Source organism: Gordonia sp. YY1 (assembly GCF_009872315.1).
GTDB classification, from domain to species: domain Bacteria; phylum Actinomycetota; class Actinomycetes; order Mycobacteriales; family Mycobacteriaceae; genus Gordonia; species Gordonia amicalis.
On record NZ_WXYI01000002.1, the window covers coordinates 1 to 57,671 of the forward strand.

Below are 57,671 nucleotides of genomic sequence, written 5' to 3' on the forward strand. Positions count from 1 at the left end.
GCCACCCAGCAGCGGCAGCACCGCCAAACACTGCTCAACCGCAAATACCTGGCCCACCCGCAACGCTTCCGGCGCCCACCCCGGGCCCCGGAAATCCCGACCACCGTCGGGATCAACCACAGAAGAACAACCAACCAGCCCCTGTCTCAGACAGGTTGAGAAATTCCGGCGTCGGGGTGGAAATGTCGAAAAGCGGTGGATTTGCCGGGGCTGGACCGACCTGCCGTCCCACCGATGAGTTCCGCTGCGGTGGTGAGTCTGTCCTGCATAGATTGCTCATGCCGGACGACGACAGGAAACGACAAACATGCCGCAGCTACTCAGAGTGCAGAATTTCGCGGTCTCGCAGGACGGGATCGGTGCAGGTGAGAATCAGACCTTCGAGAGGCCCTTCGGTGACACCGTCGAGCCCTGGGAACTGATGTCGTGGGCCGGAGCCACTGCCAGCTGGCCCAACCGCACCGATCCCGGCGGCGCGCGCGGGCTCGACGACTACTTCACCCGGGACTTCACCCACAACATCGGCGCGGAGATCATGGGCCGCAACAAGTTCGGGCATCAGCGCGGCCCGTGGACCGACCACGACTGGCAGGGGTGGTGGGGCGACGAACCGCCGTTCCACACCCCGGTGTTCGTCCTGACTCACCACCTCCGACCGTCGTTCACCCTGGGTGAGACCACTTTCCATTTCCTCGATGCCACACCGGCGGAGGCAGCCGAGACGGCGAAAGCGGCAGCCGACGGCAAAGACGTCCGGATCGGCGGTGGCGTGAGCACGGTGCGGGAGTTCCTCGACGCCGACCTCATCGACACGCTGCACGTCTCGGTCGCGCCTGTCACGTACGGAAAGGGTCTGCGCCTGTGGGAGTCGCCGGAGGACCTGGCGGACCGCTTCGAGCACGAGGTGATCCCGAGTCCCAGCGGAGTCACCCACCATTTGTTCTGGCGGAAGTAGTTTTTCGCCAAGCCCCGGAATGTCTGCTGCGAGCGGGGTAGTTGTAGGGGTCATGACGGAACTAGCCGACAAGGCCGCGACTCTACTCCAACTCCACAAGCCCGGGGACCCGGTGATCCTGCCGACCGTGTGGGACGCATGGTCGGCGAACCTGGCGGTGTCCGCCGGGTTCACCGCATTCACCGTCGGCAGCCACCCGGTGTCCGATTCGATCGGCAAACCCGACAACGAGGGAATCACCTTCTACGAGCTGACGACTCGGATCAAACAGATCACCGCAGCGGTCGACGTCCCGATCTCCGTCGACATCGAATCCGGCTACGGCGAGGACCCCAAGACGCTGATCGACGGCCTCATCGACGCCGGGGCCGTCGGCCTCAACATCGAGGACACCGTGCACAGCGAGGACGGCCGACTTCGCGAGGCCCAGGAGCACGCCGACTTCGTGGGTGCTCTGCGCGCCGCGTCGGACGCCACCGACGTCCACGTCGTCATCAACGCCCGCACCGACCTGTTCCTCAAGCAGGTCGGCGACGAATCCGACCGCGTCGACCGCGCCATCGCGCGGATGAAGCTCTGCGCGGAGGCCGGAGCCGACGCGCTCTATCCGGTCGGCTTCCACGACGACGCCACGCAGAAGCGGCTTGCCGACGAACTGCCGCTTCCGGTCAACGCCATCGGGCACCCGACCAAGAACAACAAGGCGGCACTCGCCGCGCTCGGCGTCGGACGCGTGAGCTTCGGGCCGCTGTTCCAGAAGGTGCTCGCCGAACGTGCAGCCGAGGTCCTCGCTCCCTGGAAGTAGTCCGACGTAGATGTCGCGGATCGTGACCGTCGACGTCACGTTCCGCGACATCTGCAGACCGGCCGGAAACGGTGCCGCGCGAATCCGGCACGAGTGTCGGAGGTCGGGTTTACCGTCGGGACATGGCACTCACCAAGAGCGAACGAGAAGCGTTTCTGGCAGAACCGCATGTCGCGGCGCTGTCTGTGGAAGCCGAACCGGGGAGGGCGCCGCTGACGGTGCCGATCTGGTACCACTACACACCCGGCGGAAGACCGTGGGTGCTCACCGGCACCGAGTCGCGGAAGCTGAATCTCATCCGGTCAGCGGGGAGGTTCACCCTCATGGTCGACGAGGTGTCGCCGCGCCTGAAGTACGTATCGGTGTCCGGCAACGCCGTCGACATGGTCGCCGGAACCCGAGACGACCTGCGCGAGATGGCCTCTCGGTACCTCCCGCCTCAGGCCGTCGAACCGTACATCGAGATGGCGGAGAAGGAGCACGGCCCGCAGACCAAGCTGTACCTCGACCCTGAGCAGTGGGTGTCACTGGACCTCGGCAGCCTCGGAGATCTGCCGGTCATATGACGCGGGACACAGTGCCCGACGCGGCATCGCTACATTGAACCCATGCCGAAGCCTCGTCAGACCTCCGACGCACCCGACGCCACCCCGGCGACGACCGACGTCGAAGATGGCGTGACCCCGCTCGACGGCGAGCAGTTCCTGCAGGCCAACCGCACGAACCGGGAGAAGTTCCGGGCCGAGGCGGAGGCCAGGGCGGCAAAGGCCGCACGCAAGGCGGGGCGTCGTGGGGAAGGAGACGACGCCGTCGTCGAGGGCGAGACCGAGCCGGACAGCACGGAAGCAGGGGCCACGGGGGAGTCCGCTGAGGACCGCACACCCCGCAAGCTCGACCGGAAAGCCGCCACCGGCAAGAACAATCGCTGGACGGGCTGGGCGACCCGTCTCGGCAAGAAGACGTGGGCGGTCGTCGCGTTGACGGCCGTCGCCGTGGTGCTCACGGCGTCGACCGCGGTCCTGGCCGTCGCCTACGTCGACGCCGACCGCCGGGCCGACACCGCGGTCAGTACGATCGACACGACGATCCTCGACACCGCCCGCAAGTACGCCACCGAGATCACGACCTACAACTCGGCCGACTATTCCGACCTCGACCGTCGAATCCGGGAGATCTCGACCCCCGCGTTCACCCAGACCTACATCCAGTCCTCGCAGGACGCCCGACGCGGCTCCACCGAGGCAGAAGCGGTGTCGACCGCGAAAGCCGACAACGCCGGCATCATGTCCCTCGACGAGGGAAAGGCCGTCGTGCTCGTCACTCTCGACCAGACCGTCAAGTCGCCGCAGACCGCGAAACAGTTCCCCGAGGGATTCCCGTACCAGTCGCGGGTGAAGGTGACGTTGGTCCAGAACGACGATCGCTGGCTGATGGACGACTTCGCGGTGCTGTAGGGATGGTTTCGACGCGACGCCTCGCGTCGCTCGGTGTCGGCTCAACCGGCAGGGGGTGGCGAACGGGGTTTCGACGCGACGCCTCGCGTCGCTCGGTGTCGGCTCAACCGGCAGGGGGTGGCGAACGGGGTTTCGACGCGACGCCTCGCGTCGCTAGGTGTCGGCTCAAGAGCGGGGCTTCGACTCAGTCATTCTCGCCCAACAGAATTCGCGTCGACAGCGCCTCGATGCGCTCAGGGGAGGGTTGTGGTCTCAATCGCGTCAGGTCGGTGACGACGTTGAGCGCGGCGTGCACCAGGAAGCGGGCGTGGGTGATCGAGAGGTTTTCGCGTTCGCGGCTCACCCAGGTCGCCCACTCTTCCACGGTGATGCGCTGCTGGTTGCGGAGCGCGTTCCGCGCCTCCGGGGTGGCGTGGCCGATCTCGGTCTCGTAGACGCTGATCAGATCGGTTGTGCTGCAAGTCAACCGGACGTATCTGTGAACCATGCCGACGATTGCCTCGCGTGGTGTCGTCGAGTTGGCCAGGGCGTCGGAGATGGCGCTGGTGACGCGATCGGTCGCCCGCCAGAACGCGGCCTCGAGGATGGCGACCTTGCTCGGGAAGTGGCGGTACACGCCGGATGCCGGTAGGTCGGCGGCATGGGCGATGTCTTCGATGGTCACGTCGCGGAATCCGCGGGCCGCGAAGAGGTTGATCGCCTCGGTCAGGATGATCTCGCGTTTCGCGGCCGGCGCGAGGCCGTGAACGCCGGAGGCCACCGGTTCCACCGGATCGGGGAGGTCGACGTCGAGGAGGCTCATCGCGGCGTCGGGAATGAGGCTGGTGACCTCGCGTGCGGGCAGCGAGGCGCGGTGGGTGGTCGGACTGGCGGCGACGCTGGTCATCGCGGCGGCGATCAGATTCGCGTCAGCATCACCGAGCCCGGGACGAAGACGTCGCGCAGCCGCTCGGACGCGCCGGTGCTGATGGACGACGACATCCCGGACGATGGCGCGATCGTCCGGCTCGAGATACCGGGACTCCCACCGGTAGAGGCCACCCTTGCGACGGTTCTCGAACGAGGCGGCCGTGATCGCCACGAGAAGGGAGCGCAGCTCGTCGTCGCCACCGGTCTCCACCGCGTCGAGTGCGGACCGCAGCGACTGCGCGAGTACGGCGGTCGTCTCGGCGAACAGTGCGTACTTGTTCGGGAAGTGCCTGTACAGCGCGGGCGCGGAGATCCCGACCGCGTCGGCGATGTCCTCGAGACGGACCGCGTGATAGCCGCCGTCACTGAATGCCTTGGCCGACGCGTCGACGATGAGTCGTCTCCGGTCGGCGGGGCGGCGGCGTCGGGTGCCCGGAGCATCGGTCTGGGACGTCTCGGAAGGCGGCGTCCCCGGGCGCACGGTCATGGCGACCCACTCTAGCCGGATACGACGTTCACGAGACACATTCCGGTGCCTCGACCAAAAACACCAGGAAGAATCGTTGGAACGCGAGAATAAGTTAACCAAGATTCTCGTGATCTGCGTCGCACTGTGGTAAAAATCTAGGCGATGGCACAGATGGGATCACCTGTGTCTATTTGTCCGGTCACCAGTGGGGAGAACAGTGAGCGACGAGACCAGCCAGAGCGCAATCGTGACCTCGGTCGACGACCGCGGGGTTGCGCGGCTGACGATTTCCGTCCGGGGAAGATGAACGCTCTCGACACCGAGGCGAACCTCGGCATCAGGGCTGCGATGGAGCAGTGGTCGTCGAGTGACGACGTCCGGGTCATCGTGATCGACGGTGCGGGCGGAAGCTTCAGCGCCGGGGCCGATGTCGTCTCCATCAACTCGCAGTCGACCGCCAACGGGTCGTCGGGGCTCGACCCCGACCAGGCCCGCGGGATCATCTCCGCCGGTTCCGAGCTCGTGCGCGCGGTGCGGTCGGTCCAGGTCCCGGTCATCGCCTCCGTCGACGGACCGGCCGCGGGAATCGGCGCCTCGCTGGCTCTGGCCGCCGACCTCATCTACACGACCCAGCGGTCGTACTTCCTGCTCGCCTTCATCAACATCGGTCTGATGCCCGACGGTGGCGCGTCGATGCTGTTCACCTCGGCCGTGGGCCGGGTCCGCGCCAATGAGCTCGCCCTCCTCGGTGAGAAGCTCCGCGCGCCGGAGGCTCTCGCCGCGGGCCTGATCAACGGGGTCTACGACGATCGCGCCGCACTCGACGAAGCTGTCGACAAGGTCGCCGCGAAGCTGGCCGGCAAGAGCCGCTCCGCGCTGCGCCTGACGAAGTCGGCCCTCGACGCACACACGATGTCCGGCTTCGAAGCGGCCATCGAGCGGGAACTCGAAGGCCAGACCGAACTGCTGCAGTCGCCGGAGTTCCAGGCCGCCATCGCCGCCTTCGCGGGCGCCCAGAAGTGAACCTCGGCCCACGCCGAACACTCACCACCACACACGTTTTCACCCATCGCTCGACACGATGAAAGACAACAAGGAGACCGATCGTATGACCGCGACCGTCGACACCGTCACCGACCTCGCCACCGAACCGCTGCGCTCGCGCCGCAACCACTGGATCAACCAGGTCAAGCGCCACGCCTTCATGAACCCCGACGGCCCGGCCCTGAAGTTCCTCGGGAAGGTCACCACCTGGAAGGAGCTCGACGAACGGACCCGCGCCTTCGCCGCGGCGCTGACCCGTCGCGGCGTCGGGTTCGGTGACCGGATCCTCATCGTCCTGCTCAACCGCACCGAGTATGTCGAAGCGACGTTGGGTGCCAACCTGATCGGCGCCATCCCGGTGCCGGTGAACATCCGCATGAGCCCCGCCGAGATCGCCTTCCTGGTCAACGACAGCGGCGCCAAGGTCGTCGTCACCGACACCCTGCTCGCCCCGCTCGTCGATGCCGTCGCGGCCTCGACCAATGCGATCGACCACATCGTCGTCGTGGGGGGATCCGACAAGGACAACCACCTCGATTACGAGGCGCTCGTCGCCGAGGACTCCTCGGATCTGCCGGAGATCGACGTCCCCGAAGAGACCGTCGCGCTGATCATGTACACCTCGGGCACCACCGGAAAGCCCAAGGGCGCCATGCTCACCCACACCAACCTGCAGGCGCAGGCAGCCACCTGCATGCAGGCGCTGCACACCCGGTCCGACGACATCGGCTCGTGCGTCGCGCCGATGTTCCACATCGCCGGGCTTGGTGCCATGACGCCGCTGTTCTACATGGGGGCACTGTCGGTCATCCACCCACTCGGAGCGTTCGACCCGAACGACATGCTCGACACCATCGAGCGAGAGGGCACCACCTCGATCTTCCTGGTGCCGGCTCAGTGGCAGGCCGTGTGCGCCGCCCAGCAGGCCAAGCCGCGCGACCTGAAGCTGCGCGTGATCAGCTGGGGCGCGGCCCCGGCCTCGGACACCGTGCTGCGCGCGATGAACGAGACCTTCCCGGACGCGCTGAACGTCGCGGTCTTCGGTCAGACCGAGATGTCGCCGATCACCTGCGTACTCGAAGGCAAGGACGCCCTGCGCAAGATCGGCTCGATCGGCAAGGTCGTGCCCGCGGTGACCGCCCGCGTCATCGACCCGGAGGGCAACGACGTCGCCCAGGGTGAGGTCGGCGAGATCGTCTACCGCGGACCCAACATGATGAAGGGCTACTGGCAGAACGAGCAGGGGACCGCCGACGCCTTCGCCGGTGGCTGGTTCCACTCCGGCGACCTCGTGCGTCAGGATGAGGAGGGGTTCCTCTACGTCGTCGACCGCGCCAAGGACATGATCATCTCGGGTGGCGAGAACATCTACTGCGCCGAGGTCGAAAACGTGCTGTTCGGTCACCCGAGCATCAGCGAGGCGGCGATCATCGGTCGCGCGCACGAGAAGTGGGGCGAGGTGCCGGTCGCGGTCGTCGTCCCCGCCGCAGGCGTCGAGGATCTGACCCTCGCCGACCTCGAGCCGTACCTGAACGAGAACCTGGCCCGCTTCAAGCACCCCAAGGACCTGGTCATCGTCGAGGAACTGCCGCGCAACGCCGGTGGCAAGGTCGTCAAGCCGACCCTGCGTCAGACCTACGGGTCCAAGGACGCCGGTCTGGCGAACTGACCGCTTCGATCGTTTCTTCGGCCCGTCCGGGCCCGCGCTGATCGGCGCACACACTCCGACCTGGGCGCGTGTTCCCAAGCGCCCAGGTCGCCGTGTTTCCAGCGTCTCGACGGTCCGTCGAACGGCGTAGGGAGTCGATGGAACACGGACTAGGACACGTTCCAATTTTGTGGTTGAGTGACTACAGTCACAAGCGTCGGCAACGACGCGGGTAGACCTCCCGGGGCGAGACGTTGCCGGGTCGAACGGAGGAGATCAGTGAAGACCAAAGGTGCGCTGCTGCGCGAGAACAACAAGCCGTGGGCGATCGAGGAGATCGAGATCGGTGACCCCAAGGCGCACGAGATCAAGATCAAGATGGAAGCAGCAGGCATGTGCCACTCCGATCACCATCTGGTGACCGGTGGCATCCCCATGGCGGGTTTCCCGATCCTGGGTGGGCACGAGGGTGCCGGCGTCGTCGCCGAGGTCGGCGAGGGTGTCACCGATTTCGAGGTCGGCGACCACGTCGTGCTGTCGTTCATCCCGTCGTGTGGCAAGTGTCCGTCGTGCCAGTCGGGCATGGCCAACCTGTGCGACTTCGGCGCCATGCTGCTGCAGGGCGAAGCCGTGTCGGACAACACCTTCCGCATCCAGACGGCAGCCGGCGAGAACGTCTACCCGATGACCTTGCTGGGCACCTTCGCGCCCTATATGGTGGTGCACGAGGCGTCGGCGGTGAAGATCGACAAGGACATCCCGTTCGAGGTCGCCGCTCTGTGCGGCTGCGGCGTCCCCACCGGCTACGGCTCGTCGACCCGCAGCGGTGACGTCCGCCCCGGCGAGGACGTGGCCATCGTGGGCGTCGGCGGCGTCGGTACGGCAGCCCTGCAGGGGGCGGTCATCTCGGGTGCCCGCAACGTGTTCGCCATCGATCCGGTGGAGTGGAAGCGTGAGCAGGCGTTGAAGTTCGGGGCCACCGCGGCATTCGCATCGGTCGAAGAGGCCGCCATGGCCATCGCGGAGACCACCCACGGCGGTATGTGCCAGAAGGTGATCGTCACCGTCGGTGAGGTCCACGGCAAGGATGTCGATCTGTGGATGGGGATCACCGGCAAGGGCGGCACCTGTGTGCTGACCGGTATGGGCAACATGCTCGAGAGCGACGTGACCCTGAACCTCGCCATGCTGACGCTGCTGCAGAAGAACCTGCAGGGCTCCATCTTCGGCGGCGCCAATCCCAAGCTCGACATCCCGCAGCTGCTCTCGATGTACAAGATCGGCAAGCTCAACATCGCCGACATGATCACCCGCCAGTACCGCCTGGACCAGATCAACGAGGGCTACCAGGACATGCTGGAAGGCCGCAACATTCGCGGTGTCATCCGCTACACCGAAGAGGATTGGTGAGCCCTGTGCCCACCGGCCGGCACGCGTCCACGGGTAACGTGACCCGATGTGTCGGTCCTTGAATCTCTGACGGAATGGCCCGTCGACAATGTGTCGGCGGCGATCATCACCCGTGACGGGGTCGCCGAGGAATTCGGCGACCCCGCTCGCGACTATGAGCTCGCCTCGGTCACCAAACTCCTCGTCGCGGAGGCGGTTCTGGTGGCCGTCGAGGAGGGGGCCGTCGAACTCGACGACCCCGCCGGTCCGCCCGGTGCCACTGTCGCGCATCTCCTGGCCCACGCATCGGGACTCGCCTTCGACTCGCGGGACATCGAGGCGGGGGTCGCGGAGAAGCGCATCTATTCGAGTGCGGGGTTCGAGATCCTGGCCGAGACCGTCGAACAGGCGGCGGGCATCGCGTTTCCGGAGTACCTCGCCGACGCCGTCAGCGCGCCTCTCGGACTCGAATCGACCGAGCTCCACGGACCGGCCGGCCACGGTGCACGATCCAGCACCGCAGATCTGGCCCGTTTCGCGCAGGAGCTCCTCGCACCGCAGATCCTCGCCCCCGAGACGCTCGCCGATGCGACATCGGTGCAGTTCCCGGGACTCGACGGGTTCGTGCCGGGATACGGGAGGCATCGTCCCAACGACTGGGGCCTGGGCTTCGAGATCCGGTCGAAGAAGTCTCCGCACTGGACCGGGGCGGGCAACTCGCCGCGGACTTTCGGGCACTTCGGCCAGGCTGGGACTTTTCTCTGGGTCGACCCCGACCTGCAGGCCGCCTGCGTCGTCCTCACCGACCGGTCGTTCGGACCGTGGGCGAAGCCGTTGTGGAGTGAGTTCAACGATCGAGTCGTCAGTGAACTTTCGTCACAGAAATGAAGTTTTCTCGCACGAGAAACTAGCGCAACACGTGCATCTTGAGGCACAATAAATCCCACGAGTGTGATATCCGGAGTCGCGAGGTGTGTTGGGGAAGACGTTCCTCGTCGACAACGGAGGTGAAAAGGTGCGCAATCTGAACCAGTTTGCGGACATGACAACGGGAGTGGTCTACATCCACTCGGCGCCGGTGGCGCTGTGCCCGCATGTGGAGTGGGCTCTGTCGTCGACCCTGAATGCACGCGCGAACCTGAAATGGTCGGCACAGGACGCCGAGCCGGGTATGCAGCGTGCGACTGTCGACTGGGCGGGGCCGGTCGGGACAGCGGCACGTTTGGTGACCGCTCTGCGCGAGTGGTCGGCGCTGCGGTTCGAGGTCACCGAGAACCCGAGCGAGGGTGTCGACGGCGAACGCTACAGCTACGTGCCGGGTCTCGGGCTCTGGCGCGGATCGACCAGCGCCAACGGCGACGTCATCGTCGGCGAGAACCAACTGCGCTCGCTGATCGAATCGCAGCCCGACCGTGCCGGACTCGCCGGCGAACTCGAAGCCGCCCTCGGCACGGCCTGGGACGACGCCCTCGAGCAGTACCGCATGGGCGGTGCCGGGGCCGAGGTCACCTGGCTGCAGCAGCGGGTCGGCTGAGGAGCGCCCTCCGCAAGCTCTGGGGCTACTCAGGGAGCGTGAACTTCCCAGGGAGCGCGGTGAGTACATCCCGCGATCTCAGGGACACACGAGAAACGCCACCGGTGAGAACCGGTGGCGTTCTTCGTATGTCTGTCGACGTGTGGGTCCGTCAGGCGGTCACAGCGGGATGTTCTTGTGCCGACCGCGTCGGGCGGGTGCAGCCGCGAGTGCCTCGGCGATGATGCTGCGCGTGCGGGCCGGGTCGATGATCTCGTCCACGACGCCGATCGACTGGGCCCGTCCCACGCCACCGGCGATGGCCTCGTGCTCGGCGGCCAGGCGATCGTGGAGGGCGTCACGCTCATCGTCGGGTGCGGCGGCGAGTGCCTTCTTGTGCAGGATGCCCACGGCGGCCTTGGCACCCATGACGGCGACCTCGGAACCGGGCCAGGCGAACACCGCGGTGGCACCGAGCGCACGCGAGTTCATCGCGATGTAGGCGCCGCCGTAGATCTTTCGGGTCACGAGCGTGACGCGGGGAACCGAGCACTCGGCGAAGGCGTGGAGCAGCTTCGCGCCGCGGCGGACGACACCGTTCCATTCCTGGCCGACACCCGGCAGGTAACCGGGGACATCGGTGAGGACGATGAGGGGGATACCGAAGGCGTCGCAGAGGCGGACGAACCGGGAGGCCTTCTCGGCGCTCTCCGAGTTCAGACACCCACCCATGCGCAGCGGGTTGTTGGCGATGACGCCGACGCTGCGGCCCGACAGCCGACCGAATCCGACGACGATGTTCGGCGCCCACTTCGCCTGCAACTCTTCGAAACTCGAGATCTCGGTCTCGCCGTCGGCGGCCAGCGCCGTGTCGAGCAGCTTCTCGACGACCGGGTGGACGTCATAGGCGCGACGGGCGGATTCGGGCAGCAGGGCCTTGAGGTCGGTGTCGCCGGCGGCGGCCAGCTCACGGTTGAAGTGGCCCTGCTGGGTGAAGGTCGAGACGAGACGGCGTGCGCGCCACAGGGCGTCGGGCTCGGAATCGGCCACGATGTGGCAGACACCGGACTTCTTGCCGTGTGTGGTGGGACCGCCGAGCGACTCCATGTCGACGTCCTCGCCGGTGACGCTGCGGACGACATCGGGTCCGGTGACGAAGACGCGACCGGCCGGAGCCATGATCACGATGTCGGTGAGGGCGGGTCCGTACGCCGCGCCGCCGGCCGCGAAGCCGACGACCACCGAGATCTGCGGGATGTACCCGGAGGCCCGGACCATGGCCTCGAAGACCTGACCCACCGCGTGCAACGCCTCGACCCCCTCGGCGAGGCGTGCGCCACCCGAGTGCCAGATACCGATGACCGGCGCCTGCTCGGAGATGGCGGTGTCGATGGCGTTGACGATGTGAGCACATCCGACGACACCCATGGCACCGCCCATGACGGTGCCATCGGTGCAGTAGGAGACCGTGCGAACGCCGTTGACCAGGCCGACCGCGGCCTGGACACCGGACTTGTCGCGAGGGTGCAGCAACGACATGGTGCCTTCGTCGAAGAAGTTCGTCAGCCGCAACAGGGGGTCGCGGGGATCGGCGGCTTCTTCGCGGCCGGGCATGGGAGCCAAGGTCGTCATCGCAGTCTCCTCCAGGGGTGTCGGGCGTGGTTCGTCTCGGGCGCTGCCGAGATCGGCGAGGAGGCCGAGGACTCAGTAGTGACCGAAGGCGAGCGCCACGTTGTGCCCACCGAAACCGAACGAGTTGTTGATCGCGTAGTCGATCTGTCCGTAGCGCGGCTCACCGTGGACGACGTCGATGTCGCATTCCGGGTCTTGGTTCTCGAGGTTGAGGGTCGGCGGGATGACGCCTTCCTCGACGCTCTTGATGGTGAGGACCGACTCGAGAGCACCGACGGCACCGATCGAGTGTCCGAGAGCGGACTTCGGTGCGTACACCGCGGCATGCTGACCGATGGCGGCGATGATGCCCGCGGACTCGGCGGTGTCGCCGATCGGGGTCGACGTCGCATGCGCGTTGATGTGGGTGATGTCGGACTTCTGGAGACCGGCGGTCTGCAGGGCGCGAGTCATCGCGCGGGCATTGCCCTGACCGCTGGGATCCGGGGCCACCAGGTGGAATCCGTCGGAGGTGATGCCGGAGCCGAGGAGACGCGCGTGGATGTGCGCACCGCGGGCCCGAGCGTGCTCCTCGCGTTCGAGGATGAGCATCGCGGCACCTTCGCCGAAGACGAAGCCGTCGCGGTCCTTGTCGAACGGACGAGAGGCGGCTGCGGGGTCCTCGTTGCGGGTGCTCATGGCACGCATCATCGAGAATGCCGCGATCGGCACCGCGTCGATGCGTCCCTCGACGCCACCGGTGACGACCATGTCGGCGTCACCCATGACGATGTGGCGCCACGCGTGTGCGATCGCCTCGGCCCCCGACGAGCACGCCGAGACCGGGGTGATGACGCCTGCGCGGGCGCCGACGTTCAGACCGACGACGGCGGCCGGACCGTTGGGCATGGCCATCGACACGGCGAGCGGGGACACCTTGCGGTAGTTGCCCGTGCTTTCCATGGCCTTGACGGCGTCGACCATCGCGTCGCCGCCACCCTGACCGGTGCCGACGACCACGGCGAGACGGTCGGGGTCGACCTCGGGTTCGCCGGCCTGCGTCCAGAGACGCTTGCTCAGCACGTGGGCGATGCGCTCGACATAGGCCATCCGGCGGGCCTCGACTCGGGTGACCTCGTCGGTCGGATCCTTCAGCAGACGACCGCCGATACGAACCGGCAGGTTGTACCTGGTGATGAAGTCGTCGGTCAGGACGCGGATGCCCGACTCACCCGCCAGCAGTGCTTTCCACGTCGAGTCGAGATCTTCGCCGAGCGAGGTGGTCGCCACCATGGAGGTGACGACCACGCTCGGGAAGTTCCCACCCAGCGTCGAGTAGTCGCGGAGGGAGGGGGAGCTCATCAGTTCTGGTCTGCCTCGACCTGAGCCTTGATGGCAGCCGCAGCCTCGGGGTTCTCGCTCTCGAGCTTCTGGATGTACGAGACGGCGTCGCCGACGGTGCGCAGACCGGCCAGGTCCTCGTCGGGGATCTTCACGCCGTACTTGTCCTCGGTCTGGACGGCGATCTCGACCATGGACAGCGAATCGATGTCGAGGTCGTCGACGAACGACTTCTCGAGGGTCACCTCGGACGGCTCGATGCCGGTGACTTCCTCGATGATCTCGGCGATGCCGGCAATGAGTTGTTCCTGGGTGGCAGCCACTGTGTGGTTCCCTTTCCGTGTATCGGGTAGATGAGTTTCCGGAGCGCAGGACGGACCCGAGAGAGTCCGCGCGCTTGGACAGATCGGCGTCGGGGCCGATCTTCCGGGGGTCGCGGACTAACCGCGACCGCTATCCAAGTTCAGTGATCTTCGCGATGTCGCCGGGCTCCTTGAGCGCCAGCGATGGGGTGCCCTTCAGCTCGCGCTTGGCGATCCCCACGAGCGTGCCCGCCGGCGGCAGTTCCACGACGGCGGTGGCCGAGTTCTCACGCAGGTACGCCGAGCAGAGATCCCAGCGGACCGGCCTGGTCACCTGGCCCACCAGTTTTGTCAGTGCTTCGGAGCCATTCGTTACAGGCTGCCCGTCGGAGTTCGACAGCAACGTGCGATTCGGGTCGGACGGGGTGATCTTCGCGGCCGCCGCGGCGACGGCGTCCTGCGCCGGAGCCATGAAGTGGGTGTGGAAGGCGCCGGCGACCGCGAGCTTGCGGATACGGGCCTTCTCCGGCGGGGACGCGATGAGCTCGTCGATCTTGTCGACGGCTCCGGCCGCGACGATCTGGCCGACCGCGTTGCGGTTGGCCGGGACGAGTTCGAGTTCCTCGAGGCGGGCGAGCACGGCGGCTTCGTCGCCACCGAGAACGGCGGCCATGGTGGTCGGTACGAGAGCGCAGGCCTTGGCCATCTCGGCACCGCGGATCGCGGCGAGGGTGACGGCCTCGTCGGCCGAGATCACACCGGTGATGGCGGCGGCGGCGAGCTCGCCGACCGAGTGGCCGGCGACGACCGCGTCCGCGGGCAGCTCGCCGTTCTTGCGGGCCTCGTCGAAGGCGAGCAGGGCGGCGACCACGACCAGCGGCTGGGTCACCGCGGTGTCGGTGATCTCTTCCGCGGTGGCGGTGGTACCGAGTCGTTCCAAGTCCAGTTGAGTGAGCTTGGACCACGTGGCGATCTGATCACGGGTACCGGGCAGGTCGAGCCACGGCGTGAGCATGCCGGGTGTCTGGGAACCCTGGCCGGGAGCAAGCAACGAAAGCACGTGACCAGAGAACACCCTTTCCCCGCCCTATGTGGGTGTAGAGAAGCATGAACCTTGTCGCAGGGTTTTGTAGGGTTCCCACAAACTTCACCGAAGTGCCACCTGCTTCGTCATCAGGCTGAGATTCGTTACCGAAACGTGTTCTTAAGGCTCCTATCAGCATAAATGGCGAATCGGACATGTTACTCGTGTGGCCTATGGGGCAGAAGACTCCGTTTTGTGCCGTAAGTGTGTCAAACGACCGACGGTCGTCGCGATCCGTAGTACATACGCGTCGCGGGGGTTCGTCGGGTCGCGCCGTGTGATTTCCGCAATCTTCTTCAGCCGGTACCGGACCGTATTTGGATGTATGTACAGAACGCGCGCGCAGGATTCGACCGATCCGCCGGAGTCGAGATAGGCCTCGAGCGTCGTCGTCAGAGTGGAGCCTCCCGCCGACAGCGGACGGACCACCGATTCGACCAGAGCGGTCACCGCTGACTCGTCACCCTTGAGTGCACGTTCGGGTAACAGTTCGAGACTGTGGACCGGTCGCGGTGCACTCGGCCAGCCCACCACCGCCTCGATCGCGGCCATCGCCTCGGCGGCACTGGTGTGGGCGCTGCCGAGGTTCGGCATGGTCGGCCCGATGACCACCGGGCCGTCGGCGAAGTGCGTGAGGAGAGCCGAGACGAACTTCTCCGTCGGCCGTGCCGGTCCGCTCACGATCGCGACCAGCACCGAGCCCTGGACCACCGACAGCGCCGACCGGTCGAACTGCCGTGCCGTGTTGTGGATGGCCAGTGGCACCGAGACGTTCTGTTCGGGCGGCGGAGTGCCCACGATCACCGTCGCCGGGGCGTCCGAATCCCAATTCAGGGCGGCCGCCCGAGAGAGGAGCTGCGGTCCGGTGTCGCCGCGAACCACCGCGTCGACGACCAGGGCCTCGAGTCGGGAGTCCCAGGCGCCACGCGACTCGGCGGCCGAGGCGTAGATCGCCGCTGCGGCGAAACCGATCTCCCGTCCGTAGCGCAGGACCGACTCGGTGAGTGCACGGAGCTGGGCGTCGTTCCGGGCGAGCAGCGGCAGCCACTTCTCGAAGAACTCCATCGCCACGCGGACCATCTCGACGGTCTGCAGCAGGGTGATGCGGCGGGCGAGGTCCTGCGGTACCACCTGGAACGCTTGGACCGTGAACTTCACGTTGCCCTCGGGATCCTGGATCCACTCGACGAAGTTCACGACCGCGGTCTGCACGACCAGCTGCACACTCGCGCGCTGCGCGGCGTCGAGGTCGCCGAAATAGGGCAGCTGGTCCTGCATCGAGTGGACCGCCTCGGTGGCGAGGCGGCCGCTGTACTGCTTGACCCGCCGGAGCAGCGTGTCGGGCAGCGCGTCGTGCACGGTGGCGGGGGCCGGCACATGGGCACCCCGCGCACCGAACACGTCAGCCGGCGGTGTTGTGGGCTGATTCACTCGCGCGTCGGACACGACCTCAATCTAGTCCCTGTTCAGGCCATGCCGGGATCGCCGGTTCCCCTCGAACGGCGGCGGCCCGGTTTCCGGGTCAGGCCACGCCCGGATCGCTGGTCTGCTCGGGAGCGGCGGCCACGTCGTCGATCTTGTACTTGTCCGCGGCCTGCTTGGCCACCGACATGTCGAGGTGGCCGTCGCGGGCGAGCGCGACGAGGACCGCGACCACGATCGACTCGGCGTCGACGTTGAAGAAACGCCGCGCGGCCGGGCGGGTGTCGGAGAAGCCGAACCCGTCGGTGCCGAGCGTCAGGTACGTACCGGGCAGGTACGCACGGACCTGCTCCTGGACGCCGCGCATGTAGTCGCTGACGCCGACGAACGGTCCGGCCGCGTCGGCCATCAGTTCGGTCAGGTAGGCGGGCGCGGGCTCGGTGCCGGGATCGCGCAGTGCCTCCCGGTCGGCGCGGATGCCGTCGCGGGCCAGCTCACTCCACGATGTCACCGAGTAGACGTTCGCGCCGACGTTCCACTCCTCGGCGAGCAGTTCGGACGCACGCAGCGCGTCGGGCATCGTGACGCCGGAGACCAGGATGTTGGCCGGGTACTTCTTGTTCTCGGGAGCCTTCTGGAACAGATATCCGCCCTTGACGATGCCCGTGGCGTCGAGGCCCTCCGGCTTCGCCGGCTGGCTGATCGGCTCGTTGTAGACGGTGATGTAGTAGAAGACGTTCTCCGGGTCCTCGCCGTACATGCGCGTGAGACCGTCGTCCACGATGTGGCCGAGTTCGTAGGCGAACGCGGGGTCGTAGGCGATCACGGCCGGGTTGGTCGCGGCGAGCAACGGCGAGTGGCCGTCGGCGTGCTGCAGGCCCTCACCGGTGAGCGTCGTGCGGCCCGCGGTGGCGCCGATGATGAAACCGCGCGCCATCTGGTCGCCGGCCGCCCAGAAGCTGTCGCCGGTGCGCTGGAAACCGAACATCGAATAGAAGATGTACAGCGGGATCATCGGTTCGTCGTGGGTGGCGTACGACGTGCCGACCGCGGCGAAGCTGGCCGTCGAACCGGCCTCGTTGATGCCTTCGTGCAGGATCTGCCCCTCGGAGCTCTCCTTGTAGGCGAGCATCAGTTCGGCGTCGACCGAGGTGTACAGCTGGCCGTTACGGTTGTAGATCTTCAGGGTCGGGAACCACGAGTCCATGCCGAAGGTGCGGGCCTCGTCGGGGATGATCGGCACGATGCGCTTGCCGATTTCCTTGTCGCGCAACAGTTCCTTGAAGACACGGACCAGCGCCATGGTGGTCGCGACCTGCTGCTTGCCCGAACCCTTCGCGGTGGCCTTGAGGGCCGAGGAGGTGTCGGCCTTGAGCACCTTGGACTTCGTGCGACGGCTCGGCAGGAACCCGCCGAGGGTCTTGCGGCGGTCCAGCATGTACTGGAGCTCCGGAGAATCCTCGCCGGGATGGTAGTACGGCGGCAGATACGGATCCTTCTCGAGCTGCTCGTCGCTGATCGGGATGCGCGTGCTGTCGCGGAACGCCTTGAGGTCGTCGAGCGTCAGCTTCTTCATCTGGTGGGTCGCATTGCGTCCCTCGAAGTGCTTGCCGAGCGTGTAGCCCTTGATCGTGTGGGCCAGGATGACCGTCGGCTGGCCCTTGTGCGTCATCGCCGAGGCGTAGGCGGCGTGGATCTTTCGGTAGTCGTGGCCGCCGCGCTTGAGGTTCCAGATCTCGGCGTCGGAGAGGTCCTTGACGAGCTCCTTGGTCCGCGGGTCGCGGTTGAAGAAGTGTTCGCGGACGAAGGCGCCGTCGTTGGCCTTGTAGGTCTGGTAGTCGCCGTCGGGCGTGGTGTTCATCAGGTTGACCAGCGCGCCGTCACGGTCGGCGTGCAGCAACGCATCCCACTCGCGGCCCCAGATGACCTTGATGACGTTCCAGCCGGCGCCGCGGAAGAACGACTCCAGCTCCTGGATGATCTTGCCGTTGCCGCGCACCGGGCCGTCGAGTCGCTGCAGATTGCAGTTGACGACGAAGGTCAGATTGTCGAGACCCTCGGTGGCCGCGAAGCTGGCGAAGCCGCGCGATTCCGGCTCGTCCATCTCGCCATCGCCGAGGAACGCCCACACATGCTGGTCGGAGGTGTCCTTGATGCCGCGGTCGTGCAGGTAGTGGTTGAAGCGCGCCTGGTAGATCGCGTTCATCGGGCCGAGACCCATCGAGACGGTCGGGAACTCCCAGAAGTCCGGCATCAGGCGCGGGTGCGGATACGACGGCAGACCGCCGCCCTCACCCGCGTGGCTGTGTTCCTGGCGGAAGCCGTCCATGCGGGCCTCGTCGATGCGGCCCTCGAGGTAGGCGCGTGCATAGATGCCGGGGGAGGCGTGGCCCTGGATGAAGATGTGGTCGCCGCCGCCGGAGTGGTTCTTGCCGCGGAAGAAGTGGTTGAAGCCGACCTCGTAGAGCGACGCCGACGACGCGTACGTCGAGATGTGGCCGCCCACACCGACTCCCGGGCGCTGGGCGCGATGCACCATGATCGCGGCGTTCCAGCGGATCATCTGACGGAAGCGGCGCTCGACCTCCTCGTCACCGGGGAACCAGGGTTCTGCCTCGGTGGGGATGGTGTTCACGTAGTCGGTGGAGGTGAGCGCGGGGATCGACACCCGCTTCTCGCCGGCGCGTTCGAGGAGCCGCAGCATCAGGTAACGGGCGCGTCCGGGCCCCGCGGCGTCGAGAAGGGCGTCGAACGAATCGAGCCACTCGGTGGTCTCGTCGGGGTCGATGTCGGGCAGATAGGACGCGACTCCTTCGCGGATGACGCGGACCCGGTGTCCGCTTCGTCCGGCAGCACGTCCATTGGAGCTCGAGTCGGCTTGGCCGGCGTGCTCGCTGGGAATCGTGTCCTGCGTCGCCTGGTCCATCTGGTCGGTCACGGTGATGCCTACTCCCTCTGACAGGCCGGACTCGGGGTGGTGGTCCGACTGCATGGCGTACGACACTGCAACTCCTTTTGTTGTGCGGTGTCACCCCTCATCGTGCCCCATGTGAGGGGGCTTGGCACCGCTGGATCTGTGTAGGCTGTCGCGATCGCGAAGGTGCTGTAGCGTCCTTGCAGCGTTACCGATGAGTAGGGGGATGGCGATGCTGGGCACAGGGGAGGCCGGGCCCGGCCGCGGCGGACATCGGGGTGTCCGGGTGAGCGCGACCATCGGCATGGCATTCGGGGGAATCATGCTGTCGGCGTGCACGTCCACGGTCGGAGGTGCCGGTGTGCCGGCGCCCGGCGAGGTGGCGGTCTACCGGTCGGAGGTGTCGGCCTCGGCGGCTGCGCAGGTACGTGCCGAGGGCGTCGAACTCTGTCGGGAGTCGATGTCGTCGATGGTCGTGATGCTGCGCGGCTACAACACCTTCATCAAGCGGCTCAACACGACGCATTCGTATCCGGAGGTCGGGGACCTCGCCGACAAGGCGCGGGCGAGCCTCATCGCGGGTGCCGACCAGATCCGGCCGAAGATCACCGACACCTCACCGCCGGAGATCGCGTCGCCGGCGCGGACGTTCCTGGATGCGACGACGCGTCTCGAGAACGCGATCCGCAAGGAACTGCGCACCGAACTCAACCCGGTGTCGGGGCAGTGGACGCGCGACAAGGCGCGCCTTCTCGAGGTCTGCGGGGAATACACGCCCGTCCCGGCGGCCTCCTCGGCCACGCCCCGGACCTCGGTTCCCGCCGGCCCGGCTCCGACGAGTCCCGGTCGCTGATGCGCCGTCGCCCGGTGTCGGGGGTTCGTGCGATCGTGCAACCGTCGTCTGAAAAGAAACGCCCGAAATCGAGTGACGTCGGTCGGCTTGCAATGTGAGGCTCTAGGCTGTTGCCTATGCTGACAGGCGAGTTGGCGAAAAGAGACGTACAGACCGGCGACGAGAACAACGTCCCATCACCCTCAGGAGGTCACGCGCGGTGGTAGCCGCCACAGACGGTACGGGCAGCAACGCCCAAAAACTGGGCTTGAAGGCAGGCTTGGTCGTGCAGGAAGTCGGTTGGGACGATGACACGGACGACGAGCTCCGGGCCGACATCGAGGACGCGATCGATGCCGAGATGGTCGATGAGGATGCCGACGACGTCGTCGACGTCGTGGTCCTCTGGTGGCGTGAAGGCGACGGAGACCTCGTCGACGCGCTGATGGACGCCATCGGACCGCTGGCCGAAGACGGATACGTGTGGGTGTTCTCGCCCAAGACCGGGAAACCCGGATATGTGGATCCGAGCGAGATCGCCGAGGCGGCCCCCACTGCGGGTCTCACCCAGACATCGGCGATCAGCCTGGGGGATTGGTCGGCCGCCCGACTCGTCCAGCCCAAGGCACGCTCGGGCAAGAAAGCATGAGCGATGCTCTGCCCACCGCGCCGCTGAGCGTCGGTGATCGGGCACCTGATTTCGAACTGCGGGATCAGAACAACCAGCTCGTGTCCCTGAGCGCGTTGCGTGCCGAGCGCAACGTTCTCGTGGTCTTCTTCCCGCTCGCATTCACCGGCACCTGCCAGGGCGAGCTGGGCTACATCCGCGACCAGCAGCCGCGTTTCGAGAACGACGACGTGACCACGGTGACGGTCTCGGTGGGACCCTCGCCGACGCACAAGGTGTGGTCGGCGGCGCAGGGCTTCTTGTTCCCGCTGCTGTCCGACTTCTGGCCGCACGGTGAGGTGGCGAAGGCCTACGGCGTGTTCAACGAGGAACGCGGCTACGCGAATCGTGGCACGTTCCTCGTCGACCGCGAGGGTGTCATCGTCTACGCCGACATGGTCGGGCCGGGCGAGGTGCGCGAGAACGACGTCTGGGACAAGGCTCTCGGCTCGATCGGCTGATCCGTTCTATAGCTCCGAGCCGCGCTCAGCGCGGGTTGGAGCTATAGATCTCGGTGCGCGCAAAGGGATTCGAACCCCTGACCGCTGGTGTGTAAGACCAGAGCTCTACCGCTGAGCTATACGCGCGTGCACCGCCTCCGCGGCGGCACTTGCGAGAACGAATCTAGCGGGTCGACGCCGAACGCCCAAACTGCGGAGCCGCGACCGGCGAACCTCACCTCGACATGCAGACGTCGATCGAGGTCTGCACGTCGACGCCGAGGTCCACCGGTCGCGCAGCGGGTCGACTCGTCAGGCGAAGACCGGCGGGAGTGCGAGGACCATGACGGCGCCCCAGATGACGTGCGTGATCGCGGGCGCGAGGACACCTGCGGTGCTGCGTCGGAGGATGGCGCAGACGGTGCCCAGGACGGCACCGGCGAAGCCGAGCATCACATTGCCGCTCGCCATGGTGACGAGCACGTAGATGACCGTCGACACCAGCACCGGGTTGTGGGGGCGGGCTGCCGAGTAGACCGCCCCGCGGAAGAACAGCTCCTCGGCGAGTCCGTTGATCATGGTGATCGCGGTGACGACGGCGAGGCTGCCGTAGTCGGCGAAGGCGAGCACCTGGTTCGCCAGGTCGCTGACGCCGGGGATCATCCGGGCGATGAGACCGCCGACGACGAACGCGGCACCGACCGCGAGGCCGACGACGACGCCCAGTCCCACGGCGCCGAGACGATCAGGGGGCCGGGACGCCGTCGGGCTGTAGGCACCGAGTCGCAGTTTGCCGGAGGTGAATGCCCCGGCGATCCACACCACGGCCATTCCGGCCGTCAGCGGGTAGAACGCGGTGTCGCCGGGCTCCACGCGCATCGAGACGCCGAGCATGACGGCCCCGATGACGAGGAAGACGCCGACGATCCAGCGGCGTCGGACGTAGTGGGAACCCGGATCGGGATCCCGATCCGTGGCTATCGAGTTGTAGAGGTCGCGCGCCAGTGCAGTCACCAGCACTCATCACCACCTAGGTCGGTCGTCTACGGACACGAATCATTCAGGGACGGCTCGACAGAAAAGCTCCGGCGATCTTCGCCGACACCCGCAGCGTGCCACCGATCGTCTCACCGATAGTGCGTTTGACACGCAACCAATCGCCGCCGGCCCACGCCGGGTCGGTGTCGGCCAGGTGGTGCAGGTCGTTCAGATCGCAGACGGAACGGGGATATGGGGACTCCACAGATGCCCGCACGGCATCGCGCATCGGCGTCAGACCGCCCTCGGGTGGTGGCACCAGTTCGCGGATGCGATGCTCCGACGCCGTCATCGGATGGTTGAGCGACGTCACCAGTTCCTCGGTCAGCGACGCCGGAACCGGCACGAACATGCCACCCAGCCGGCCCGCGACGCGGGTACTGACGCCGAAGACCGGAAGCCGCAGCCGCGGGAAGCGGACCGCGGAGATGTACTCGTGCAGGATCGAGATATAGCGGGCGTGGTCGGGGCCGGATATATCGTATTCGCCTGGCGGAAGCGATGATTCACATGCCGCGACGAGGTAGTGAATGGCGTCGCGGATGGAGATCGGGTCCATCTCGTTGGTGATCCAGTCGGGCTCGGGGATCACCGGGAGGCGGTCGGCCATGTAGCGGATGATCTCGAACGACGTCGACCCGGCGCCGATGATCACCGCCGCACGCAACCAGACGAGTTCCGGGCCGCCTTCGACGACCAGCCCCTCGGCGACGTCGGCGCGGCTCTGCAGATGCGACGAGAGGTCGCCGCCCCCCGGCACGAAGCCACCCAGGTAGATGATCCGGGCGACGTCGGCATCGCGTGCCGCCTCGGCGACGTTGCGTGCCGCGTCCCGATCGCCGCTGGCGAAGTCGTCCGTCCCGATGGCATGGACCAGGTAGTAGATCGCGTCGATGTGGCCGGCGTCGGACATCGCCCTCTTCACCGAGATCGGATCGTCGACGTCCATGGCGACCTTGGTGACGTCCGACGACCAGCCGAACCGGTCGAGCTTGCGGGTGTCCCTGGACGTGACCACCACCTCGTGGCCCTGCCTGAGCAATGCGCATACGAGTCGGGAGCCCACGTACCCGGTCGCCCCCGTGATGAGTAGCCTCATGCCTTCGACCGTAGAGAAGAATCGGCGATCCGGGCGGACGAGCAGGTCAGCGCAGCTAGGGCCGGGCGGTCATCGCGCGCCGATAGCGTTCGGCGACCTGGTCGTGATAGTCCGCGACGGCGCCGAGTTCGACGCGCAGTTCGGCGGGTTCGATGACGGTGAAGTCGGCCCCGAAGGCGTACATCCAGCGCGCGATCGACGTCAGCGAAGTGCTGTAGACGGTCACCTCGCAGGTGTGTTCGTCGCCCGACTCCAGAGTGCCCCACGATTGGTGGATCATCGGTGCGACCTCGTCCAGCGGCAGGTGGATGCGTACCCGGGCCGTCGCCCGTTGCTGGAGTGCGCCGAGACCGCGGGCGACGAAGGCCGCCGCGCCGCCCTCGGGCGGCTCGCGCGGTGTGAATCGCGGTCCGGTGGGGATCTTCGGGTCCATGCGATCGACGCGGAACGAACGCCAGTCGGCGCGAGCGAGGTCGAAGCCCACGAGGTACCAGCGATTCCCGTTGCGCACCAGACGATATGGCTCGACCTCGCGTCGGCTCTCCTCGCCGTCGTTGCGTCGGTAGTCGAAACGCAGGCGCTCGTGGCGATGACAGGCCGTCGCGATCTCGGTGAGGCGATCGGCTGGGACAGCGCTCGATGGCGCCTCCCTGGGAACTGCCTCGATGCGCAGCGCGTCGAGGCGGTGCTGGAGGCGCGAGGGCATGACCTGGCGCAGTTTGGCGAGTGCCCCGGCGGACGCCTCGGCCATGTCGGCGACCGCTCCCGTGGTCACCGCGTCGAGCCCCAGGGCGACGGCGAGCACCTCCTGATCGTCGAGGAGCAGGGGCGGCATCTCCGCACCCGCGCCGAGGCGATACCCGCCGCGTGCACCGACATTCGCGTCGACCGGATAGCCGAGCTCGCGGAGCTTGTCGATGTCGCGACGCACGGTGCGGGTCGTGATGTCGAGGCGTTCCGCGAGTTCCTTCCCCGACCATTCCCGCCGCGTCTGCAGCAGCGACAGCAGAGCGAGTAACCGGGCCGAGGTTTCCAACATGCAGACATCCTGCCTCAGGATGCGGACAGGTTCTGTCCTTGTTTGTCGGAGCGTGGATTTCGGAACGGTTCGGCGCGGTGGTCAATGTGGCCGCTGAGCGCGACTGCCCGGCTAGGGTTGTGCCGGTCCGGTGTTCCCGCCGGGCGCACGACCGCAAGGAGGACGACATGGCCACGACCATCCTGCCGCTCGACGAGGTCACCGCGGGTCTGATCGCCCAGTGGGCCGCGATCGCCGACGTGGCCGGCGGACTCACCGATGAACAGTGGTCGGCTGCTTCGGTGTTGCACGGATGGACCAACGCCGACATCGTCGCGCACATCATCGGCACCGAGAGCATGCTCGACGGCCGAGACGTCGAGGCCACCCGCACGGTGAGTGCGCTCGACCACGTGCGCAACCCGATCGGCGAACTCAACGAGAAGTGGGTCGACCACTACCGCCCCAAGTCGCGCGCCGAGGTTCTCGCGGCGCTCGAGGAGATCGTCGGGGTTCGTACCGCGGCGCTGCAGGCGATGACACAGGAGCAGTTCGAGGCTCCCTCGATGACCCCGGCCGGAGCCGACACCTACGGGCGCTTCATGCGAATCCGCATCTTCGACTGCTGGGTCCACGAGATCGACCTGCGCGACGGCACCGACGGTTCGGCCGTCACCGACCCCGTCCCCGCGTCGTGGGCGCTCGACGAGATCGGTGCGTCACTGCCGTTCGTCGTCGGCAAGCGAGCCGACGCGCCCAAGGGCAGCAAGGTTCTCTTCGACATCACCGGCCTGTCGGCTCGGACGGTCCGGATCTTCGTCGGCGACCGGGCGGCGGCGGTCGAGGAGTTCGAGGGCGGCGACGCCTCCGCCGATGTGCGGCTCCGGATCGACGCGGCGAACCTGGCCCGGTGCGCCGGTGGCCGGCGGGACGCCGATCCGGGCGCGGTGGAGATCGACGGCGACGAGGCACTGGGCAACGCGATCCTCAACCGGATGAACTACGTGATCTGACCCGGAGCGGAGATGTGGCGAGCTCAGGAGGGTTTCAGTCAGCAATAGGTTTCGCCAGGCGATACCTATTGCCGACTCCGCCGCACAAGCGGCGAGCAGCGCGGCTACTCGCCGACGGTCGCCTTCTGGATGAGCAGATTCTGGTTCGGTGGTCCTGACTGCGCGCCGGGCTTGGCGGGCGTGAACCCGCCCGCGACGATCCTGTCCAATACGGCAAGGCCGGCGGGGTCCATGGTGCCGACGATCGAGTAGGTCAGCGGGAGATCGGTGTCGCCGGCGAGCATGAAGAACGTCGTCGACCCGGTGGCGCCCTCGTCGTCGGGCAGATCGAGGATGCCGACGGTACCGCGCGGATATGTCACCTGCGGGACGCCGTCGTCATCCGTGCCCGCCGACGGCAGATCCTCGGGCAGTTCATCAGGACTGGTCCAGCCGGGATTGGTGCCCTCCTTGCCGCCCGACGACCCACAGATCAGATATTTGGCCGACGCACGGTGGCACTTGCTGCCGTCGTAGAAGCCGGACTTGATCAGCGAGACCATGGCACCGACGTTGCACGGCGCCTCGGCCCGGTTGAGGGTCATGCTGATGGTGCCCTGCGCGGCGATCGGGATCGTCGCGTCCACGGTGCCGGTGTTGGGCTGGGTCGACGCGGGCGGCGGCTGGGTGATGCCGCCGACCACCGGCCGCGTCGGATAGTCACAGGCGACCGTGCCCGCGGGCATGGCCTGGGTCGAGGTGTCGGGGCCCGGCGGATCCTCGCCACCGCCCGACAGCGCGACGACGATGCCGGTGACCGCGAGAGCGATCACCACCACACCGACGCCGATGGCGACCGCCAGGTTGCGTCCGGTGTGCGACTTGCGTGGAGGCGGAGTCGGGGGGATACCCCACTGGTTGGGCCCCGAATACGACTGGGGCCCCGAATACGACTGGGGCCCAGAATACGACTGTGGCCCTGAGTATGACTGAGGGCCGGGATACGACTGTGGCCCGGAATAGGACTGCGGGCCGGAATGCGACTGAGGTCCCGAGTACGGCTGGGGCTCCGAGAACCCTTGCGGGCCGGAATGTCCCGGGGGAGAACCGTATCCACCGCCCGAACCGGGGGCGTGCGGCGGGCCGGATACGGTCGGACCCGAACTCGGGCCGCGGACCATCGTCGGGTCGGCGGACATCGGGCTGCCCGGGGTCGGCTGTGCCGCCGGCGTCTGCTGCGGTGGCCGTGGCGCGTAGGTCGGCGGAGTCATGCCCGGGGGCGGGAGCGGCTGCGGGACGACCGTGGGCGGCGCCTGATCGGCCGGAGGTGTCTGCGCTCGAACCGCCGACGCGGCTGCGCCGCCCGACATGGCGTCCGACGCCGCACGGATGAGTTCGCGTGCGGACGGGTAGCGTTGCGCGGGGTCCTTGGCGAGGCCGCGTGCGATCACCGGGTCGAGCGGTCCGCCGGTCTGCGGTGGCGGCTTGGTGATGTGCGCGGTCATCAGTCCCTGGTCGGTCTTCGCCGGGAACGGGGTTTGGCCGGTGACGCATTCGTACAGCACACAGGCCAGGGAGTAGTTGTCCGATGCCGGGCCCGCCGGGTCGTCGCCGAACCGTTCCGGCGCCATGTACGCCAGCGTCCCCAGCGCGGTCCCGACCTGAGTCAGCCGGCTGTCGGTGGTGCCCTGCGCGATACCGAAGTCGACGAGGTAGGCGAAATCGTCGGCGTCGACGAGGATGTTGTCGGGTTTGATGTCGCGATGGACCAGACCGTCGCGATGCGCCGCGTCGAGCGCCGCCGCGACCTGACCCAGGATGTGGACCGCCCGGGTAGGTGCCAGAGGACCGGAGTCGAGGACCTTGCGCAGGTCCTGACCGTCGACGAGGCGCATGTCGATGAACAGGACGCCGTCCTTCTCGCCCCAGTCGTGGATCGGGATGACGTGCGGATCGGACAGTTTGGCCGCAGTCTTCGACTCGCGTTCGAATCGTTCGCGGAAGTCGTTGTCGTGGACCAGATGTGGCGGAAGCAGCTTCAGGGCGACACGACGTTCCCGGACGGTGTCGTACGCCTCGTACACCTCACCCATGCCGCCGCGACCCAGCAGTCTGTCGATGCGGTACGGGCCCAGCGTGGTGCCCGCTCTCGACGATGGATCGGTCACGTCATCCTCGGTTCTTCGATCGTCAGATCCTCAGCCGGCGGTCGAAACCACCCTAACGACTGTCGAGCGGGTTCGTACATCGACCGGACGCGGGACCGGCGACCGCTCACGCCCCGGTCGACGCGACGTCGGCGTCCGTCAGTCCCGGACCGCGTGCGAAGTCGCGCGCCTTGGCGCCCGAGAGGATCTGTGCTGGTAGCGGATCGCTGAGCAGGGTGCGGACCAGTGTCGCCGACGCGTCGAGCGGGGCGTCGCTGCCGACGATGACGATGTTTCCGGTGCGGCGCCCCTTGAACATCGCGGCGTCGGCGATGAGCAGCAGGTGCTCGAAGACCGGCGCCACGGTTGCGGCCTCGGCGCGAGCGCCCGCCAGATCGCGGCTGTCCCCGCAGTTCGCGAGATACAGCCCGCCCGGCACGAGCACATCGCGGACGGCGGCGGTGAACTCGCGGGTCGTCAGATGGGCCGGCGTGCGGTCCCCGGCAAAAGCGTCGCGCACGATCACCTCACGCGTGCCCGGTTGCAGGGAGGTCACCACCTCACGCGCGTCGCCGACCCGGATCCGCAGCCGGGGGGCACGGGGGAGGTCGAACCACTCACGCACCAGGCGGGCGAGTTCGCCGTCGACCTCGACGGCCACCTGCCGGGCATCGGGGTACAGGTGGTCGAGATAGCGGGCGAGTGCGCAGGCGGCACCGCCGAGGTGCAGGACGCGCAGTCGATCCGAGGTGGGGTGGCGTTCGGCGATCACGGCGGCCATCTGGCGCAGGTACTCGAAGTCGAGCACGGTCGGGTCGTCGGGATCGATGTGCGAGCTGTGCGCCCCGTTCACGGTCAGCAACCAGCCGCCGGCGATGGTGTCACGTGCCAGTTCGGCGACACCGGTGTCGATGACGTGCCGACCCGGCGACGGTTCTGCAGATGACCTGGCCACGGGTCGAGTCTGGCACGACCGGATCACGGAGGAGGGAGGGGCCGCTACCATCGCGCGGTGCCCCTCGCCTGTGTGTCCCTGACCCGTGAGCAGCGAAACCGACCCGCACGACGTTCGTTGTCGACCGCAGCCGGACTCGTCGTCGGCTTCCTGGTCGACGAAGCGCTGGGTGACCCGTCCCGGGGACACCCGGTCGCGGGTTTCGGTCGGCTGACATCTGTGCTCGAACGTCGTCTGTATCGCGACTCGCGCGCGGCGGGCGCGGGCCTGGTCGCGGTGGCGGCCGGCGGCGTCGTGGGGGCGGGCGTCGTCGCATCGGCCGGGCGCCGGGCGCCGGCAGTGGTGGCGCTGACCGCCGCGTCGACCTGGGTCGCGCTGGGCGGGACCTCGCTGTGCCGGGTGGGTGATGCGGTCGCCGACGCCCTCGAATCGGACGACATCGACGCCGCGCGAGCCCTCATCCCGAGCCTCTGCGGGCGTGACCCCGAGTCACTCGACGAGAGCGGGATCTGTCGTGCGGCGCTGGAGTCGATCGCCGAGAACACCTCCGACGCGACCGTCGGACCGCTGTTCTGGGGTGCGGTCGCCGACGTTCCCGGAATCCTCGGCTACCGTGCGATCAACACTCTCGACGCCATGGTCGGGTACCGCAACGAGCGCTATCGCGACTTCGGTTGGGCGGCCGCGCGACTCGACGACGTCGCCAACATCCTCCCCGCACGCCTCGCGGGTGCGCTGATCGTCCTGGTCTCCGGCGCGCCTCGACGCGCTGCCGAAGCCTGGCGCCGCGACAGCCGTGCACATCCGAGTCCCAACGCGGGGGTCGTCGAAGCGGCCTTCGCCGGTGCCCTCGGGGTGCAGCTCGGGGGCCGGACGGTGTACCCGCACGGCGTCGAACAACGGCCGACTCTCGGACAGGGGCCGGCGCCACGACCCGGCGATCTGCGAGCAGCTGTCGAGCTGTCACGTCGGGTTCAGCGTGCAACGCTGGCCGTGTGTGTGGCGGGCTGTCTGGTCCGGGTCGCGGTCAGCCGCCGTAGCGCCGGCTGAGCTTGTCCCGTACGTCGCCGTCCTGACTCCGGGGGTCCGGGGTCGCGTCGCGGACGTCGCCGACCGTGTCCTCGGCGACCGGACCGTGGCCGATGCGTCCGACGCTGTGGACCACCGTGGTGCCGCTCGCGGCGCGCAGTTCCTCGCGCATCTGCCGGCGTCGCTCGGCGCGCGAGGCGGCGGTACTCGGCTCCGGACGTGGCGCGGACTCCGCGGCGGGGGCCGCGCCGGTGTCCTCCGTCACCGGAGCCGCGTTGGCGGCGGCGGCCCGACGGCGCGAACGGATCTCGGCGATCAGGAAGTACAGGACACCGAGGGGCGCCATGATCCCGAAGGCGAGCCACTGCAACCCATACGAGAGGTAGGGGCCGGTGTCGAGCTGGGGGAGCGGGATCTCGCCCAGCGAGCCCGGCTGATCCGGGGAGAGCTGGAGATAGAAGTCGTCCATCGGCGTCGACGTCGCGGTCCCCACCAGACCGGGGTTGATCGACGGCACGGTCAGCACGCCGTTGTCGGCACGTGAGCCGCGGTCGGCGCTGACACTCTCTGCCGCGCGGATCCGTCCCTGAACGGTCTGCTCACCAACGGGCGGCGACGGGATGGCGGGAACGCTGCCCTCCACCGGGCGGACGAAACCGCGGTTGATAAGGATCACCCGATCCGAACCGGTCACGGCGAACGGGGTGAGGACCAGGACCGCCGGACGTTCCTGGATGTTGCGCAACCGCACCAGTGCCTGCCGGTCCTCGAGATACCGGCCCGTCACCGCGACCTGACGCCACTCGGTCGACGGGTCGAGGGTCGACGACGGTGCCACCTCGGCCAGCGGGACGGTCTCGAGCGAGGTCGCGGTACGGATCAGGTCGTTGCGGTGTTCGGTGTCCGAGTTCTTCCCGAGCTGCCACGGAGCGAGGAGCGTGAAGCAGGCCACTGCGAACGCCACGACCACGACTCCGAGGGCAATCCACCCTGGACGCAGGATTGTTCGCAGTACGTGCACAGCTCCCAGGTTACCGAGCACGGGTAGCGTGATCGAAATGCGAGACTTCATCTGCTTGAACTGCGGCCAGCGTCTCTCCTTCGAAAACAGTCTCTGCCTGAACTGCAAGAGTGCGCTCGGGTTCTGGCTCGAGTCCCGCTCCATCCAAGTGCTCGACGACAAGGGGCGTGCCCAGGTCGACGGTGTCCTCATCGAACGGTGCGCGAACATCAAGGTGGCGCAGTGCAACTGGCTGGTGAAGTGGACGGGTAATCCGGAGCTGTGCCAGTCCTGCCGGCTGACGCGCACCCGTCCGGGTGACGACGATCCGGACGCGCTCGTCGCGTTCGGCCAGGCCGAGACCGCGAAACGGCGGCTCGTCCTCGAACTCGCCGAACTGGGACTGCCGATCGAGGACCGTGACGAGAATCCCGACACGGGACTCGCCTTCGACCTCCTGTCCAGCGCTCGGCAGAACGTCATCACCGGTCACGCCAACGGGGTCATCACCCTCGACCTCGCCGAGGGCGACGACGTCCACCGCGAACAGATGCGCGTCGAGCTGGACGAGCCGTACCGCACGGTTCTCGGACACTTCCGGCATGAGATCGGTCACTACTACCAGCTCGTGCTCATCACCGACGACCGCCGGCCCGGCTTCGAGGAGCTGTTCGGCAACCCCGGCGACGACTATCAGGCCGCCCTGGACCGTCACTACAAGGAGGGTGCGCCCGAAGGATGGCGGAAGAACTTCGTCTCCTCCTACGCCACGATGCACCCGGCCGAGGACTTCGCCGAGACCTTCGCGCACTACCTGCACATCCGCGACACCCTCGACACCGCCGCCGCATTCGCGATGGCACCGTCGGGTACGACGCTGGACAGTGTGCCGCCCGGCGACGTCGGCTTCGATCGGATCATCGGCGAGTGGCTACCGCTGACGTGGGCGCTCAACCAGATCAACCGGTCGATGGGTCACCCGGACCTCTACCCGTTCGTGCTCCCGGCGCCGGTGCTCGAGAAGATCCGCTTCGTGCACAACCTGGTGGCGCCGGTCGGATGAGACCGGTCGCGCTGGGCGTGGCGTCAGTCCACGCCCAGCTGCAGGCGCACCCAGTCGATCAGTCCGGGGACGGCGCTCTCGATCTGCTCGCGGGTGGCGACGAAGTCCTCGGTGCCGCCGTAATAGGGGTCGAGGAGGGCGAGGTCGTCGGCGGGTGCCGACGGATCGAACGATCGCAGCAGTCGCGTCCGGTCACCGAGCCGCTTGCGTTCGAGTTCCCGGAAGTGGCCGTCGTCCATCGCCAGGAAGAGATCGGCGTCGAAGTGTTCGGGTCCGAGCAGCGCCGCCACGTGCGCGTCGGAGTAGCCGTGGGCCAGCAACTCGGTGCGGGCGCGGTTGTCGGCCGGTTCGCCGACGTGGAAACCGGTTGTCCCGCAACTGGTGACGCGTACCTTGCCGCCCAGTCCGGCGTCGTCCAGAGCCGTCCGGAAGATGTTCTGCGCCATCGGTGACCGGCAGATGTTGCCCGTACACACGAAACAGACGTGTAGTTCTTCAGCCACTGGTGCCCACCTCAGCTCGACGTGCCGACGCGCTCGGTGGTCCAGGGCGTCGGTCACATACCCAGGACGTCGCGCAATTCGGCTGTGGAATCAACCGTCCAGGCTGCGCCCTGTTCCTCCCCGTGCAGAGAATAACCCCATCTGACCAGGATCGCTGAGATGCCGAACGCCGCTGCGCCGTGCACATCGTGGCTGCGATCGCCGATCATCACCACCGGTGCGGTCACGTGACCGGTGTCGGCATCCGCGGGAAGTCCCAGCTCCGTGACCGCATGAGCGATGACATCGGACTTGTGGCGGCGCGAACCGTCGTCGCTGGCGCCGGCGATGTACTTGAAATGGTCGGCCAGGCCGAAGTGCTCGAGAATCTTGCGCGCGGTGGTCTGGTTCTTCGACGTCGCGATCGCCATCGTGCGCCCCGACGCGGCGAGATCGGCCAGGACGTCGGCCATCCCGTCGTACACCGAGTTCTCCCGCCAGCCGATCTCGGTGTAGCGCTCCCGGTAGGCGCGCATCGCCTCGTCGGCGACCGCGGGTGCGAGCCCCAGACTGTTGAGGGTGTCGAGCATCGGCGGCCCGACGATGCCCGCGACGACCTCGGGACCGGGCTCGGACGCGCCGACGGCGGCGAGGGCGTGCCGGAAGCTGTTGGCGATACCCGCAAAGCTGTCGGTGATGGTGCCGTCGAGATCGACGAGCAGCACGGTGTCGGGATGGCGGGGATCTGGCGGCGTCAACACGCGTCCATCGTGCACGTAAGGTCAGTAGGCATGACAGCTGGGTATGGCGTGGCATCCACATCCGACCTGTCCGACCCGGACCGGCACGGCGATCAGGACGCGGCGCCCGGGCTGGTGGACTTCGCGGTCAATGTCCGCGGCACGCCACCACCTTTCGTCCTCGACGCCATCATGCGCGGTCTCGGCGATCTGGCCCGGTACCCCGGCCACGACGACGAGCGGCGCGCGGTCGACGCCATCGCCGCCGCCCACGGGCGGTCACCCGACGAGGTGTTGCTGTTGTCCGGCGCGGCCGACGGCTTCGAGATGCTGCCGCGACTGGGCGTGCGCCATGCCGCCCTCATCCAGCCGTCGTTCACCGAACCGGAACTCGCGCTGCGTGCCGCCGCGGTGCCCATCACCCAGGTGACACTCGACGAGCCGTGGCGGCTCGACCGGGCGGACGTACCCGACACCGCCGACCTGGTGATCCTGGGTAACCCCACCAACCCGACGTCGGTGCTGCACCCGCGGGAAGCGATCAGGGCGCTGCGTCGTCCGGGACGCATCATCGTCGTCGACGAGGCATTCGCCGACCTCACTCTCGGCGTGGACGGCACCCTCGAACCACAGTCGCTGGCCTCGTCCGACTGGTCGGATCTCATCGTGATCCGGAGTGTGACAAAGACTTTCGGTCTGGCCGGGTTACGCGCCGGATACCTGCTTGCCGCACCGGAGGTCGTCGCGCGCCTGCGTGCGGGACGTCGGCCGTGGGCGCTGTCCACACCGGCTCTGGCCGCGCTGACCGCGTGCCTCGGCGACGAGGGGCATCGCTACTGCTCGGACCAGGCCCGCCGGGTCGCGGCCGAACGCGCCGAGATGGTCGACGAACTGACCCGGATCGGGCTCGTCGTCGTGGCGGAACCGGCCGCGCCGTTCGTCCTCGTCGAGGTGCCACGGGCGACGGACGTCAAACGGCGTCTCGTCGATCACGGGTTCGCGGTGCGCAGTTGCGCCAACTTCGTCGGACTCGGCGACGACCATCTGCGGCTCGCGGTACGTCCGGTCGAGCAGGTCCGTGCGTTGACCGCAGCGATCGAGCAGGTACGAGAGGAGATGAGGGATGGGAACCGAGTCGACATCTGAGGGCATCACCGTCGGCGACATGGTCGACGTCGTCGAACGCGCGTATCCGCCGGCGCTCGCCGAGCCCTGGGATGCGGTGGGGCTCGTGTGCGGCGACCGCTCCGAACCGGTGCGTCGGGTGCTGGCGTGCGTCGACGTGACGGACGCCGTGGTCGACGCGGCCGTGGCCGAGAAGGCGGACCTGGTGATCGCGCATCACCCGCTGCTGATGCGCGGGGTCACGTCGGTGGCCGCCGACACCCCCAAGGGCCGCATCGTGCACCGCCTGATCCGCCACGGCATCGCGTTGCTGTCGGCCCACACCAACGCCGACCGGGCGCGGCCGGGCGTGTCCGACGCACTCGCCGACCTGCTCGGTGTGGTCAACACCGTGCCCATCGAGCCCAGATCTGCTGCACCCCTTGACAAATGGGTGGTGATGGTGCCCGAGGGCAACGTCGAACAGGTCAGTGAGGCGATGTTCGCCGCCGGCGCGGGTGCTATCGGCGACTACCGCGACTGCTCGTGGACGGTCGTGGGCACGGGCCAGTTCGAGGCGCAGGAGGAGGCGACGCCGACGATCGGCGAGATCGGCACCAGAACCCACGTCGACGAGGCGCGGGTGGAGATGGTCGCCGCGCGATCCATCCGCGGATCCGTGCTGCGGGCACTGCGCAACGCGCACCCGTACGATGAACCGGCGTTCGACGTCTTCGAGCTCGCCGACCTCGGCAGCGACCTGGGCCTGGGTCGGGTCGGTTCGCTCACCGAGCCGATGACATTGCGCGACTTCACCGCGGTAGTCGCGCGGGCACTGCGCGCCCCGTCGGGCATCCGGGCGGCCGGCGATCCGGATGCGCTCGTGCGCACGGTCGCGGTGTGCGGCGGTGCGGGCGATTCACTTCTCGGTCGTGTCCGCGGGCTCGGCGTCGACGTCTACGTGACCGGCGACCTGCGGCACCATCCGGCCGACGAGAGTCTGCGCGACGGTGGGCCGGCCCTCGTCGACGCGGGCCACTGGGCCACCGAGTTCCCGTGGTGCGCCCAGGTCGCGGAACTGCTCGGCAAGGAATTCCACGTGCCGGTGACGGTGTTCGACACACCGACCGACCCCTTCGGGCTGCACAGCTTCGGCTGACCCCGGGGGAACGCCGACCAAAGCCCATCCGCCGCCGGAACGCCGGGACCACCCGCGTACGGTAGGGGGACTTCAGAGACAGGAGGCCGCAATGAAAGTCGACGCCGGTGTGCAGCGACTGCTGCTCGATCTCGCGGACTCCGATGCCGAGATCAACCGACTCGAGCATCGCCGCAAGAACTTGCCCGAGGACACCGAGATCGCCGAGCAGGACAAGGCAATCGATGCTGCCCGCGACGATCTGGTGCGTGCGGAGATCTCCGCCGAGGACCTGAGCCGCGAGTATCGCCGCATCGAGTCCGAGGTGACCGGGATGACCAACCGTGAGGCCAAGGACTCCAAGCTTCTGACCGCCGGCGGGTTGGCACCCAAGGCGCTGTCGGAACTGCAGCACGAACTCGCCGGGCTCGGACGCCGCCGCGCGGTGCTCGAGGACGAACTGCTGACGCTGATGGAGCAGCAGGAGGCCGTCGAGGCCGAACGCAGCCGCGCCGCTGCGACGATCTCCCACCTCGAGGAGAAGGTCGCCGACGCGCGGACCCGCCGCGACAAGTCGCTCGCGACCATCGACGAGGACCTGGCCCGTGTCCGTGAGAAGCGGGACTCGCTCGCCGCGGAGATCGACTCCGACCTGCTGGCCGTCTACGACAAGCAGCGTGCCAACGGTCGGATCGGTGCGGGGCTCCTGCGTGCACGTCGATGCGGCGCCTGCCGGATGGAACTCGACCGGGGCACCATCGCCTCGATCAGCGCGGCACTGTCCGACGAGGTCATCCGCTGTGAGGAATGCGGCGCGATCCTGGTGCGCACCGCCGAATCGGGGATCTGACGCCTTGAGCGCGGGTTCCGAGCGCGTGTCGACGCCGGGCCGGAAATCGCCGTCCTGGCAGGGGCAGCTGAGTTCGCCGACGAGATTCATCCTGTTGCGGCACGGCCAGACCGCGTTGTCGGTGGAACGCCGGTACTCCGGGCGCGGCAACCCCGAGCTGACCCCGGAAGGTCGGCGCCAGGCACGTGCGGCGGCCCAGCGGGTCATGCGTGAAAAGGACATCTCGGCGATCGTGACCTCGCCGCTGCGCCGCGCCCGCGCCACTGCGGAGGAGGTCGCCGCGGTGACCGGGGTCGATATCGTCGAACATCCCGGACTCATCGAGAACGACTTCGGCGAATGGGAGGGCCTGACCTTCGTCGAGGCCGCCGAACGGCACCCCGAGATCCACCGCAAGTGGCTGTCGGACATCACCGTGCCCGCGCCGGGTGGCGAGAGCTTCGCGCAGGTCGCCGAGCGGGTGTCCGAAACGAAAGACGATCTGCTGCAGCGTTATCCGGGACAGACGATCGTGCTCGTCTCGCACGTGACCCCGATCAAGCTGATGCTGCGGGAGGCGCTGGGCGTCGGACCTGAGTTGCTGTTCCGGTTCCACCTCGACCTGGCGTCGGTCTCGATCGCGGAGTTCTTCCCCGACGGCGGTTCCGTGGTCCGGCTCGTCAACGACGCCGCGCACTGGCACTGACGGGGCGCTCTGCGCCATCGGATGAAGAGCTGTGCCGGGGCTGCCGTATCCTGGGTTCGCGAACGAGTCGGCCGGGCGGCCGCGGTGAGCGGAACGGGCGGAAGACCGCCACGCCGCGCACCGAGGAAAGTCCGGACTCCACAGAGCAGGGTGGTTGCTAACGGCAACCCGGGGTGACCCGCGGGACAGTGCCACAGAGAACAGTCCGCCGGCCGCGAGGCCGGTAAGGGTGAAACGGTGCGGTAAGAGCGCACCAGCGGCGCGGGTGACCGCGTCGGCTCGGTAAACCCCACCCGGAGCAAGGCCGAAGCGCGCACTTCACGGTGCGCGTGCGCGGGTGTTACGAGGGCTGCTCGCCCCAGCCCGCGGGTGGGCCGCTCGAGGTACCCGGCGACGGTGTGCCCAGATGGATGGTCGCCGCCCGCGATGGTCGAGAGACCTCGCGGGCACAGGATCCGGCTTACGCGCCGACTCGTTCGCCTTCGGCCCGCGGTTTCGGTTCACCGGGGGATCCGCGCGCTAGGGTTCGACACGTGACACGCTTCCTCTTCGCCCCCGACATCGACTTCGCCGGAATCCGCGATCAACTCGGGGTGGACGAGTCATACGGCGACGATGCGCTCGCCGAGGCGCGGGAGGCCGTCGACCGGTTCGCCGACACCCGCGAGGACCACACCGGCGTCCCGTTCGTCACCATCGACCCGCCGACGTCGCGGGACCTCGACCAGGCCGTCCATCTCGTCGCCGACGGGGACGGGTTCGTCGTGGACTACGCCATCGCCGACGTCGCGGCACTCGTGATCCCCGAAGGCGCGCTCGACCAGGAGAGCCGACGCCGCGGGACCACCGTGTACTTCCCGGACGGCTCCGTGCCACTGCATCCGCGGGAACTGTCCGAGGGGATCGGATCGCTTCTGCCCGAACAGGTTCGGCCGTGCGTGCTGTGGACGATCCGGGTGGCGGGGGACGGCACTGTCATCGATGTGCGGGTTCGGCGATCGCGAATTCGATCCGTGGCGCGCTTCGACTACGCCGGTGTCAGCGCGGATGCCGAGGCCGGACGGTTGCATCCGTCGATCGCGGCGTTGCCGGCTTTCGGCGAGCTCCGGCAGAAGGTGGCGCTCGACCGCGGCGCCGTCGAACTGGATCTGCCGGACCAGCGGGTGTCACGTACCGACGCGGGATGGCGGTTGGACCTGCAGCCCCACACCCCGGCGGACATGTGGAACTCGCAGCTCTCCCTGCTCGCCGGGATGTGCGCCGGCTCGATCATGGCCGAGGCCGGTGTCGGATTGTTGCGGACGTTGCCGCCGGCCGACCCCGACGCGGTCGAGGACCTGCGCGCTGCCGCCCGAGCGCTGGGCGTCGAATGGCCCGAGGGGCTGGCGGTGGGCTGGTTCCTGGCCGGACTGCCCGGCAACCGGACGAGCACCTTGGCCCTCCAGTCGGCCGCGAGTGGTCTCATGCGCGGCGCCAACTATCTCGCACTCGACGGCACCGACGAGGCGCGCGCGATCCCGGACGACAAGAAGCGGCACGGCGCGATCGCGGGCGTCTACGCCCACGTCACCGCACCCCTGCGTCGGCTGGGTGACCGGTTCGCCACCGAGGTGTGCCTCGCCGTCACCACCGGCGACGACGTGCCCGACTGGGTGACGCGTGCCCTGCCGACCCTCCCGAAGATCCTGCGCTCGGCCGACACCCTCGGCTCCACGGCCGACCGGGCGGCCATCGACCTCGCCGAGGCGGTCATCCTGGGCGGCCGCGTCGGGGAACGCTTCGACGCGGTGGTGATGTCGGCGGCCACCGAGCGCAAGCCGGCCCAGATCTTCATCGCCGATCCGCCCGTCGTCGCGGGTTGCGAAGGTGATCTGCGTCCGGGCACCCGACTCGAGGTCGAGCTGGTGACCGCGGACGAGGTGACGAGAACGGTCAGGTTCCGGCCGGCGTAGGGCGATGCGACTTCGTTTCGACGCCGGGTCACCGGGTGGTTTCGACACGGTTACTCGCTGGGCGGGTTCAAGGGATCAGCCCTGCGCTCGTGACCGGCTCAACCAGCAGCGGGACGGCTCACAGGTCCTTGGCGGCCCTGCGGTACTCCGCGACGGCGCGGTCGGACGCGGCTTCGAGGCGCGCGTCGAGACGGCCGACGATGAACATGTCGGCGGCGCTGAGCTTTCCGTCCTCGACGATCGTGGCGAGCTGGGCGCGGTTGATGCGGATGTCGTTGTGGTCGCCGAGGGCGGACTGGATCTTCTTGGCGACCGCGCCGATCGCGCGGTACTTCTTTTTGTTCAGCGGCTCGGTCGCATCGATGCTGTAGCGCAACCGCTTTGCGCGTTTACGGATCGTGTGCAGCTGTTCCTGCCACTCGTCCGAGCCTTCGGTGAGGCCGGCGAGTTCGGCCTGGGCCTTGCGGATGTGCTTGCGGCTCTTCGCGATCGCCTTGTCGACGACGTCGGTTGCGGGGAGTTCCGCGTCGGGTCCCGGCGGGGGAGAGGCGAGGAGGGCGTCGACGGAGTCGAGGAGCGTGAAGTAGCGCTTCGACGACATCGCCGCGTGCGCCGCCCGGATCGCGCGATCGTGGGTTCGGGTCTCGGCACCCGCAAGGGCGGCGAGCAGCTCGGGCGAGGCGTTCTCGCCGCGCAGCAGGGACTGGTCGAGTTCGAGCTGGACCTCGGAATCCCGTGCATCACCGAGGATTCGGGCCAGCAGCTTGAGTTCGGCACCGATGTGGGCGGTGCGTTCGGCGTCGAGAACCGTAGGGTATCCCGACAACACGCTGCGCAGGCGACGGCACGACACCCGCATCTGGTGGACGGCGTCCTCCGCGTCCTCGCGGACGAGCGGGTCGTAGGCGATCAGGCTGTTTCGGTGCATCGCGATGTCGGTGATCACGAGTTCGAGCGCAGTGGGGCGCTTGGACAACCGGGGTTTGTGGACGGTCGGCGTCGAACCGATCGCGCGGGCCAGCTTCGACGCGCTCGACGACGAGCGGCCGCCACCGGCGCGCAGGACCTTGTCGGCGGCCTTCAGCAGCTTGCCGGTGCCGCCGGAGAGGAGTTCGAACTCCCATTCGGCCCACTGCTGGGAGTGCCCGCCCGGCAGCAGGGACTGGGTGGTCACCAGATCCTCGGCGAGTTCGGCGAGCGGCTCGTCGTCGACGCCGAGCAGGCGCGTCACCGTGCGCGTTGTCGAGATGACCGCGACGGGCGTGAGGGGCCGGCAGCGGGTCAGTGCGAGGACCGGGGTCACCAGTGCCTCCGGGACGTCACCGTCGGCCGGCGCCTCGTCGAAACCCACGTGGAGTTCGCGACGTGTTCCGGGGATGTCGGTGGGGCGCTTGAGATGCCAGCCCTGATCGGTGCCGCCGGTGCGGCGTCGCATGGTGATCCTGTTGCCGGCGAGGTCGAGGTTCTCGGTGTCGAAATAGGTGGCATCGAGCGAGAACGTCTCGGGTGCCGTCGCCGACACCACTCCGGGTAGCGCCCGTAGATCCGGGGCCACATGGCCGGGGTCCACGTCGAACTTGAGTTCCACCTCGACCTGCTCGGATGCGGCCACCTGTTCCTCCTGACGCCTGCGACGATGTCGAGTCTAGTGGCCGCGGGTGCGGCGGCCGATCATTCCGCGAAGCGGTCGGTCGCTTCCAGCAGGTGATGGCGGATGCCTTCTTCGAAGGACGCGTGACCCGCGTCGTCGACGATGCGCAGGTCGGCGGCCGGCCAGGCGCGGTGGAGATCCCAGGCGCTGCGCATCGGGCACACGACGTCGTAGCGACCCTGGACGATGACGCCGGGGATGTGCGCGATGACGTCGATGTTGTCGAGGAGCTGCCCGTCGTCGAGGAAGCCGTGGTTGACGAAGTAGTGGTTCTCGATCGAGGCGAAGGCGAGGTCGAAGCGGTGGGCGTCATCGGGGTTCTGGCCCGATTCCTCCTCGGAGCGGGGGAGGAGGTAGCTGGTGGCCTGTTCCCAGCCGGTCCAGGCGCGGGCCGCCGCCCGGGCGACCGCGGCATCGTCGGAGGTCAGCAGACGGTGGTACGCGGCGACCAGATCGCCGTCGCGCTCGTTCTCCGGGATCGGCTCGAGATAGGTCTCCCAGACGTCGGGGAAGATGTGCGCGGCGCCGCCGTTGTAGTACCAGTCGATCTCGCTGCGGCGCAGCAGGAAGATGCCGCGCAGAACGAGTTCGGTGACCCGGTCGGGATGCGTCTGCGCGTAGGCGAGTCCCAGCGTCGACCCCCAGGAACCGCCGAAGACCTGCCAGCGGTCGATGCCGAGATGGGTACGAAGCCTCTCCATGTCGGCGATGAGGTGGGGCGTGGTGTTCACGCTCAGATCCGCGCCGTCGGCGATGTGCGGGCGGGACTGTCCGCAACCGCGCTGGTCGAACAGCACGATCCGGTACTTCGCGGGATCGAAGAAGCGTCGCTGGGTCGGCGAGGTCCCACCGCCGGGACCGCCGTGCACGAAGACCACGGGCTTTCCCTCCGGGTTGCCCGTGGTCTCCCAGTAGATCTGCTGGCCGTCGCCGACATCCAGGTGACCGGACTCGTAGGGCTCGATCTCCGGGTAGAAGTCACGCATGGACGCCAGCGTAGGCGCCGAAGCTCAGTAGCTGTGCTCAGGGCCGGGGAACACGCCGCGACGGACCTCGTCGGCGTACTGCTCGGCGGCCGAACGTAATTCGGAGCCGACGTCGGCGAACCGCTTGACGAACCTCGCGGTCTTGCCGTGGGTGAGGCCCGCCATGTCCTGCCACACGAGGACCTGGGCGTCGGTCTCGTTGCCGGCGCCGATGCCCACGGTCGGGATGGTCAGCTTGCGGGAGATCTGTCCGGCCAACTCGGCGGGCACCATCTCCATCACGACGGCGAAGGCACCGGCCTCCTGGACCGCGATCGCGTCGGCGATGAGCTGGTCGGCGCCGTCGCCGCGACCCTGGACGCGGAAGCCGCCGAGGCCGTTGACGCTCTGCGGGGTGAACCCGATGTGCGCCATGACCGGGATGCCGGCGGCGGTCAGTGCCGCGATCTGGGGGGCGACGCGCTCACCGCCCTCGAGCTTGACCGCATGGGCGCCGGTCTCCTTGAAGATCCGGAAGGCGTTCTCGAGGGCGTGCTGCGGCCCGATCTCGTAGCTGCCGAAGGGCATGTCGGCTACGACGAGGGCGTGGGGCGCACCGCGCACGACCGCGCGGATCAGCGGGATCATCTCGTCGACGCTGACCGGGATGGTGGTGTCGTAGCCGAGGACGACGTTGGCCGCCGAGTCGCCGACGAGCAGCACCGGGATTCCGGCGGCGTCGAAGATCCGGGCCGTCGAGTAGTCGTAGGCGGTGAGCATCGACCACTTCTCGCCCTCGGACTTCATCTGGGCGAGGTGATGGACGCGGGTCACACGACGTTTGGGCGCGTCGGTGGCCGGGGTTGCGGTGGAAGCACCATAGACCGAGGTTTCGGACATCGTCGTCTCTTTTCCTGCCTCGAGTCCCGGCTGGCCAGAAGAGGCGCGGCGGGTACCCGGGTTGAACACGGACAAGCGCCATTGTGTCACCGCGGATTTGTGGTGTAACCGCCGTGAGTTATGCAATTGGTCACACCCCGCTGGGGGTGGGCAGGGACCGTTGTGCAGCGGCCGTCGCGGTCCTTCGGCATCCGGGCTGTTCGGGGGCTTCCCAGCCCTACGGGTTGTTGGCCCAGATGATGGGATGGCGCCGACAAACTCGCTGGACAGCGAGTTGGTCTTGCGCGTGTAACACAGATTTAACAGCCGACTTCTAATGTCGGCGACCATGGATCGCCAAAAGGAATTCGTGCTGCGGACCCTCGAAGAGCGCGACATCCGTTTCGTTCGGCTGTGGTTCACCGACGTACTCGGTTATCTGAAGTCCGTGGCGATCGCGCCGGCCGAGCTCGAAGGCGCCTTCTCCGAGGGCATCGGCTTCGACGGCTCGGCCATCGAGGGCTTCTCCCGCGTGTCCGAGGCGGACACGGTCGCCAAGCCCGATCCGTCCACCTTCCAGATCCTGCCGTGGACCACCTCCGCGGGTCGGCACCACTCGGCCCGCATGTTCTGCGACATCGCTATGCCCGACGGCACCCCGAGCTGGGCCGACTCGCGCCACGTGCTGCGTCGCCAGCTGAACAAGGCGGCCGACCTCGGCTTCAGCTGCTACGTGCACCCCGAGATCGAGTTCTTCCTCCTCAAGGACGCGCCGCTCGACGGATCGGTGCCGACCCCGGCCGACTCCGGCGGCTACTTCGACCAGGCCGTGCACGACGCCGCTCCCAACTTCCGCCGCCACGCCATCGAGGCGCTGGAGTCGATGGGCATCTCGGTCGAGTTCTCCCACCACGAGGGCGCACCCGGCCAGCAGGAGATCGACCTCCGCTACGCCGACGCCCTGTCGATGGCCGACAACGTGATGACCTTCCGCTACCTCATCAAGGAGGTCGCGATCAACGAGGGTGTGTGGGCCACCTTCATGCCCAAGCCGTACAGCGAGCACCCCGGTTCGGCGATGCACACGCACATGAGTCTGTTCGAGGGCGACATCAACGCCTTCCACAATCCCGACGACCCGATGCAGCTGTCGGCCACCGGGAAGAAGTTCATCGCCGGCATCCTGCACCACGCGTCGGAGATCAGCGCCGTCACCAACCAGTGGGTGAACAGCTACAAGCGTCTGATCCACGGCGGTGAGGCCCCGACCGCCGCGACCTGGGGCGGTGCCAACCGGTCCGCGCTCATCCGGCTGCCGCTGTACACGCCCAACAAGCCGTCGTCGCGCCGCATCGAGGTGCGCAGCCCCGACTCGGCCTGCAACCCCTACCTCACCTTTGCCGTCCTGCTCGCGGCGGGCCTGAAGGGGATCGAGGAGGACTACGAACTCCCCGACGAGGCCGAGGACGACGTCTGGGCCCTCACGTCCGCCGAGCGCCGGGCGATGGGATACCAGGAGCTCCCCGGAAGCCTCGCGGAAGCACTCACCAAGATGGAGAACTCGGAGCTGGTCGCCGAAGCCCTCGGCGAGCACGTGTTCGACTACTTCCTGCGCAACAAGTGGTCCGAGTGGACGGGCTATCGCAGCATGGTCACCCCGTACGAGCTGAAGAACTACCTGCCGCTGTAGGGACCAACCCGGTCACGTTCACCGACCGCGATGACATCATCGGTGGTCGGGCCGCTACTTTTGTGATGTGACAAGACAATCGGGACGCAGCGCGGTACCCAGCACGGGACGGCTGGGACTTCTGGACACCGCCGCGCCACAGAACCTCGCCGAGCTCGGCTGGAACACGCCCGAGTCCGTCGACGTGCTGTGGGCGCTGTCGCGAGCGCCCGACGCCGACCTCGCCCTGCGTACGCTCGTCCGTCTGCGTGGGGCCGTCGAGGACGAGTGGTCCGAGATCGACTCGACCCTGCGCACCAACCGGTCGTTCCGGGGGCGTCTGTTCGGCCTCATCGGTTCCTCCGACGCTCTCGCCGATCATCTCGTCGCCGAGCCGGCGAGCTGGCGTCTGTTGCTCGCCGACGAGCTGCTCGACCGGGACGAGGTCGATCGCCGGATGCTCGAAGCCGTCGGCGCCGAGCCCGAGCCCGGGGAGATCGAGAAGGGTAATCGCGTCTACCGCGCGAAGCTCACCGGACCCAAGTCCGTCGTCGCCCTCCGTCGCGCCTACCGCGACCTGATCCTGCAGCTCGCCGCGCACGACGTCGCCTCGACGGTCGAGGACGAACCGGTGATGTGGCTGCCCGAGGTCGGTGCCTATCTCTCCGACCTCGCCGACGCAGCGCTGACCGCGGCACTCGCCGTCGCCTTCGCCGAGGTGTGCGGCGAGGATCCGATCCCCGTCCGGATCGCGGTCATCGCGATGGGCAAATGTGGCGCGCGCGAGCTGAACTACGTGAGTGACGTGGACGTCATCTTCGTCAGCGATCCCGCCGACGGGGTCGCGTCGCGCATCGCGGGTGAGATGATGCGGATCGGTTCGCTGGCCTTCTTCGAGGTCGACGCCGCGCTGCGGCCGGAGGGCAAGTCCGGCGCGCTGACCCGCACCCTCGAATCCCATGTCGCGTACTACGAGCGATGGGCCAAGACCTGGGAGTTCCAGGCGCTGCTCAAGTCCCGCGCGATGACCGGTGACATGGAACTCGCGAACGAGTACATCGCGGCGGTCAAGCCGATGGTGTGGAAGGCCGCCGAGCGTCCCGACTTCGTGCCCGAGGTGCAGAAGATGCGACGCCGTGTCGAGTCGCTGGTTCCGGAGGGGGAGCGCGAGCGCAATCTCAAACTGGGACAGGGAAGTCTGCGCGACGTCGAGTTCGCGGTGCAGCTGCTGCAGATGGTCCACGGACGAGTCGACGAGAACCTCCGGGTGATGCCGACGGTCGACGCGCTCGCGGCACTGACCGCCGGGGGATACGTCGGACGTGACGACGGCGCGAATCTCAGTGCGTCATACCAGTTCCTACGGTTGCTCGAGCACCGGCTGCAGCTGCAGCGGATGAAGCGGACCCACCTCCTCCCGAAGGCCGAGGACACCGAGGCCCTGCGCTGGCTCGCGCGTGCAGCCCACATCCGGCGCGAGGGTGAACTCGACGCGACCGGCGTGCTGCGCGAACAGATCCGCCACCAGACCCTCCGCGTGCGGCGTCTGCACCAGAAACTGTTCTACCGTCCGCTGCTCGAGGCGGTCACCCGGTTCAAGCCCGACGAGCTGACCCTGAGTGACGAGTCGGCCGAGAGGCGTCTGGCCGCACTGGGTTACGCCATGCCCGACCGTGCGCTCAGCCATATCCGCGCGCTGTCGAACGCACCCGGACGCCGTGGTCAGATCCAGCTCCTCATCCTGCCGCAGCTGCTCGAGCACATCGGTGACACCCCGGATCCCGACGCCGGCCTGCTCAACTACCGGCGGCTGTGCGAGGCGCTCGAGGACAAGGACTGGTTCCTCCGTCTGCTCCGCGATGACGGGGTCGTCGCCGAACGGCTGATGAAGGTGCTCGGCACCTCGGAGTTCATCGCCAACATGCTGATGCGGTCGCCGGAGGTGATCCATCAGTACTCCGACGGTCCCGACGGTCCGAAGCTGTGCGACATCCGGCCCGAGGACGTGGCCAAGGGGCTCATCGCCTCGACCGTGCGTCAGCAGGACATGAAACGTGCGGTCGCCGTTGCCCGCTCGCATCGTCGTGCCGAACTCGTCCGGGTCGCCTCGGCGGATGTGCTCGGCCTGATGGACGTGCCGACCGTGTGCAAGGCGCTGTCGAGTGTGTGGGCCGCGGTCCTCAACGCCGCACTCACCGTCGCGATCAGAATCTCCGAACGAGACCGCGGCAAGCCCGCGCCCGCACGCATCGCGGTGATCGGCATGGGCCGGCTCGGCGGCGGCGAACTCGGATACGGCTCGGACGCCGACGTGCTGTTCGTGTGCCAGCCGAACCGCGACGCCGACGAATCGGAGGCCGTCCGGTGGTCGCAGACCATCGCCGAGACCGTCCGATCCGCGCTCGGCAGTCCCAGCGCCGACCCGCCGCTCGAGGTCGACACGGGGCTGCGTCCCGAGGGACGGAACGGGCCGGTCGTGCGAACCCTGGCCGCCTACTCCGCCTACTACGCGCAGTGGGCCCAGGCGTGGGAGGTGCAGGCGCTGCTGCGCGCGCACCAGGTAGCCGGCGACGAGGCCCTGGGGATCGACTTCCTGCACATGATCGATCACGTGCGCTACCCGGTCGGCGGGGTCAGCAACGAGGCGGTCAAGGAGATCCGGCGCATCAAGGCCCGCGTCGACGCCGAGAGGCTGCCGCGCGGAGCCGATCCGGCGACCCACACCAAGCTCGGCCGCGGCGGACTCGCCGACATCGAATGGACGGTACAGCTGCTCCAGCTGCGCTACGCCCACCGCTACCGCAGTCTCCACAACACGTCGACGCTCGAATCGCTCGATGCGATCGGTGCCGCGGAGTTGTTGTCGGAGAACGACGTCGCGTTGCTCAAGAACGCGTGGATCACCGCGACCAAGGCACGCAACGCCCTGGTTCTGGTGCGCGGCAAGCCCGTCGACCAGCTGCCCGGCCCGGGCAAGCAGCTACGACAGATCGCGTTCGCCGCCGGCTGGCCGGAGGACAAGGCGTCGGACTTCCTGGAGAACTACCTGCGGGTGACGCGCCGGGCGAAGGCCGTGGTGCGCAAGGTCTTCGGCGCATAGGCGCCGCCGCTGGTGTACGGGGGGACAGATGAAGAGGTTTCTGTGGGTGTCGGCGTACATCCTCGGCTGGGCGATGCTGGCCGGGGTCCTGCTGGGGGTGTGGCTGCACTTCTACCCGTCGCGCGGGAGTGCCGCCCTGTATCTGACGAGCGGGGTGCAGTTCGCGCTCATCCCGGCGCTCATGGCCATCGCGATCTTCGCGGCGCTGCGTCGCTGGTTCATGCTGGTGATCGCGCTCGCGGTGTCCGGTGTGCTGGCCTACACCCAGATCCCGCTGGTGATCCCGGCGAGCGCCCCGCAGGGGCAGGAGTTCACCGTCGTCTCCGCCAACCTGCTGTTCGGTGGTGGCGACATCGGCGTGCTGGAGAAGATCGTGGCCGACGCGGACCCCGACCTGGTCTCCCTACAGGAAGTGACTCCCGAAGCGCTGGAACGCATTCGCGGGAGTGAGATCGCGCGCCGGCTGCCGAACGAGTTCGCGATCCCGTATCCGCAGGCCGCGGGCACCGCGTTGTTCACCAGGCAGCCGCTGTCGGAGCAGTTCAACATCCCCGACACCATCCTCCACAATCTCCAGGCGCGCACAGATCTACCCGGTGCGCCCGGGACGCAGGTCCTCGCCATCCACCCGGCCGCACCGCTGTGGGGCGAGAAGGACGGCTGGTTCCACGACATGGGCATCCTGGCCGACCACTTCGCGAAACTGCCCGCGGGGCGCGTTCTCGCGATCGGTGACTTCAACTCCACCTGGAACCACGCGACGTATCGCAAACTGCTGGGCAACGGGCTCGTCGACGGTACCGACGTGGCGGGTGCGGGCTTCCTGCCGACATATCCGACCGACAAGCGGATCGGCAACCGCCCGCTCGTCGCCATAGATCGGGTCATCCTGCGCGGATTTGTGGCCACGTCGATGGACAGTCATCACCTGCCCGGTTCCGATCATCGGGCGCTGGTGGTAACACTGGTTGCATCATGAGCGCCAGCATCTCCGGACCCGGCACCGCGGGCCCCAGTATTTCCCAACGCCTTCGCGAGGCCACCTCCGTCGCCCACCAGCGTGCGGAGCACGCCCCATTCATCGACGACCTCATGTCCGGTCGTCTCGACAGCGGTGACTACCAGCGGCTGGCCGTGCAGTTGTACTTCGTCTACGAAGCCCTCGAAGCCGTCGGCGACGGTCTCGCCGATGATCCGGTCGCGGGCGCCGTCGTCGACGACAAGTTGCGCCGGCTGCCCAGGCTCGGAGCAGATCTAGCGTCGTTCGGCATCGACCCGAGGTCGTGCGCGCCGCTGCCGGCCGTCGCGCGGTACGTCGAGGCCATCGAGGCCACGCGAGATGACCCGGCTCGATTCGTGGCACACCACTACACGCGGTACCTGGGAGACCTGAGCGGGGGACAGGTCGTGGCCCATCGCATGCGTGAGCACTACGGTGTCGATGCCTCGGCTCTGAGCTTCTACAGCTTCGACGGCATCGAGAAGCTCAAGCGCTACAAGGATGCCTACCGTGCGAGACTCGACGCCCTGCCGCTCGACGCCGCGGCCACTGAACGACTCGTCGAGGAGGCCATCGCGGCATTCGACCACAATCAGGCGGTCTTCGGCGATCTCGACGGGGCCGACGCCGCCTGAGAGTGACAGGACAGCTCGGTCGGGGTTCTAGTTCACCTGGAGCTTGACGGTGCGATCCAGCACGACCTCGTGGAGGTCGTCGCGGCCCTTGACCAGTTCGATGCGCAACTGATTGTCGTCGAGGCGGCTGGTGGTGCGAACCACGCGCGGGGTGCCTTCGAGGCTGATGCGGTCCCCGGGGACAAGATCTTCGACATAAACATCTCTGGTCATACGACCAAATTAAGGCCGGACAGTGTGGCTTGGCAGAGCAAGAGGTCACATTTGTGCGGCAGATCACATAAGCGGATGTTCAGTTCACGGCAACGAAACGTTTTACTACCTCGCGGTGGGTGGCAGGGGGATCGTGGAGGACGAGACGTCACCGCGATCCCAGGCGGGCTACCCCGGGCGCGAACCGGCGCCGTGTCGCAGTAGAGACATCGCCGCGATGGCTCTGGACGACGAACGCCCCGCCCGCGAGAACGCGGACGGGGCGGTCGTAGGCGATTGCCCGGATCAGCAGTCGTAGTAGAGCGAGAACTCGTACGGGTGCGGACGGATCTGCACCGGCTCGATCTCGTTCTCACGCTTGAGCGCGATCCAGGTCTCGATGAGGTCCTCGGTGAAGACGCCACCGGCGGTGAGGTACTCGTGGTCCTCCTCGAGGCGGTCGATGACGGCAGACAGCGAGGTCGGGGCCTGCGGGATCGACTTGGCCTCCTCCGGCGGGAGCTCGTAGAGGTCCTTGTCGACCGGCTCGTGCGGCTCGATCTTGTTCTTGATGCCGTCCAGGCCGGCCATCATCATCGCAGCGAACGCCAGATACGGGTTACCCGAGCTGTCCGGGCAGCGGAACTCGAGGCGCTTGGCCTTCGGGTTGTTGCCGGTGATCGGGATACGCACACAGGCCGAACGGTTGCGCTGGCTGTAGACCAGGTTGATCGGGGCCTCGTAACCCGGGACCAGACGCTTGTAGGAGTTGACCGTCGGGTTGGTGAACGCCAGCAACGACGGCGCGTGGTGCAGGATGCCGCCGATGTAGTAGCGAGCCAGATCCGACAGGCCTGCGTAGCCGGCCTCGTCGTGGAACAGCGGCTTGCCGTCCTTCCACAGCGACTGGTGGGCGTGCATGCCCGAGCCATTGTCACCGAAGAGCGGCTTCGGCATGAAGGTGACCGACTTGCCGTTCTGCCATGCGGTGTTCTTGATGATGTACTTGAACAGCTGCACGTCATCGGCCGCGTGGAGCAGCGTGTTGAACTTGTAGTTGATCTCCGCCTGGCCCGCGGTACCGACCTCGTGATGGCCGCGCTCGAGCTCGAAGCCCGAGTTGGTCAGGTTGGTCGACATCTCGTCGCGCAGGTCGACGTAGTGGTCGTACGGAGCAACCGGGAAGTAACCACCCTTGGGGCGGACCTTGTAGCCCAGGTTGGGGCTGCCGTCCGGGTCGCTCGGCGAGGCGGTGTTCCACCAGCCCGACTCCGACTCGATCTCGTAGAAGGTGCCGTTCATCTCCGAACCGAAGGACACCGAATCGAAGATGTAGAACTCGGCTTCGGCACCGAAGAAGCAGGTGTCGGCGATGCCGGTCGAGGCAAGGTAGTCCTCGGCCTTGCGCGCGACGTTACGCGGGTCGCGGCTGTAGGCCTCGCGGGTGAACGGGTCGTGGACGAAGAAGCTGACGTTCATCGTCTTCGCCTTGCGGAACGGGTCGATCCGCGCGGTGGCCGGGTCGGGCAGCAGCATCATGTCCGACTCGTTGATCGACTGGAAGCCGCGCACCGACGAACCGTCGAATGCCAGACCGTCCTCGAACACGTCCTCGTCGAACGCCGAAGCGGGGATCGAGAAGTGCTGCATGACACCGGGCAGGTCGCAGAATCGGATGTCGACGTACTCGACACCTTCCTTCTTGATGCCCTCGAGTAGTTCTTCTTTACTGCTGTACACCGTGCGGTGACTCCTTCGTGATCGGGTGGTCAGTGGTACTGACACGCCACACACATCCGCCGCCGAGAAACAGCAGCGGATCTCAGCGGCAACCGTATGGAGGCGAAGTTGCCCAGGCGTCAAGTCCGTGTTTCCCCCGTGTTACACACCCGGTGTTCTTGGCGACACACGGCTCATACCTCGGAGAACGCACTCGGCGAATCCCACCCTAGCCCGCTGGGACGACCGGGGAAGACCGAAGGGGTGACGCCCACGACTACGATGGACACCAGTGAACGCCGCGGTCGTCGACGATGACGCCGCGGTCGCGAGAGGAGTCATCACGATGGGACGAGTCACCGGTTCCTGGCTGTCGGGACCGCAGATCGGTCCCGGCGAAGGCGTCGACAATGATTTCCGCGGTCAGGACCTCGGTCTGCCCGCGTCCGGACCCGGGTCGCTGGCCACCGGATGGCCGCGCGTGGCCGGGTTGCTCGTCGACTGGCTGATCGCCGGTGGGCTCGCGATCCTGTTCGTCGGTTTCGATTCGTCGATCCTGGGCACCACGCAGCTCGGCATCTGGTTCGTGATGGGCGTCTTCGCGGTGTCACTCTTCGGATTCACCCCCGGCCAATACGTCGTCGGCATGCGCGTGGCCCGCGTCGACTACGGGCCCGAACGGAACACCGCCGAGGCCACCGGCAAGGAGAGCCCCGCCGCCGTCGGCATCGTGCGCGCCTTCTTCCGGCAGCTGCTGATGGTGTTCCTCGTGCCGGCCCTGATCAACGACTACAACGGTCGCGCCCTGCACGATCGCGCGACCGGGACGGCGATCCTCCGCACACGCTGAGCCCCACCCCGCAAATCCACCACTTATGGAGAGATCCACCACCGATCGGGTGGTGGATCTCTCCATAAAGGGTGGGTTTGCGCAGTTGGTCAGCCGCGACGACGCGCGGTGCGCTGCATGCTCTTCATCTTCGCGTTCCCGGGCAGCGGGCCCTTCGGCATGCCGGGACCGGGAGCCTTGCTGCTGAGTGCGGCGAGACGACCCTCGAGGGTCTCCATGCGCTTGCGGTCGATGTTGCTGGGCAGCTTGTTGAGGTGGCGTTCCAGCTTCGACAGCGGGACCTGACCGTCGTCGTTACCGACCATGATCTCGTAGATCGGGGTGTCTCCGACGACACGCGCGGCCTTCTTCTTCTCCTGGTTCAGCAGCGACTTCACGCGAGTCGGGGAGCCCTCACCGACGAGGATCACGCCCGGCTTGCCGATCACGCGGTGCACGGCGTCGAGGTGCGAGGTACCCGACACGGCCTGGGCCACGCGCCACTGACCCCGCATGTTGCTCAGCGCCCACCCGGCGGCACCGGGCTGGCCCTCGGCCTTGGTGTAGACGTTCTTCTGCACGCGACGGCCGAACAGGATGAACGCGCCCAGCACGCCCAGCACGACGCCGAGCGGGATGAGCGGCCACGGCGAGCCCAGCAGGAAGCCGAGCGCCGTGAACACCGCGATGGACAGCACGATCACACCCACCATGTAGGGGATGAGTCGCTTGTCTTCCTTGCGCTGCATCTGGAACGCCTGCCACAACTGCTGGCGCCGTTCCTTCGATGCAGCCTTGCGGGCCTGCTTCTTCGCGGCCTTTGCTTCTTTGCTCACGGACTGCGCCTTTGCCATATGGCCAGTTTACGTCCGGTCGTCGGGCGACCTGCCGCATGGTCGGCGGGCGCGGTTACGAATGCGTCAGCGGGCGAGCCGTGCCATCAGGCTCGACGCCTCCTGGCTGGCCGAACCCTCGGCGGCGAGGTGCGCCAGGGCGGGCGAGATCTCGCGGCCGTGGTGGGCCATGGCCTGCGCGTACAGCCGACCGGCACGGTAGGAGGACCGCACCAGCGGACCGGCCATGACCCCGGCGAACCCGACCTCCTGGGCGAACTCGGAGTGGTCGACGAATTCCTCCGGCTTGACCCACCGCTCGACGGGATGGTGTCGCGGCGAGGGACGCAGATACTGGGTGATCGTCAGGATGTCGCAACCGGCCTCGTGCAGGTCGACGATGGCCGACTGCACCTCCTGCGGCGTCTCGCCCATGCCGAGGATCAGGTTCGACTTGGTCACCAGGCCGAAATCCCGGGCGGCGGTGATGACCTCGAGGGAGCGTTCGTACCGGAACGCCGGACGGATGCGCTTGAAGATGCGGGGCACCGTCTCGAGGTTGTGCGCCAACACTTCCGGCCGGGCCTCGAAGACCTCGGCCAGCAGGTCGGGCTTGGCGTGGAAATCCGGGATCAGGTTCTCGACGCCGGTGCCCGGGTTGAGCCGGTGGATGGCGCGGACGGTCTCGGCGTAGAGCCAGGCGCCCTCGTCGGGCAGGTCGTCGCGGGCGACGCCGGTGATCGTCGAGTAGCGCAGGCCCATGGCCTGGACGCTCTCGGCGACGCGACGCGGCTCGTCGCGGTCGAGTTCGGCGGGCTTGCCGGTGTCGATCTGGCAGAAGTCGCAGCGTCGGGTGCACTGCTCACCGCCGATGAGGAAGGTGGCCTCGCGGTCTTCCCAGCATTCGTAGATGTTGGGGCAACCGGCCTCTTCGCAGACCGTGTGCAGGCCCTCGCGCTTCACGAGTCCCTTGAGTTCGGTGAACTCCGGGCCCATCGTCGCGCGGGTCTTGATCCAGCTGGGCTTGCGCTCGATCGGGGTCTGCGCGTTGCGCACCTCGAGTCGCAGAAGTTTGCGGCCTTCGGGAGCCGGTGAGGCGGGAGCGGTGGTCTCCGGTGCGGTGGCCGAGGCCGGGGGTGTGGCGTCGGGGGCACCGGGTCCGGGGGTGAGAGGGGACGCGGTCACCGGACCGATCCTACGCTCGCGGTCGTGGCGGCTTCGGTTGCCGTCGGGGTGGGCTCCTGCGGGGTGTCCATCGCGGCGAGAACCGCGGCCGCGGTGGCATCGAGGAGGGATGTCACCGAGATCGGTTGTGCCAGTTCACGGGCCAGCGAGGTGACGCCGGCATCGGCGATCCCGCACGGCACGATGGCCTCGAAGGCGGACATGTCGGGATCGACGTTGAGGGCGAACCCGTGCAGCGCGACCCCGCGCGCCACGCGGATGCCGATCTGGCCGAGCTTGCGTTCACCCGCGTCGTCGTCGATCCAGACTCCGGATCGTCCCTCGACGCGCCCGGTGGTGACCCCGAGGTCGGCGCACACGGAGATGAGGGCACTCTCGAGGCGTCGCACGTATTCGACGACGTCGAGCGGCTCCGCCAGCTTCACGATCGGGTAGCCGACGAGCTGTCCCGGTCCGTGCCAGGTGATGCGTCCACCGCGGTCGACGTCGATGACCGGCGCGCCGTTCGTGGGCCGGTCGGCGTCCTCGGTGCGTTTGCCGGCCGTGTAGGTCGACGGGTGTTCGAGCAGGAGGAGCACGTCGTGGTCGAGCGTGCCGTCGGCGCGCTCGGTCGCCAGACGGTGCTGCATCTCGTAGGCCGCACGGTAGTCGACGATGCCCAGGCGCCGGACCTCGATCGGAGCCGAGTCGGCGCGGACGGAATGCTGGGTCATGTCGCCGGCTTCATCGCGTAGGTCAGGGCCTGGCGGATCTCGGGATGGTTGAACGTGAATCCGTGTTCGGTGAGCACGCGGGGTTCAACGCGTTGACTGAACAGAATCATTTCCTCGGCCATCTCACCGCCGACGCGGCGTGCCACGAATTCGGGCACCTGCAGTACCGCGGGACGGTGCACGGCCTTGCCGAGGGCCTTGCAGAACTCGCCGAACGGCAGGGATCCCGGAGCGCTCAGGTTGACCGGGCCGGCGATGCCGGGGGAGTCGAGGAGGAACTCGATCGCCCTGACCTCGTCGATGAGGCTGATCCAGGAGAAGTACTGCTTGCCGTTGCCGATCGGACCGCCCAGCCCGAGCTTGAACAGCGGCCGCAACTTGCCGAGCAGACCACCCTGCGCGCTGAGGACCGGCGCGGTCCGCAGCAGGACGACCCGGGTGTCGGGGCCCGCGTTGGCGGTGGCGGCGCGCTCCCAGTCGACGACCAGCCCGGCGAGGAATCCCTCACCGGGACCATCGGTTTCGACCGCCGCCCGGGTCCCGGTGTCACCGTAGAAACCGGTGGCGCTGGCGCTGATGAACGTCGGGATGCCCAGGTCGCGCACGGCCTCGGCGAGTACTTCGGTCGGCGTGATGCGGGAGTTGCGCAACTCCTGTTTGAACCGCCCGGTCCATCGACCGTTGCCGACGCCGACCCCGCCGAGCGAGACGACCGCGTCGACGCCGTCGAGACTCTCGGCGGGCATCCCGATGGTCTCGGGATCCCAACTGAACTCGTCATCGGCGAGTGCCTCGCGGCGGACCAGACGGATGACCGTGTGGCCCGCCGCGCGCAGCGAGTTGACCAGGGCGTTTCCGATGAGCCCCTGTGAACCTGCGACGGCTATGCGCATCGATCGCCTCGACGTCGTCGTGTACCTAGAGACCGAGGTCCGCGGCGAACGAGGCCTCTTCGAGGCGCTTCTTCACCGTGGTGAGGAAACGGCCCGCGTCGGCGCCGTCGATGAGACGGTGATCGTAGGTCAGCGGCAGGTACGACATCGACCGCACCGCGATCGACTCCGAGCCGTCCTCCCCGGTGATGACGACCGGACGCTTGACGATCGCGCCGGTGCCCAGCATCGCCGCCTGCGGCGGGACCAGGATCGGGGTGTCGAACAGGGCGCCCTGGCTGCCGATGTTGGTGATGGTGAAGGTGCCGCCGGCGAGCTCGTCGGGCTTGAGGCCGTTGGAGCGTGCCCGGGAAGCGATGTCGGCGATGGCGCGGGCGAGACCGGCCACCGACAGGTCATCGGCGTTGTGGATGACCGGCGACAGCAGACCCTGCGGGGTGTCGACGGCGATGCCGAGGTGCACCTTGTCGTAGTAGGTGATCTCCTTGGCGTCCTCGTCGATCGACGCGTTGACGTTCGGGTGGACCTTCAGCGCCTCGACGACGGCCTTGGCGATGAACGGCAGGAAGGTGAGGTTGACACCCTCGGAAGCCTTGAAGTTGTCCTTGGCCGCCTTGCGCAGGCCGACGATCTTGCTCATGTCGACCTCGAAGACCTGAGTGAGCTGAGCGCTCTGCTGCAGCGACTCGCGGGTCTTCTTGGCGGTGATCTGACGGATGCGGTTGATCTTCTGGGTGGTCCCGCGCAGCTCGGCGAGCTCGGGTCGGATCTCCGGCGATGCCGACGGCGCAGCCTCGGCGGCGGCCGGCTCGGCCTTCTTCTCCGGCGCGGCGGCCGGCTTCTTGGCGGCCTCGGCGGCGGCCAGCACATCCTGCTTGCGGATGCGGCCGCCGACCCCGGTGCCCTTGATCGAGTTCAGGTCGATGTCGTTCTCCGCGGCCAGCTTGCGCACCAGCGGGGTCACGTACGGGGTCGACTCGACGGTCGGCGGGGCCGACTTCGCGGGGGCCTCTGCCTTGGGCTCTTGCTTCGGCTCCGCCTTGGGTTCTTCCTTCGGCTCTGCCTTGGGTTCTTCCTTCGGCTCCGACTTGGCCTCGGGCTCCGGCTCCGGCTCCGGTTCGGGTTCCGGCTCGGGCTCCTTCTTCGCCGGGGCCGCCGAGGCGTCACCGATGACCGCCAGCTTGCCGCCGACCTCGACGACGTCGTCCTCCTGGGCGAGGATCTCGAGCAGGGTGCCGGCAACCGGGGAGGGGATCTCGGTGTCGACCTTGTCGGTGGAGACCTCCAGCAGCGGTTCGTCGGCGGCGACCTCGTCACCGACGGCCTTCAGCCAGTTGGTCACCGTGCCCTCGGTGACGGACTCGCCGAGTTCGGGCATCAGCACGTCGGTGCCTTCCGCCGAACCCGAACCGGTGTCGGCGGTGGGCTTCTCGGCCGGCGCCTCTTCTTCGGTGGAGGGCTCCTCGGCGGCCTGCTCGGGCTCGGGCTCGGGGGCAGCGTCGGTGGGCTCGTCGCCCCCCGCGGAATCGTCGGAGCCGGAATTGTCGGAGCCGGCCTCGTCGGCGTCGCCGATCAGTGCGAGTTCACCACCGACCTCGACGACGTCGTCCTCCTGGGCGATGATCTTCGTCAGCACGCCCGCGGTCGGAGCCGGGATCTCGGTGTCGACCTTGTCGGTCGACACCTCCAGCAAGGGCTCGTCGGCCTCGACGGTGTCGCCTTCCTCCTTCAGCCACCGGGTGACTGTCCCCTCGGTGACACTTTCACCAAGGGCGGGCATCTGGACGGAGAAGGCCATCGTTGTGAACTCCTGAACTCGACGTGGTGGTCTGTAGATGTGGCCCGTCGGTGTGTGCTCCGTGGGCACGGGGGTGGGAAGCGGTCAGGGGACCGCCGAGATGAGGGGCGGGTCAGCCACTCATCCCCGCGGATCACCCTACCCGTACGCCGCGTCGCCGACTGGATTCGGCTCGTACTCGGCGGTAACGATTCTCAAGCGTGGGATGCCGGTCATGTCAGCCGTTGGCCGCGATGTCCTCGAGCACGGCGGCGATGGTCCGGACGGGTACGCCCGTGCCGCCCTTGGTGGTGTAGCCCCACGGGCTGCCGGTGTTGAACGCCGGTCCCGCGATGTCGATGTGGGCCCACTGGACATCCTCCGGTACGAACTCCTTGAGGAAGATGCCCGCGGCGAGCATCCCGCCCCAGCGATGCGGGGTGATGTTGGCCAGATCGGCGACACGGGATTTGAGGTCGGCACGCAGTTCGGCGGGCAACGGCATCGCCCAGGCGTTCTCGCCGACCTCGGCCGACCGTGCGGCCACCCGATCGCGGAACTCGTCGGTGCCCATGACGCCCGGGGTGCGGGTGCCGAGCGCGACCATCTGCGCACCGGTCAGCGTCGCGGTGTCGATGAGGTAGTCGGGGTCGTCCTCGGCCGCGCGCACGATCGCGTCGGCCAGGATCAGCCGGCCCTCGGCGTCGGTGTTGAGGACCTCGACCGTGCGTCCGCCGTACTGGGTCAGCACGTCACCGGGACGCTGGGCGGTGGCCGACGGCATGTTCTCGGCCATCGGCACGGTCGCGGTGACCGAGACGTCGAGGTCGAGGCGGGCGGCCAGGATGGTCGCGGCGATGACCGCAGCGGCCCCGCCCATGTCCGAGGTCATCTGGTCCATGTTCGCGGCGGGCTTGATGGAGATGCCGCCGGTGTCGAAGGTGATGCCCTTGCCGACGAGGGCGACCTTCTTGGCCGGCTTCTTGCCGGTGTGGGTCAGCCGCACCAGGCGCGGAAGGCGCGCGGAGCCCTTGCCGACACCGATGATGCCGCCGTAGCCCTGCGCCTCGAGTTCCTTGTCGTCGAGGATCTCGACCTTCAGACCGGCCTTGCTGCCGAGGGTGCGGGCGCGGGCCGCGAATTCCTCGGGGAAGAGGTGGCTGGGTGGGGTGTTCACGAAGTCGCGGGCTATGGCCACGGAGTCGGCGACCGCGATCGCGCGGTCGAGCTCGGCCCTGGCCTCCTTGGACTTCGACTCGACCAACAATGTGATGTGTTGCGGCGGCGTCTTCTTCGGCTTCGACGACTCGGAGCGGAACTCGTCGAACCGGTAGGCGCCGAGAAACAGGCCTTCGGCGGCGGCGGCGAGGTCCACCGACGACAGGGTGGTCGCGACCGACTCGAAGCCGTCGAGTTCGCGGGCGACGATGCCCGCGGCCTGACGGACCTGGTCGGCGTCGTCGAGATTGTCGGCGTCTCCGAGACCGACCGCTACGACGAGGTCGACCGGCAGCGACTCGGGTGCCGCCAGACGGGTCAC

At 67.8% G+C, this 57,671-nt stretch carries 50 protein-coding genes, 1 tRNA gene, 1 other RNA gene and 1 pseudogene (1 of these 53 running past the window's edge); 26 read left to right on the plus strand and 27 right to left on the minus strand.

The window, feature by feature from the left end:
- Positions 1–307 precede the first annotated feature (307 nt).
- The 4 genes from BPODLACK_RS03205 (at position 308) to BPODLACK_RS03220 (ending at position 3,214) form a co-directional block, all read left to right on the plus strand.
- Complete coding sequence (locus BPODLACK_RS03205; protein WP_159404711.1) at positions 308–955, plus strand: dihydrofolate reductase family protein; 648 nt, start codon at positions 308–310, stop codon at positions 953–955.
- 52 nt (positions 956–1,007) lie between these two features.
- The gene (locus BPODLACK_RS03210; RefSeq protein ID WP_159404712.1) at positions 1,008–1,760 is read left to right on the plus strand and encodes an isocitrate lyase/PEP mutase family protein; all 753 of its coding nucleotides are present in this window, start codon (positions 1,008–1,010) and stop codon (positions 1,758–1,760) included.
- Positions 1,761–1,882: 122 nt separating this feature from the next.
- Complete coding sequence (locus BPODLACK_RS03215; RefSeq protein WP_159404713.1) at positions 1,883–2,326, plus strand: pyridoxamine 5'-phosphate oxidase family protein; 444 nt, start codon at positions 1,883–1,885, stop codon at positions 2,324–2,326.
- 42 nt (positions 2,327–2,368) lie between these two features.
- Entirely contained in the window at positions 2,369–3,214 is an 846-nt protein-coding gene (locus BPODLACK_RS03220) for a hypothetical protein (protein ID WP_159404714.1), read from the plus strand.
- Positions 3,215–3,398: 184 nt separating this feature from the next.
- On the opposite strand, the gene BPODLACK_RS03225 is transcribed toward BPODLACK_RS03220, so the two are convergent.
- A complete protein-coding gene (locus BPODLACK_RS03225) occupies positions 3,399–4,610 on the minus strand; it encodes a TetR/AcrR family transcriptional regulator (protein ID WP_159404715.1) in 1,212 nt (403 codons plus the stop codon).
- Positions 4,611–4,809: 199 nt separating this feature from the next.
- On the opposite strand from BPODLACK_RS03225, the pseudogene BPODLACK_RS03230 reads away from it, so the two are divergent.
- The 5 genes and pseudogenes from BPODLACK_RS03230 (at position 4,810) to BPODLACK_RS03250 (ending at position 10,207) form a co-directional block, all read left to right on the plus strand.
- A pseudogene (locus BPODLACK_RS03230) lies at positions 4,810–5,615 on the plus strand (enoyl-CoA hydratase-related protein).
- 85 nt (positions 5,616–5,700) lie between these two features.
- Entirely contained in the window at positions 5,701–7,305 is a 1,605-nt protein-coding gene (gene fadD5 / locus BPODLACK_RS03235) for a fatty-acid--CoA ligase FadD5 (RefSeq protein WP_159404716.1), read from the plus strand.
- Between the two features lie 258 nt (positions 7,306–7,563).
- Positions 7,564–8,694 (plus strand): NDMA-dependent alcohol dehydrogenase, encoded by a 1,131-nt coding sequence (locus BPODLACK_RS03240; RefSeq protein ID WP_024500437.1) that lies wholly within the window; start codon positions 7,564–7,566, stop codon positions 8,692–8,694.
- Positions 8,695–8,742: 48 nt separating this feature from the next.
- The gene (locus BPODLACK_RS03245) at positions 8,743–9,561 is read left to right on the plus strand and encodes a serine hydrolase domain-containing protein (protein WP_006434900.1); all 819 of its coding nucleotides are present in this window, start codon (positions 8,743–8,745) and stop codon (positions 9,559–9,561) included.
- A 127-nt stretch (positions 9,562–9,688) separates the two neighbouring features.
- A complete protein-coding gene (locus BPODLACK_RS03250) occupies positions 9,689–10,207 on the plus strand; it encodes a DUF3145 domain-containing protein (protein WP_006434901.1) in 519 nt (172 codons plus the stop codon).
- A gap of 159 nt (positions 10,208–10,366) precedes the next feature.
- Here the strand turns inward: BPODLACK_RS03250 and BPODLACK_RS03255 are convergent, their stop codons facing one another.
- The 6 genes from BPODLACK_RS03255 to aceE form a co-directional block, all read right to left on the minus strand.
- Entirely contained in the window at positions 10,367–11,818 is a 1,452-nt protein-coding gene (locus tag BPODLACK_RS03255; protein ID WP_006434902.1) for an acyl-CoA carboxylase subunit beta, read from the minus strand.
- Between the two features lie 72 nt (positions 11,819–11,890).
- A complete protein-coding gene (locus BPODLACK_RS03260; RefSeq protein ID WP_006434903.1) occupies positions 11,891–13,159 on the minus strand; it encodes a KasA/KasB family beta-ketoacyl-ACP synthase in 1,269 nt (422 codons plus the stop codon).
- Positions 13,159–13,461, minus strand: a complete 303-nt coding sequence (gene acpM, locus BPODLACK_RS03265; protein WP_006434904.1) for a meromycolate extension acyl carrier protein AcpM — start codon at positions 13,459–13,461, stop codon at positions 13,159–13,161. The genes BPODLACK_RS03260 and acpM overlap by 1 nt, the downstream gene beginning before the upstream one ends.
- 130 nt (positions 13,462–13,591) lie before the next feature.
- Positions 13,592–14,500, minus strand: a complete 909-nt coding sequence (locus BPODLACK_RS03270) for an ACP S-malonyltransferase (RefSeq protein WP_006434905.1) — start codon at positions 14,498–14,500, stop codon at positions 13,592–13,594.
- 195 nt (positions 14,501–14,695) lie between these two features.
- A complete protein-coding gene (locus tag BPODLACK_RS03275; protein ID WP_006434906.1) occupies positions 14,696–15,970 on the minus strand; it encodes a PucR family transcriptional regulator in 1,275 nt (424 codons plus the stop codon).
- Positions 15,971–16,046: 76 nt separating this feature from the next.
- Entirely contained in the window at positions 16,047–18,950 is a 2,904-nt protein-coding gene (aceE, locus tag BPODLACK_RS03280) for a pyruvate dehydrogenase (acetyl-transferring), homodimeric type (protein ID WP_024500436.1), read from the minus strand.
- 142 nt (positions 18,951–19,092) lie between these two features.
- Here aceE and BPODLACK_RS03285 point away from each other — a divergent pair, with 142 nt between their 5' ends.
- The 3 genes from BPODLACK_RS03285 (at position 19,093) to BPODLACK_RS03295 (ending at position 20,820) form a co-directional block, all read left to right on the plus strand.
- Entirely contained in the window at positions 19,093–19,713 is a 621-nt protein-coding gene (locus BPODLACK_RS03285; RefSeq protein ID WP_024500435.1) for a hypothetical protein, read from the plus strand.
- A gap of 199 nt (positions 19,714–19,912) precedes the next feature.
- On the plus strand, positions 19,913–20,341 hold the full coding sequence (locus BPODLACK_RS03290; RefSeq protein WP_006434909.1) for a DUF3052 domain-containing protein: 429 nt from the start codon (positions 19,913–19,915) through the stop codon (positions 20,339–20,341).
- A complete protein-coding gene (locus tag BPODLACK_RS03295; RefSeq protein ID WP_006434910.1) occupies positions 20,338–20,820 on the plus strand; it encodes a peroxiredoxin in 483 nt (160 codons plus the stop codon). The genes BPODLACK_RS03290 and BPODLACK_RS03295 overlap by 4 nt, the downstream gene beginning before the upstream one ends.
- A 54-nt stretch (positions 20,821–20,874) precedes the next feature.
- On the opposite strand, the gene BPODLACK_RS03300 is transcribed toward BPODLACK_RS03295, so the two are convergent.
- The 4 genes from BPODLACK_RS03300 to BPODLACK_RS03315 all read right to left on the minus strand — a co-directional run bounded on the left by BPODLACK_RS03300 (position 20,875) and on the right by BPODLACK_RS03315 (position 23,975).
- Positions 20,875–20,946 (minus strand) — tRNA-Val (locus tag BPODLACK_RS03300).
- Between the two features lie 165 nt (positions 20,947–21,111).
- Positions 21,112–21,819 (minus strand): CPBP family intramembrane glutamic endopeptidase, encoded by a 708-nt coding sequence (locus tag BPODLACK_RS03305; protein WP_006434911.1) that lies wholly within the window; start codon positions 21,817–21,819, stop codon positions 21,112–21,114.
- A gap of 40 nt (positions 21,820–21,859) precedes the next feature.
- Positions 21,860–22,936, minus strand: coding sequence for an NAD(P)H-binding protein (locus BPODLACK_RS03310; protein WP_006434912.1), 1,077 nt, complete (start codon positions 22,934–22,936; stop codon positions 21,860–21,862).
- A 55-nt stretch (positions 22,937–22,991) separates the two neighbouring features.
- Positions 22,992–23,975: a helix-turn-helix transcriptional regulator gene (locus tag BPODLACK_RS03315; protein WP_006434913.1), complete on the minus strand. Its 984-nt coding sequence runs from the start codon at positions 23,973–23,975 to the stop codon at positions 22,992–22,994.
- 167 nt (positions 23,976–24,142) lie between these two features.
- Here BPODLACK_RS03315 and BPODLACK_RS03320 point away from each other — a divergent pair, with 167 nt between their 5' ends.
- Positions 24,143–24,967, plus strand: coding sequence for a maleylpyruvate isomerase family mycothiol-dependent enzyme (locus BPODLACK_RS03320; RefSeq protein ID WP_006434915.1), 825 nt, complete (start codon positions 24,143–24,145; stop codon positions 24,965–24,967).
- Between the two features lie 104 nt (positions 24,968–25,071).
- Here the strand turns inward: BPODLACK_RS03320 and BPODLACK_RS03325 are convergent, their stop codons facing one another.
- Together BPODLACK_RS03325 and BPODLACK_RS03330 are read right to left on the minus strand one after the other, a co-directional pair.
- The gene (locus BPODLACK_RS03325; protein ID WP_006434916.1) at positions 25,072–27,114 is read right to left on the minus strand and encodes a protein kinase domain-containing protein; all 2,043 of its coding nucleotides are present in this window, start codon (positions 27,112–27,114) and stop codon (positions 25,072–25,074) included.
- A 106-nt stretch (positions 27,115–27,220) separates the two neighbouring features.
- Positions 27,221–28,048, minus strand: a complete 828-nt coding sequence (locus BPODLACK_RS03330; protein WP_006434917.1) for a spermidine synthase — start codon at positions 28,046–28,048, stop codon at positions 27,221–27,223.
- A 72-nt stretch (positions 28,049–28,120) separates the two neighbouring features.
- Between BPODLACK_RS03330 and BPODLACK_RS03335 the strand changes: the two genes are divergently transcribed.
- Positions 28,121–29,098 carry a cobalamin biosynthesis protein gene (locus BPODLACK_RS03335; RefSeq protein ID WP_159404854.1) on the plus strand — a complete coding sequence of 326 codons (978 nt, stop codon included), beginning with the start codon at positions 28,121–28,123 and terminating at the stop codon, positions 29,096–29,098.
- Here BPODLACK_RS03335 and BPODLACK_RS03340 read toward each other — a convergent pair.
- Positions 29,076–30,098, minus strand: a complete 1,023-nt coding sequence (locus BPODLACK_RS03340) for an SURF1 family cytochrome oxidase biogenesis protein (protein WP_006434919.1) — start codon at positions 30,096–30,098, stop codon at positions 29,076–29,078. The two genes, BPODLACK_RS03335 and BPODLACK_RS03340, sit on opposite strands and share 23 nt — an antisense overlap.
- Before the next feature lie 37 nt (positions 30,099–30,135).
- On the opposite strand from BPODLACK_RS03340, the gene BPODLACK_RS03345 reads away from it, so the two are divergent.
- The gene (locus tag BPODLACK_RS03345) at positions 30,136–31,140 is read left to right on the plus strand and encodes a zinc-binding metallopeptidase family protein (RefSeq protein ID WP_006434920.1); all 1,005 of its coding nucleotides are present in this window, start codon (positions 30,136–30,138) and stop codon (positions 31,138–31,140) included.
- Between the two features lie 23 nt (positions 31,141–31,163).
- On the opposite strand, the gene BPODLACK_RS03350 is transcribed toward BPODLACK_RS03345, so the two are convergent.
- Together BPODLACK_RS03350 and BPODLACK_RS03355 are read right to left on the minus strand one after the other, a co-directional pair.
- Entirely contained in the window at positions 31,164–31,643 is a 480-nt protein-coding gene (locus BPODLACK_RS03350; RefSeq protein ID WP_006434921.1) for a low molecular weight protein-tyrosine-phosphatase, read from the minus strand.
- A gap of 53 nt (positions 31,644–31,696) precedes the next feature.
- Positions 31,697–32,383 carry an HAD-IA family hydrolase gene (locus BPODLACK_RS03355; RefSeq protein WP_024500430.1) on the minus strand — a complete coding sequence of 229 codons (687 nt, stop codon included), beginning with the start codon at positions 32,381–32,383 and terminating at the stop codon, positions 31,697–31,699.
- Positions 32,384–32,413: 30 nt separating this feature from the next.
- On the opposite strand from BPODLACK_RS03355, the gene cobC reads away from it, so the two are divergent.
- The 6 genes from cobC to BPODLACK_RS03385 all read left to right on the plus strand — a co-directional run bounded on the left by cobC (position 32,414) and on the right by BPODLACK_RS03385 (position 38,091).
- Positions 32,414–33,508, plus strand: a complete 1,095-nt coding sequence (gene cobC, locus BPODLACK_RS03360) for an Rv2231c family pyridoxal phosphate-dependent protein CobC (protein ID WP_006434923.1) — start codon at positions 32,414–32,416, stop codon at positions 33,506–33,508.
- Entirely contained in the window at positions 33,486–34,625 is a 1,140-nt protein-coding gene (locus tag BPODLACK_RS03365; protein ID WP_159404717.1) for a Nif3-like dinuclear metal center hexameric protein, read from the plus strand. Before cobC ends, BPODLACK_RS03365 begins: the two co-directional genes overlap by 23 nt.
- Before the next feature lie 91 nt (positions 34,626–34,716).
- Positions 34,717–35,454, plus strand: coding sequence for a zinc ribbon domain-containing protein (locus BPODLACK_RS03370; RefSeq protein ID WP_006434925.1), 738 nt, complete (start codon positions 34,717–34,719; stop codon positions 35,452–35,454).
- Between the two features lie 4 nt (positions 35,455–35,458).
- Entirely contained in the window at positions 35,459–36,139 is a 681-nt protein-coding gene (locus tag BPODLACK_RS03375) for a histidine phosphatase family protein (RefSeq protein ID WP_201450586.1), read from the plus strand.
- Between the two features lie 63 nt (positions 36,140–36,202).
- Positions 36,203–36,618, plus strand: an RNA gene (rnpB, locus tag BPODLACK_RS03380) — RNase P RNA component class A.
- Positions 36,619–36,672: 54 nt separating this feature from the next.
- Positions 36,673–38,091 (plus strand): RNB domain-containing ribonuclease, encoded by a 1,419-nt coding sequence (locus tag BPODLACK_RS03385; RefSeq protein WP_006434927.1) that lies wholly within the window; start codon positions 36,673–36,675, stop codon positions 38,089–38,091.
- A 118-nt stretch (positions 38,092–38,209) separates the two neighbouring features.
- Here the strand turns inward: BPODLACK_RS03385 and BPODLACK_RS03390 are convergent, their stop codons facing one another.
- From BPODLACK_RS03390 to panB, 3 genes are read right to left on the minus strand one after another with little or no spacing between them, the layout of a single operon-like run.
- Positions 38,210–39,703 (minus strand): CYTH and CHAD domain-containing protein, encoded by a 1,494-nt coding sequence (locus BPODLACK_RS03390; RefSeq protein WP_024500425.1) that lies wholly within the window; start codon positions 39,701–39,703, stop codon positions 38,210–38,212.
- Positions 39,704–39,762: 59 nt separating this feature from the next.
- Positions 39,763–40,728 (minus strand): prolyl aminopeptidase, encoded by a 966-nt coding sequence (gene pip, locus BPODLACK_RS03395; protein WP_006434929.1) that lies wholly within the window; start codon positions 40,726–40,728, stop codon positions 39,763–39,765.
- A gap of 24 nt (positions 40,729–40,752) precedes the next feature.
- Complete coding sequence (panB, locus tag BPODLACK_RS03400; protein ID WP_006434930.1) at positions 40,753–41,607, minus strand: 3-methyl-2-oxobutanoate hydroxymethyltransferase; 855 nt, start codon at positions 41,605–41,607, stop codon at positions 40,753–40,755.
- Positions 41,608–41,935: 328 nt separating this feature from the next.
- Here panB and glnA (BPODLACK_RS03405) point away from each other — a divergent pair, with 328 nt between their 5' ends.
- From glnA (BPODLACK_RS03405) to BPODLACK_RS03420, 4 genes are all read left to right on the plus strand, one after another.
- Positions 41,936–43,276, plus strand: coding sequence for a type I glutamate--ammonia ligase (glnA, locus tag BPODLACK_RS03405; protein WP_040004539.1), 1,341 nt, complete (start codon positions 41,936–41,938; stop codon positions 43,274–43,276).
- 67 nt (positions 43,277–43,343) lie between these two features.
- A complete protein-coding gene (locus tag BPODLACK_RS03410; RefSeq protein WP_159404718.1) occupies positions 43,344–46,355 on the plus strand; it encodes a bifunctional [glutamine synthetase] adenylyltransferase/[glutamine synthetase]-adenylyl-L-tyrosine phosphorylase in 3,012 nt (1,003 codons plus the stop codon).
- A gap of 28 nt (positions 46,356–46,383) precedes the next feature.
- Positions 46,384–47,334 carry an endonuclease/exonuclease/phosphatase family protein gene (locus BPODLACK_RS03415; protein ID WP_096274128.1) on the plus strand — a complete coding sequence of 317 codons (951 nt, stop codon included), beginning with the start codon at positions 46,384–46,386 and terminating at the stop codon, positions 47,332–47,334.
- Complete coding sequence (locus tag BPODLACK_RS03420; protein WP_096274125.1) at positions 47,331–47,990, plus strand: biliverdin-producing heme oxygenase; 660 nt, start codon at positions 47,331–47,333, stop codon at positions 47,988–47,990. The genes BPODLACK_RS03415 and BPODLACK_RS03420 overlap by 4 nt, the downstream gene beginning before the upstream one ends.
- Before the next feature lie 27 nt (positions 47,991–48,017).
- Here the strand turns inward: BPODLACK_RS03420 and BPODLACK_RS03425 are convergent, their stop codons facing one another.
- Together BPODLACK_RS03425 and glnA (BPODLACK_RS03430) are read right to left on the minus strand one after the other, a co-directional pair.
- Complete coding sequence (locus BPODLACK_RS03425) at positions 48,018–48,203, minus strand: hypothetical protein (protein WP_006434935.1); 186 nt, start codon at positions 48,201–48,203, stop codon at positions 48,018–48,020.
- A 285-nt stretch (positions 48,204–48,488) separates the two neighbouring features.
- Complete coding sequence (glnA, locus tag BPODLACK_RS03430) at positions 48,489–49,922, minus strand: type I glutamate--ammonia ligase (RefSeq protein ID WP_096274123.1); 1,434 nt, start codon at positions 49,920–49,922, stop codon at positions 48,489–48,491.
- A gap of 325 nt (positions 49,923–50,247) precedes the next feature.
- Here glnA (BPODLACK_RS03430) and BPODLACK_RS03435 point away from each other — a divergent pair, with 325 nt between their 5' ends.
- Entirely contained in the window at positions 50,248–50,751 is a 504-nt protein-coding gene (locus BPODLACK_RS03435) for an RDD family protein (protein ID WP_159404856.1), read from the plus strand.
- A gap of 89 nt (positions 50,752–50,840) precedes the next feature.
- Here the strand turns inward: BPODLACK_RS03435 and BPODLACK_RS03440 are convergent, their stop codons facing one another.
- From BPODLACK_RS03440 to BPODLACK_RS03465, 6 genes are all read right to left on the minus strand, one after another.
- A complete protein-coding gene (locus tag BPODLACK_RS03440; protein WP_159404719.1) occupies positions 50,841–51,584 on the minus strand; it encodes a DUF4191 domain-containing protein in 744 nt (247 codons plus the stop codon).
- A 66-nt stretch (positions 51,585–51,650) separates the two neighbouring features.
- A complete protein-coding gene (lipA, locus tag BPODLACK_RS03445; protein WP_159404720.1) occupies positions 51,651–52,748 on the minus strand; it encodes a lipoyl synthase in 1,098 nt (365 codons plus the stop codon).
- Positions 52,745–53,461 (minus strand): lipoyl(octanoyl) transferase LipB, encoded by a 717-nt coding sequence (gene lipB, locus BPODLACK_RS03450; protein WP_159404721.1) that lies wholly within the window; start codon positions 53,459–53,461, stop codon positions 52,745–52,747. The genes lipA and lipB overlap by 4 nt, the downstream gene beginning before the upstream one ends.
- A complete protein-coding gene (locus tag BPODLACK_RS03455; RefSeq protein ID WP_096274114.1) occupies positions 53,458–54,354 on the minus strand; it encodes a TIGR01777 family oxidoreductase in 897 nt (298 codons plus the stop codon). Before BPODLACK_RS03455 ends, lipB begins: the two co-directional genes overlap by 4 nt.
- 25 nt (positions 54,355–54,379) lie before the next feature.
- Positions 54,380–56,152, minus strand: coding sequence for a 2-oxoglutarate dehydrogenase, E2 component, dihydrolipoamide succinyltransferase (gene sucB / locus BPODLACK_RS03460; protein ID WP_159404722.1), 1,773 nt, complete (start codon positions 56,150–56,152; stop codon positions 54,380–54,382).
- Between the two features lie 217 nt (positions 56,153–56,369).
- Positions 56,370–57,671, minus strand: the 3' portion of a protein-coding gene (locus BPODLACK_RS03465) for a leucyl aminopeptidase (RefSeq protein WP_159404723.1). It continues 252 nt past the right edge of the window; only the last 1,302 of its 1,554 coding nucleotides appear in the window; the start codon falls outside the window, past its right edge; its stop codon occupies positions 56,370–56,372.

Coding starts and splice junctions, on each gene's coding strand:
- BPODLACK_RS03255 (WP_006434902.1), bottom strand. CDS start 11,818: ATGACGACCTTGGCTCCCATGCCCGGCCGCGAAGAAGCCGCCGATCCC.
- fadD5 (WP_159404716.1), top strand. CDS start 5,701: ATGACCGCGACCGTCGACACCGTCACCGACCTCGCCACCGAACCGCTG.
- sucB (WP_159404722.1), bottom strand. CDS start 56,152: ATGGCCTTCTCCGTCCAGATGCCCGCCCTTGGTGAAAGTGTCACCGAG.
- BPODLACK_RS03345 (WP_006434920.1), top strand. CDS start 30,136: ATGCGAGACTTCATCTGCTTGAACTGCGGCCAGCGTCTCTCCTTCGAA.
- BPODLACK_RS03365 (WP_159404717.1), top strand. CDS start 33,486: ATGGGAACCGAGTCGACATCTGAGGGCATCACCGTCGGCGACATGGTC.
- BPODLACK_RS03225 (WP_159404715.1), bottom strand. CDS start 4,610: ATGACCGTGCGCCCGGGGACGCCGCCTTCCGAGACGTCCCAGACCGAT.
- BPODLACK_RS03370 (WP_006434925.1), top strand. CDS start 34,717: ATGAAAGTCGACGCCGGTGTGCAGCGACTGCTGCTCGATCTCGCGGAC.
- glnA (WP_040004539.1), top strand. CDS start 41,936: ATGGATCGCCAAAAGGAATTCGTGCTGCGGACCCTCGAAGAGCGCGAC.
- BPODLACK_RS03295 (WP_006434910.1), top strand. CDS start 20,338: ATGAGCGATGCTCTGCCCACCGCGCCGCTGAGCGTCGGTGATCGGGCA.
- lipB (WP_159404721.1), bottom strand. CDS start 53,461: ATGACCCAGCATTCCGTCCGCGCCGACTCGGCTCCGATCGAGGTCCGG.
- BPODLACK_RS03220 (WP_159404714.1), top strand. CDS start 2,369: ATGCCGAAGCCTCGTCAGACCTCCGACGCACCCGACGCCACCCCGGCG.
- BPODLACK_RS03310 (WP_006434912.1), bottom strand. CDS start 22,936: ATGAGGCTACTCATCACGGGGGCGACCGGGTACGTGGGCTCCCGACTC.
- BPODLACK_RS03425 (WP_006434935.1), bottom strand. CDS start 48,203: ATGACCAGAGATGTTTATGTCGAAGATCTTGTCCCCGGGGACCGCATC.
- BPODLACK_RS03205 (WP_159404711.1), top strand. CDS start 308: ATGCCGCAGCTACTCAGAGTGCAGAATTTCGCGGTCTCGCAGGACGGG.
- BPODLACK_RS03215 (WP_159404713.1), top strand. CDS start 1,883: ATGGCACTCACCAAGAGCGAACGAGAAGCGTTTCTGGCAGAACCGCAT.
- pip (WP_006434929.1), bottom strand. CDS start 40,728: ATGCGTGACTTCTACCCGGAGATCGAGCCCTACGAGTCCGGTCACCTG.
- BPODLACK_RS03455 (WP_096274114.1), bottom strand. CDS start 54,354: ATGCGCATAGCCGTCGCAGGTTCACAGGGGCTCATCGGAAACGCCCTG.
- panB (WP_006434930.1), bottom strand. CDS start 41,607: ATGTCCGAAACCTCGGTCTATGGTGCTTCCACCGCAACCCCGGCCACC.
- BPODLACK_RS03315 (WP_006434913.1), bottom strand. CDS start 23,975: ATGTTGGAAACCTCGGCCCGGTTACTCGCTCTGCTGTCGCTGCTGCAG.
- BPODLACK_RS03435 (WP_159404856.1), top strand. CDS start 50,248: ATGGGACGAGTCACCGGTTCCTGGCTGTCGGGACCGCAGATCGGTCCC.
- BPODLACK_RS03320 (WP_006434915.1), top strand. CDS start 24,143: ATGGCCACGACCATCCTGCCGCTCGACGAGGTCACCGCGGGTCTGATC.
- cobC (WP_006434923.1), top strand. CDS start 32,414: ATGACAGCTGGGTATGGCGTGGCATCCACATCCGACCTGTCCGACCCG.
- BPODLACK_RS03415 (WP_096274128.1), top strand. CDS start 46,384: ATGAAGAGGTTTCTGTGGGTGTCGGCGTACATCCTCGGCTGGGCGATG.
- BPODLACK_RS03260 (WP_006434903.1), bottom strand. CDS start 13,159: ATGAGCTCCCCCTCCCTCCGCGACTACTCGACGCTGGGTGGGAACTTC.
- BPODLACK_RS03210 (WP_159404712.1), top strand. CDS start 1,008: ATGACGGAACTAGCCGACAAGGCCGCGACTCTACTCCAACTCCACAAG.
- BPODLACK_RS03440 (WP_159404719.1), bottom strand. CDS start 51,584: ATGGCAAAGGCGCAGTCCGTGAGCAAAGAAGCAAAGGCCGCGAAGAAG.
- BPODLACK_RS03285 (WP_024500435.1), top strand. CDS start 19,093: ATGCTGGGCACAGGGGAGGCCGGGCCCGGCCGCGGCGGACATCGGGGT.
- BPODLACK_RS03420 (WP_096274125.1), top strand. CDS start 47,331: ATGAGCGCCAGCATCTCCGGACCCGGCACCGCGGGCCCCAGTATTTCC.